This window comes from Catonella sp. (genome assembly GCF_052169795.1).
Classification (GTDB): Bacteria; Bacillota; Clostridia; order Lachnospirales; family Lachnospiraceae; genus Catonella.
Window position 1 is genome coordinate 1 of sequence record NZ_JBQNBU010000016.1, and the last position, 41,389, is coordinate 41,389.

The following is a 41,389-nucleotide window of genomic DNA, read 5'->3' on the forward strand; positions in this document are numbered from 1 at the left end:
AGAAGCTAAAAATATTAAAAGGAAGTTAGGTTCATAACCCTAACTTCCTTTTTTATCAGCCTTCTATTGCCTTCTTACCAATATCCGTCCTCATATATTTATTTTCAAATTCTACTAACTCTGTAGCCTTATATGCCCTATCCCTGGCTTCTTTTAAATCCTTGCCGGTAGCAGTTACACCAAATACTCTGCCGCCTGCAGTAACAATCTTTCCATCCACAAACTTTGTACCTGCGTGATAGAGGTAGAAGCCATCTTTGCCAAATCCCTCTTTAATAGTCACTTCTTTGCCCTTATCATAAACAAGCGGATAACCATCCGAAGCCAAAACCACACAAACTGCAGCATTATCTTCAAACTCCAGTTCCACCTCATCAAGTCTTCCGTCAACGCAGGCTTCCATTACTTCCAGTATATCGGACTTCATTCTCGGAAGCACTACCTGAGCCTCAGGATCTCCAAATCTTGCATTGTATTCAAGCACCTTCACCCCCTCAGGAGTTAGCATAAGTCCCACAAACAGCACTCCCTTAAAAGGTCTGCCCTCACCCTTCATAGCCTCCATTGTAGGCTTGTAAATATTTTCCATGCAAAATTCTTCTATCTCTTTTGTGTAGAACGGACTTGGAGAAATATTTCCCATTCCACCTGTATTTAATCCCTTATCTCCATCTTTAGCCCGCTTATGATCCATTGCAGATGTCATAGGCTTAATAGTATCACCATCACAGAAACAAAGTACAGATACTTCAGGACCTGTCATAAACTCTTCTATAACTATTGTATCTCCTGCATTTCCAAATTTTTTATCCTGCATTATAGTTCTGATACCTGCAAACGCCTCTCCCTCTGTATCACAGATAAGTACTCCCTTACCAAGAGCCAGTCCATCTGCCTTAAGCACTATAGGATATTTTACCTTTTTAAGATATTCCAAGGCTTTATCTGCCGAAGTGAATACTTCATAATCAGCAGTTGGAATATTATATTTTTTCATCAGATTTTTAGAAAATGCCTTAGAGCCTTCTATCATAGCTGCTTCAGCACGAGGTCCAAAAACTCTGAACCCTGCTTTTTCAAATTCATCCACTGCTCCTGCCACCAAAGGATCATCTGCACCGACTATTACAAAATCTACATCTTTTTCTTTTGCAAAATCTATCAGCCTTGGAAAATCCATAGCAGGAATATTGACACATTCTGCAACTTCTGCAATACCTGCATTTCCCGGAGCAGCATAAATTTTATCACTTTTCTTGCTCTCAGCCACCTTGCAGGCTATAGCATGCTCCCTTCCTCCACTTCCAACTATTAATACATTCATAAGAAGCCCTCCTAATCTAAATGCAGCATTTGTTAAAATTATCTGAATTATTGATATTGTTTAAATTACTTTAACTCTTCCATTCAAAATTTTGACTCTGTCACTTGCAATAAGTTCAATAGCTTCAGGTAATATCTTCCATTCAGCCTCTTCCATTACCCTAAGCTGTAGAGACTCAGCCGTATCATCATCCTTAACTGCGACTGTTTTCTGCAGGATAATAGGACCTGAATCTGTACCCTCATCTACAAAATGAACTGTTGCTCCGGTTACCTTAACCCCCCGTTCCAGTGCCTTCTCATGTACCCTAAGTCCATAGTAGCCTGTACCGCAAAAAGACGGGATAAGTGACGGATGGATATTTATTATTTTATTAGTATATTTTGCAACCATTTTCTCCGGAATTATCACAAGAAATCCTGCAAGTACTACCAAATCAATCCCTGTCTCGTCCAGTGTTCTTATAAGAGCCTCATTAAATTCTTCTCTTGTTTCAAACTCAGAGGGAGCTATGCACCTTGCTTCTATTCCTGCCTTCCTTGCCCTCTCAAGTGCAAATGCTGTCGGTTTATTGCTAATAACCAATGAAATTTCAGCATTGTTAATAATTCCCGCTGCCTTTGCATCTATAATTGCCTGGAGGTTTGTCCCTCCTCCTGATACCAAAACTGCAACTTTTATCATATTTATATAAGGGTTACTCCCTTTTCTCCCTCTTTAATCTCACCGATTACATAGGCTTTTTCACCGGCTCTTACTATAGCATCCATAACCTTATCTGTATCATCCTTGTCTACAGCTACCATCATACCTATGCCCATATTGAAAGTGTTATACATTACCTGTTCCGACACATTGCCCTCTTTAGCAATCATTTTAAATATTGCAGGAACTTCATAGGAATCCTTACGAATGACTGCATGAGTGCCTTCCTTAAGCATGCGAGGCACATTTTCATAAAATCCTCCACCGGTAATGTGGCTGCAAGCTTTAAGCCTTACACCTGCCTCTCTTATCTCCTTAAGGGTCTTAACATAGATTACAGTAGGCTCAAGCAAAGCCTCACCGAGGGTCTTACCAAGTTCATCATAGTAGCTGCAAAGAGCTTCTTTCTCCATCTTAAATACACTTCTTACAAGTGAGAAACCATTACTATGCACTCCTGAGGAGCCTATGCCTATAATTACATCTCCTGCCTTAAGAGTACTGCCATCTATAAGATCCTTCTTGTCACACACTCCCACTGCAAAACCTGCAAGGTCATACTCCTCCTCAGGCATCAGTCCCGGATGTTCAGCAGTCTCCCCGCCTACAAGAGCAGCTCCCGAGAGTTTACAGCCTTCTGCCACTCCCTTTACTATAGAAGCTATCTTCTCAGGTATATTCTTGCCACAAGCTATATAGTCGAGGAAGAATAACGGCTCTCCACCTGCACACACAACATCATTGACGCACATTGCAACACAGTCAATACCTATTGTATCATGTTTATCAAGTTCAAAAGCTATTTTAATTTTCGTGCCCACACCATCAGTACCTGAAAGCAGTACAGGCTCTTCCATATTTTTAATAGCTGCAAGTGAAAAAGCTCCTGAAAATCCACCAATGCCTCCGAGTACTTCGGCTCTCATTGTTTCAGACACATACTTTTTCATAAGTTCAACAGACTTATAACCGGCTTCTATATCAACACCTGAAGTTTTGTAATCCATGCTTCACTCTCTCTTTCTTAATTCATTTCCTCTAAATATTTTACATAACCTACTTCTTCTATTTTGGTTTTCTTTGCAAGCACTTCATCCTTAAGACCTTCAGCAAAATCTTTGATTTTCTGTCTTATTTCAGGCTCTCTCACTGAAATAATCTTAGCCGCAAGAATAGCTGCGTTTTTAGCACCATTTATCGCCACCGTTGCTACCGGTATACCCGCCGGCATCTGAACGATAGAATAAAGAGAATCTACTCCTCCAAGACTCTTTGTATGGATAGGCACTCCTATCACCGGAATTGGAGTTACTGCCGCCGCCATACCCGGAAGATGAGCTGCACCGCCTGCTCCTGCTATAAGTACATCATACTTATTCTCTGCCGTCTTTGCGTATTCAAAGAAAATATCAGGCATCCTATGTGCAGATATAACTGTTACATCATACTCAATGCCAAACTTATCTAAAGTTTCCATCGCCGCTTTCATTATAGAAAGATCACTATCACTTCCCATTACAATTCCTACTTTACTCATAATTCCTCCTTATATATGCACATTATTAAAACACACTGTTACTAGCTTTCCACAGCATTTTTGCCACTTCCGTCCTTTTTCAGCCTGAAAATTCCTATAATACAACTTATAATTGTAAGTATATCAAATACAAAACCTACATAGTTGGTTATTGAAAGATCATACACTCCCCAGCCACAGGTAGTTATGAAAATAAGCACTTTAATACCTATTGCACCACCCATACCGAGAAAATAAGTAAAAATAAACAAATTCACTGCAGGAAGCCATCCTGCAATTCCGCCGTTATTGAAAATAAGCGTCATCACTATGCCCAGCCCCACTACTGCCGCCTTAGTATACTTATTCAGTTTTCCCCTTAAATAAATCTCATTCTTAATAATCTGGATAGCATTTATTATAATTCCTGAAAATGCATTTAAAAGCACTCCCATCCCTATAATAAAAATAAGCTGAACATCCTGAGTCCTAAGCATCTTCTTTTCTTTTTTGATGTATCCTGTAACCACCATCAGTACATATCCTACAAGGCTTAGTATCTGAGCTATAAGCCACTTTGAACCGCCCATTGAAACTATCCATTCATTAATCTTTGTTAAATCCATTCTTTCCTCTCCATTTTTAAGTATATCTTATATATAAACCCATACCATTAAGTTTATAATATATCTTAATTATATCAATATCTATGCCGAAAAATCAACTAATTCCGGCAAGTTACTCATTGAAAAAAATACTTATTTGTATTATTATTACTAATCAAACAAGAAAATTTTTCATTTAATTATTGGGAGGATGTCAATGATTAAAGATCTTACAAAGGGAAGTCCTATTAAAGCAATTCTCAGCTTTGCAGTGCCTATGCTTTTTGGAAATCTTTTTCAACAAATGTACAACATGGCTGACTCTATTATTGTTGGTAAATATATAGGAGTACAGGCTCTTGCCGCTGTCGGAGGAACCGGTGCACTTAATTTCCTTGTCCTCGGTTTTATCATAGGTGTCAGTAGTGGTTTTATGATACCTGTTTCGCAAGCCTTTGGAGCAAAAGACTTTGATAAGCTGAGAAAATTTGTTACTAATGCTGCTTGGCTCTCACTCATAGTCGGACTCTTAATAACTGTAATTACAGTGTCTCTTACCGGCACTCTATTAAGAATAACCAATACTCCTGAGGATATTTTTCAGGGTTCTTACGAATACATAGCTACAATATTCGCAGGTATACTCGGAATTATGTTCTACAACCTTTTATCAGGAATTATGAGGGCTCTTGGAGATTCAAAAACTCCATTGTACTTTTTGGTTTTTTCTTCCTTTATAAATGTAGCACTTGACTTATTATTTGTAATCGTTTTTAATATGGGCGTATTGGGTGCTGCCCTTGCAACCGATATTTCTCAGCTCATCTCCTGCTTACTCTGTTACATATTTATAAAGAAAAAATATGCTATATTGAAGATGCAAAAAGGTGACTGGACACTAAATAAGACTTGTATCAATAAACTCCTCCTAATGGGTATACCTATGGGACTCCAATATTCTATAACTGCAATAGGCTCAACAGTTATGCAAGCAGCTGTAAATGGACTTGGCTCAGTTTATGTTGCTGCAATCACTGCCGGAAACAAGGTTTCCCTGCTCTTTACTCAAGCCTATGACACTCTTGGAACTGCTATGGCCACCTATTGTGGACAAAACCTTGGAGCTCGCAAAATAAACCGTATAAATAAAGGCATGAAACAAGGAATAACAGCAATGGGAATATACACAATAGCCGCCTTTTTAGGAATTGTTTTTGCCGGAAAATATGTTACCCTCCTATTTGTAAATGCAGATGAAACCATACTTTTGGGTTATGTAAGCAAATTCCTTTTTGCAAATGCACTATTTTATTTTCCACTAGGACTCCTCATCATTCTACGATACGGCATACAGGGACTTGGATATAGCGTATTTGCAATGATAGCCGGCATAATGGAAATGATAGCCAGATGTGCAGTAGCCTTCCTTGGACTTAGATGGTTCGGTGTAGATGCCATATACTACTCCAATGCTGCAGCTTGGATAGCCGCTAACATCTTCCTCGTTCCTGCCTTTATAATGGTCATAAATAAAATTAAAGTAAATTTAAATCAGAATGGTAGAAATTAATGAATAAAAAAATACAAAACTCTAACTCCATACTTACAGGCTCAATATATAAAACAATACTTATGTTCTTTTTTCCTATATTGTTAGGATCATTTTTGCAACAGCTATACAGTACTGCAGATGCCCTAATAGTTGGAAGATATGTAAATAAAGAAGCTCTTGCCGCCATAGGTGCTACAAGCTACATAATAAATATTCTTATCGGATTTTTTGTAGGACTTTCTGCCGGTGCCGCTGTCATCATCTCTCAATTTTATGGAGCTAATAAAGCTAAAAAGTTAAGTGATTCAGTACATACCTCAATAGCTCTGTCACTTATTAGCGGTATCATTATTATGATTTTGGGAGCATTCTTCTCTCCTATGATATTAGGACTTATGAATACTCCTTCCGACATAATGGAGCCTTCCGTAACATATCTCAGGGTATATTTCTTAGGTGCAGTACCCGTACTTATCTACAATATGGGGTCAAGCATACTTAGGGCTGTGGGGGATTCCAAAAGTCCTCTCTATGTACTTATCATCTGTACCATAGTAAATATTGTACTTGACTTACTGTTTGTTACAGTCTTTAACATGGGCATCTTTGGTGCTGCCCTTGCCACCCTCCTTGCACAGCTTGTAAGCGCCGTAGTGGTTATAATAATGCTTATGAGGGCGGAGCTCAGCTATAAACTGGACATCAAAAAAATCTGTTTCCATAAAAATGTCCTGATTGCAATGCTTAAATTAGGTCTGCCTACAGGATTTCAGGCTGTATTATATTATTTTTCAAACATGATAGTACAGTCTGCCGTCAATAGCTTCGGTACCGATACAGTGGCTGCATGGACAGCATTTACCAGAATTGATAACTTCTACTGGATGGTAATAGGAGCTTTTGGTGTGGCTGTTACCACCTTTGTAGGACAGAATTTTGGAGCAAGAAATTTTGAACGGATAAAAAAAAGCGTGAAGATTACCTATGCCTTCACCGCCATTTCATCCGTTCTCTTAAGTATTATATTTTATGTGTGGTGCGAACCTCTGCTCCTTCTCTTTACTAATGAAACAAATGTAGTAAATGAAGGGATTTATATGTTTAGACATTATTGCCAATACTATATTTTCTTTGTAGGAATTGAAGTATTTTCAGGTGCTATCAGGGCAACAGGCGATTCTTTCATTCCTACCATAATAACAGCACTTGGAATCTGCGGGCTTAGAATACTGTGGATATTTATAGCTGTACCTGCAAGTCCCCTGATAGTCACCATACTTTCTGTATATCCTCTGACTTGGTTCTTGACCTCATTTGTATTTACTATATACTACATGCGAGGCAGATGGCTTAGAAAAGGAACATGATAATTTTATAAAATTTTTAATTTATGGATTTTTTCTTTATTATCCCCTTTCCATCTGCCTTTTCAAGGTCTTCTTTTGTCAGATTTTCAACAGGCTTCACATTTGGATTTATGAGCAAAAGAATTTCCAGCATTTTCTTTTCCAAATTAGCCATATCTTCTTCACCAAGATTCAGGTACGGCAAATCCTGTGTCCTCTTATCGGTCTGCAAGAGTGCCGCTTCCTGAAGTGTTTCTACATAGTAAATACTGCCTGCTATCTTGTCTTTTGCTATATTTGTTTCTTCCTTGGACTTCTTCTTTAATGCAGACAGCCGTTCTTTTCTATGTCCGGTGAAGCTATTAATTACTTCATCTCTTAACATAAGCTCAACCAACAAGTCTTTTATTCCACCTAAGCTATTTACCTTATCAAGCCTGCCTCTAAAATTTCTAAAGTAACCTGATGCTAAACTCTTTTCCTCAGCGAGCTTGCGTCCGCTCTCCACCGTTGTTAAGGCAAAAAACTTCTTCATTCCTTCCAGCTTCTTCTTTTCCCTGTCCTTCATAGCTTTCAGCTTATCTTTGGCATAAACTACATCATTTTCATTTTGCCAAATCCCGATTCCTGCAAGCATATGGGCAAGTGCTTCCCACGAATCCTTTTGAATATCTGAAAAAAGCTTCTTTGCCAGCTCAAGCCTCTTTTTCTCATAAGGTAAAATCTCATCATCAACTACCGGATTATCTCCGTCTTTTTTTGTCTTGTAGCGATAATACAGCAATAAATCTCTCAGAGCAATAAGCTCTCCATCCACCAAATTTCTATTAAAACTCTCATCTGCTCCAAGTTCAAAAGCATAGTACCTTGAAAGCACAACATCCTTTTGGCGATAAGTAAATTTATCTGTTAAAAAACCTGCCACAATTACCTGATTTAAATTTTTAGGATTTACAAAACTTCTGTAAAAACTTCCCTTTGCTATACTATAATTTATTTCCTGTTCAAGATTATAAAGAGTTAGCCCATCTCTGCCACCTGAATAAATTATCTTATCAGGCGAAAATAAGGTCAATGTATCAGAAGATATGAGCTGCTTGTCATTATCCTGACTTCTTGCTAGAACGCTATAACCATCTCTTATCGGCAATTCCCTAAGGTCAATTACCTTATACCTCTTCCAGTCCTTATATATGTATAATTCCTCATCTGTTAGAAGATATGGGTAAGATGGAATTCCTTTTTTTACTAAAATTCCTGCATCTGCAACCCTTCCTTTTGCCTCTCTGTCTTCTAACACTTCATTCTGACCATACCTAAAATGGATAAATCCTTTATTGCCGGACTGTCCATAATACATTGCACCCAAGTCGCCTGCTGATGCTATAAAGTCTGTGGTAATTCTTGAAGAAATCCAGTAAAAATATGTATTTTTCGGCCAAACCAAGCGATAGGCTATTGGCAAAGTCGCCTTCTCTTCTATCGGGGTACTTTGGGTCTGTCCTTCTGTATCCAAAATATATGTATAAGTCCTTGATAATTCCTTCTTCTCTTCTATTACCATTTTTGGCTCAAAATTTTGATAAGAAGTAAACCCATTATCAAACACCCTGTCAATGTGAATTTCAGAATACTTACTCTGGCCTCCCTCTCCTTTTTGATAGCCAAAAAGAAGTGGAAGAGGATAGCCATACTTTTTATACCATTCCTCTGTTAATAATACTCCATTTTCATCCTTTGCTAATAAAGGATTTTCATTTATTTCATTTTCTTTATCCCATTCTCTCGGCTTAATATACGGGATATACAAAATTTTATTATTCCCCTTCTCCGGTGCATCCACTTTGCCGGATGTTGCAGCATTAATAATTGCACCGTCTCCTCTTCCCATGAGAGCAAGGGCTTTTTTAGCTGCAGCATAGGCGACCTTCCTATCCTCTCTATAAATTTTATAAATCAGTCCCTTTTCACTTCCAAAGTTATCTGCAAAAATTTTATAAAGGCGATAACTATCTCCCACATATCCTATTTTCTCATCTGTAATTTCCTTATCTTTTCCATCCTGTATAAAAGAGGTAAGGTCATTTCTGCCTTCAAAAATTTTTTTAGTATTCAAGACAAGATTAAGAATATTTATCTTATGATTTATTTCTTTTTTTTCTGTATCTATAAAGTTTAAATCAAGTTCACTGCCATCTGTATAACCTGTAAGCTCAACTTTCAAATCTTCATTATCTGTTTGAAACGGCTCAAATTCATCTTTGCTGCCTGCTGTTTTTTTAATTGTTCCCAAGCTAAATTTCTTTGCACTTAGTTCGGCTGTCTGCCTATCATTAAAAACATTACCATCTATTGAACGGTAAAGTTCCTCCTGTTTATCAGCATTTTTAAGCTTTGATATAAATTTAACAGATGGATTATCTCCTCCTATATCTATATTAAAAGCCGTAATTATAGCACTTATGCTCTTGGGAACATCCTCCCCACCCTCATTACCTGCATCGGTCAGGCTATCATAACGGTTAAACTCATTTTCATCTTTTTTTACATTTAAATCAATGGTTACATTGGCATAAAGATAGCCTGCACCATCCATGGTAACCTTTGTAACAGTAAAAGCATGGCTGTTTGACTTACCTGTCTTGGCAAGAGCTATGCGTCCTATTTCCTGTGATATTAAAGAACCGTAGTCATGGAAAAATATATTATCTCCCTTACTGTCATAGATATAGGCAGTCATCTTATGAAACATAAAATAAGTCTCTTTTCCTGCAATTTTAGACGCAATTAGAGGAACATTTTCATCCTTACTTTCTACAAGACTTCCAAAAACATGGTAATTCTTACTCTTAGGATTATAAGACATAAGTACCAAAATATGTTTTTCTACATTTTTATCATTTGTAACTACTTCCCTTAACTTTGCCACGCCCTTGATGTCTATTTCTTTGCCAAATGCACTCTCCCTTAAATTGGCTTTACCTCTATAGTTTTTTTTGTAAGCATAGATAAAATCTCCATCTTTTGTGTAGTCAAGCACTTTAAAATCTAAAATATCATCAGGGTCAATTCCCACCTCTCCTACAAAATCCTGTGGGATATAAAACGCTCTTGTACCTGCAAGCTTATATTTTTCACTATCTTTATAGGAAACACTCATATTTTCCAAAGAATCCGCCGAAAACTCCGGAATCTTAGGAATTGGCGGCGGATTAAAATTTTCTGTATGATAGTTTCCTGCTTCTATAACACTGCCACAACCCGTCAAAAATATAAAGGCTGCAAGCAGTAAACTAATCATTCTCTTTTTCATATTAGTCCTACTGAGTAATTGTTGTGGTTTTAGCATTGGTTTCCATCCATTTTGTAAGTGGTTCTACCATAACAGTCATAGCCACAATCAAAACAAATATTAAGATAAAACCAACTATAGCATTTTTAAGTGCCATTTTTGCCTTTTCTCTCTCCTGTGGCTCTTCAGCCTTTGCAAGCTTAGCACCAAGAAAAATACAATAGATAGCACCTACTGCTACTACAATGGCTATAAGAGGACCTCTAAGGTCTGCCATTAATTTTACAATAGGCTCAGCTACCTTAGCAAAAGTATTGCCTCCTCCTGCTGTCGTAAGAGCTGCTAAATTAAACATATCAATAATCTCCTTTTCTTTTATTTATATTTTAACGCACATTTGGTTTGCGCCTAAAATAAACTAACAATACTCCTGCGGCAAATATAATAATAAAAGCCGCACCTAAAAGAACAATCGGACGAATTTCAAGGTCTTTATGAATAGTAAAATTGTATATACTTTCATTTCCTGCTTCGTCACTTGCCACAAGAACATAGCTGCCATTTTGGCTAATCAGATTATTACTCGCATGGACAGTGTTAAAATTTTTATATAGCACTAGATTTATATCGGCTTCCAACACTGAATACTTAATAGGATGAGAAATAATTTTATTTTTAATTTCATCCGAAAAAACTACTCTGGGTGGTGTTGTATCTCTACAAAACTTACAGGTATAGATTATATCTGGCCGGTCTATCCCTCTAAATATAACCTCATAATACCCATCTCTTTTAAGCTGCATATATTTCTTATTGTCCGGCACTTCCACCGCTTTGTCGGCTATAATTTCATCTAAAACGAATCCCATAGGTGCTATCAGATAATTTTTAAAATACGGCTTATAATCTGATAAAATCTGAAAAGTCAGAATAATTTTATAACTCTCATTACCACCAAATCCCAGTTCATTGCTTCTTAAAATCAATTCATAAAAACCACTTTCATAAAAAGAGAGCGGTTCTTTTAACCGGATAAGCTTACCATCTTTTCTAATAGAATAAGCATTCACTCCCTCTCCCGTCTTTACAAGTACCCGGGTGTTTGAAATACCTCCTATGGGTACTGTGGTAAAGAATTTTTTGCCGTTTGGCAAAGTATAACAGTAACCGTCTTTCTCTGTATAGCTGACTTTCATCTTTGGGTTTTCAACGAGCTTAATATCTCTTTTTTCACCCTTTAAATCATAGTCATTTTCAACTTCAAATTTATAACTTCCATAGATTTTAGGTTCCTCTGTCTTAAATACCCTTAGCTCATACCGTCCCGGCTCTAAGATAGGGCTTCCCGACTGAAATTCTGTCTCTTTCTTTTCTAAATACAGCCTACCCTCAAGTCCTTTATCAAGTGTTATTACGGCTACAGATACCTTTTCATTTTCTTTTGTATTACTTGAAAATCCCCCTACTCCCGGAAACTCGTATCTATAGCCGTTTCCAACATCTTCTGAAATAAGCATCGGCAAAACTGCTGCTTTTATATGTACCGGAGACAGTATAAAACAAAGTAAAGCTACAAACAGCATATACCCTGCCTTTTTCATTACAAACTCCTTCCTATCTCCGGATTTTTAAGGCTTTTATCTTTCTCAGCAGCCCGTATATGCTGCCTGCTTTTTACTCCGGACTTCCTTGGCGGATTAACACTCGCTTCAAGTTCAAGGAAAGTAATCTTTTTTCTGAAAGGATTGTTAGTCTCAACCGTCTTAACTTCTCCTCTCTCAGGCTTATAGCCATTCTCTTCCCTTTTCTTTTTTTCCTTCCTTAATTCCCTAAGCTCTCTTTCCCATATTGCCTTATTTTTAGGACTGTCAAAATAGCTCATTGATTCTCCTTTTTTATTTCTGCCTGTTTGTCAAGATAGCCTTCTATTCTTTCATTTATCTTTTCTAACAGCTTTTCATAATCCTTATTCACAAGGCAGACATAGGCTTCTCTTGGAGACGAACTCATCTCCTGTGCCTGTATACCTTCTTCTGTCTTAAGCAATGAAATGGCTTCTCTTTCCGTCATTATGGCAGCTCTTATTCGCCCTTCCCTTATTTCTTCCGGTATCATCAGGATATTTTCAAAGCTTTTAAGAGTTACCTTTTCACTGTCTGCAATCTCTCCTGCCATTTTTATATTTTCTGTGATTGCAACATTCTCCCCCTCCATGCTTCCAAGATTGTCAAGGTATATTCCTTCCTTTGTCAGCAGAAAATATCCACCCTTGCCATAATTCCTTGAAGCCGCAAACTCTTTACCATATTCTGCATCCTGCACAAATCTGCCAACTGCAATATCAACCTTTTTACCTGCTAACATCTCAAGTAAATCTTTTTGTGATTTTGCCTCAATAAATTTCACATCACCGGCCACTTCTTTTACTATGTCTATCTCAATACCTGAATATCCGCCGTCAGACTTTGTTAAGAATCGATCTCCCCCATCGATTATTCCTACATTTATTTGCCCCTTTTCTATCGGGTCTTCTGTAACTTCTTTTTCTTCACTGAAAAATGAACAAGACGAGAGAAGTAACATAATCACAAGCAGTCCGCTAAATATTTTTATTTTCACCTTTGTCCTCCTACATATTAAACAGTTCTTCAACACCTTCTCCTGCTCTTACCTCTATATTAGTTCTCTCTGTCGGTGTTGTAATCACAAATGCCTTTCCTCTACCTGCATTTACTATATTTTCCTGCTCTGACTCATTTATGTTTCCTGCATTTTCATACAGTTTCACTAAATCTTGCATATCATTAGGTGCTAGAGCAAAAATAAAAGAATACTGCGAAGCATTGATTATGGCTGTTGATTTCCTTGATAATTCCTCTGTTCCCACAAAGTCCTTAATATTTTGCGTAATAACTACCTGCATTCCATTGTACTTTCTAATACGCTTTGCAAGCTGATACATAAAGTCAAGGGCAATCGGATATTTTTGATCAATAAAAACATGGGCTTCGTCTATTACTATAACTATTTTTCTCTCTGCCCTGTACTTTATATTGTAATCTCTGTTTTTTATAATCTCATTATCAAGCCACTTAAGTACCAAAAGCATTTGGGCATTGGCTGTTGTATGGTTTTTATTTGCAAGTAAGGACTGGAAATCAAAAACTATAAAGTTTTCTTTGGTAGAAAGACTGGTTTCTCCATTCCACAAAATACTGTCCCTGCCGCCTTTTGCAAATTTTGACACATAGTTTATAAGAATACGAAGATTGTTTTTACTGTATTCCCCTCTTGCCTCCTCATACTCTTTTTCAATCATAGCATAAAGGTCATCAAAGGTAGGATAATCTTTCGTGCCAAGTGGTGAAAGATCGGTGTCTACATCTATGCCCTTCGTCGCATACATACGCACTGTAATATTGTTTAAGTATTCAAGCGCATCTGAACTTATTCCTATCAGAATCTGACGGTAAAACTCTTCCAAAAACTGTAAGTGCGTAGTAAAACTGTTATCTTTAACTTCTGTGCCCTCTTCGTCATCTGAAAGTCCTGTGATGATGTGGAAGGGATTAAGCCTCCCCTGTGTAGCGGAACCTACATCTATTATCTTACCTGAAAGCCTTCTTGCAAGTTCGGTATACTCATTCTCCGGATCTAAAATAAATATTCTTGAGTTTTCTGCTGCCAGCTGAGTTAATATGCTTTTTGTGGCATATGACTTACCCGAGCCTGACTTTCCTATAATAACAGTGTTGCTGTTTACCCTTTCCTTATCTCTCTTAAAAAAGTTTATAAAGGTAGGAACACCTCCGCTTTCTCCAACATAAATACCTCTTGCATCACACAAGCTTTTATAAGCAAATGGAAAAACTGCCGCAATTGAGTTAGAATGTATGCCTCTTTGATAACTCTTAAAGGCATCAAACCCTGAAGGCTGAAGTGAGGTTATCCCTTCAAACTGCTGTAAGAAAAGATCCGTAACTCTTATTCCATCCTCTGAAAGCTCTCTTCTCACAGTCTTTTTCATAGCACTTCTTATTCCGGGCTTCTCTCCTCCCCTCTTTAACAGTGCAGAGTGATCATAATCATGTAGCTGAATGAAGGTATTCAAAGAAAAAAGCATTTCATTTTCACCCTGAAGGTATGACAGTACATCTGAAAGTGTATTAACATGTGTATCAAGTTCCATCATTCTGGAAGTCTTTCCTGTATTTGCCCTCTGTTCCCTAAGTTCATCTATCGACCTGTCAATCTGTCTTATGGCTTTATAACGGTCAACCGGTGTCATCTTTATGATAATCTTAGTTCCGACTTTATTCATAAAATTAGCTCCCCAGGCATTTCCCACCATTAAAGGATAATCCCTCACACGAAAATTATGTGTAATTAAGTCATCATATTTGACAGTCCTTTTTGAAATCTCAATTCTCTTTGGTAAAATCCAATCAAGATAATTCTCCGGTTCTAAATCATATGCCTCTCTTTCATCAAAATTATGGCCATAATTATATTTTAGGAATATAGCAAGTTCCGGTCCCTTTAACATCTTACATTCCATGCCATTAGAGGCAAAAATTTCCATAGCGGTCTTTACCTGCTCAACCATGGTTTTCCTGTCTTTATCAATAAACACAAGATAATGCATCGGTACTAATACCTTATCCTTAAAATTAAAGGTGCTGAGCTGACTGATACGGTCATTTACAATTCCAACCCTTATAGTAAGCTCTTCTTCTGAAATCATTCCATTTAGATAGGCTTCCTTTAAGTCTTCCATCTTCTTTTTTTCGCCTACTATAAAATCATCATAGATTACGGGTCTGTCAAGCTTTACAAGATTTATTACCTCTCCCATCGAAGCAGTCCTAAGTACGGTACCAAAACAGTAATCAATGAGACTGTTCTGAGCACTTTCACTATAAAACTTGAATTCTACAGACGGAATTTCTATTACCATACCTGCATACTTAGTACCATATTCAATAAATTCCTCATTAACACCTGTAAAAGAAGTTATATCTTCAATACTGAATCTTTTTTTAATATTACTGCTTTTTGAAAAAAATACACGTTGCCTGCTTAAATACCTTAAAATATAATAAAACATCAGGTAGCCCTTATCATCTTCTATCGGAATTATGAGCATAGTAGTTATTACTGCCACTATACTTGCACACCATCCTGCAAATGGAACATTTGAAACAAAGAGAGAAACAGTTAATGCAAGACCAACTGCACCGATAAGCACATCCGGAAGTTCAATTCCTCTAAAGAGTTCCATCCTTACTTTAGTTTTTTTGGGAATTACTCTCATAAATTAACTTCTGCCTCTCTTTCCATCAAATTTTTGACTCATTTCTTTTGTTTTATCACCATCCTTTTGTCCATTTTTTAAACTCGAAACATATCCAAAAGCTTGAGAACCTGCATTTTCCACCTTCCCCGTTAAGTAACTTCCTGCACTCATAGCAAGGCTATGCACCATAACACCTGTCTGTTCCTCTTTCATTCCTGCATTCTGCGATAAAAGAGCAGTAAGCGTCGAGCCTGCCTTAAGCAATCCAAATGCTCCGCCGGCAACAAAAATCAGTTTAATTATATAGTCTCCCTCTACTGTTGTTTTTCCAAAAATTATGTTTCCACTCATTACATAAGGACAGATTAAAAGGTATATCTGCATTGCAATAACTGTTCCATATCCCGAAAAAATCTTACCAACAAAAAGATCCTGCCAGCCTCTAAATTTCTCTCCATCATCTAAGGGCATCGTAGCCACAAAAAATGGCGAAATTATATAAAGCAGGACGACTTCAAATATACGTGTCATAAATTTACATAAAACAATAATCAAAATTACAACAAAGAAAATTCCCATACCATAACCGATAAAATAATCCATCTTACCTAACTTAAAATATTTTTCAACTACCGTTTTATCGGTAGGGTCTAATTTCCCAAAATAAAACTCGCCTCTTTTGCCTTTCAATATATCTAAATTTTCATTCTTCCCTCTTATATCTGAAAGGTTCTTATCCTCAGAGCCTGGTTTGGCAGCATCCAAGCTGCTTATAACAAATAGGATATTTGAAATACGCACCTCTCCCTGCATCTTTCCTGCATTCTCAGCGACAATTGAATATTCTGAGGCTGTTTTTACAGATTTTAATACTGCACCGCCAAGAGTCAATATTAACAAACAGCTGAACTGAACCAATAAAAACTGAAACATAGCCTTTGCTAAGGACTTCATAACACGAGAAACATTCCTGTGATTTTCTCCATCTATATCCATACTTGCCCTCGCAACTGCAATCACTGAAAGTAAGAGGCAGAGGAAGATGCTGAATGCCATTAATATCAAGAAAACTTTTTGTACTGCTGATTGTTCAAAAATCGCCATTAAAAGTGTTGTTTTATGACTATTCCCACCAACAACAGTAACTTCCTTAACTCCGCTAAAATAATCAAAAGCATTTTGAAGAGAATTTATAAGTGTCATCATATCTGCAAACACAGAATAAAATATTCCGCTTAATGCTTCAAATATTAAATCTATCGTTCCCTTTATAATAGGCCATAAAATAGTCTGTAAAAGCGGACCTAATACTTCATTAAAAATCCAACCTAGTACCGTCTCCAAAAGTCCTGATAAAAATTTTAATACCGGAGACAAAATTTTATCGAATATCCAGTTGAAAATTACTGAAAACAGCCCTAGATAAGCATATTCCATTACTTGCCTCCTATCTTTATCTTTTTAGTGTACTTAACTTCCACTTTGCCCTCATAAGTGTATTTCTTACCAAACTTCCACTTCCCTTAACAAGTCCATAAGTCTCCGGTGCAAAAAGCTGGAGCATTACTGATTTAGACCTATATACTGCAAGAGCTCCACCCAAAACAACAAACAACTTTATGCACACATCCATCATAGCATTTCCGGTATCAAACCTTATATACTTTCCTCCAATGATAAGCGGAGTAATCATAAGATACATTTTCATAACAATCATAGGGCCATATGCTGACAAAAACATTCCTACAAACATTTCCTTCCACTTATTAAACCTTCTTCCATCATCTATAGGAATATAGGCTGCCGCAAAAGGACTTATTATATACAAAAATATTATTATAAAAAGCCGCTTTATATACTGGAAAATACATAAAATGAGGATTAATCCCATTAGCAATGCGCTTACAACTGCAAAAACATAATCAATTTTACCGGTGTCAAAATTAGTTCTCACAAGCTCTATATCTTCATAGCGCTGTCCTGTTGAAAACATCTTAATATCAACTCCCGGATTTGCAGCAGGGTCTGCTACTGTCATAAAAAGAGTATCTGCTACTGTCTGACTCTGCTCCCTTCCAAAAGATAAGTCAATAACTGCCGGCACATACTTAACCACCTGCAGCATAAAAACCAGAGTCAATGGAATAATCATAAAAGTGAAACTTGCCTTTAAACTTCTTCTTATTACTGCACTTATCGGGTTTTTATTTTCAAGAATTCCATCCTGCATAGACCTTGCTGCCATGATAATCGTTGTCACAAAACTTATTACAACACTAATCATAGTCACAAGGAGAAAAAAACGCTGTATACTTCCAAGTTCTAAGAAAACCTCAAGCAGATTTTTTTCAACAGCTACATCGTTTATGCCCTTAACCCTCACACTTGAATAACCCGAAAAAATATCAAATATCTGCTGTAAAAAATGTACCAACTTTAATAGAATCACCCATCCTCTAAGCAAAAAGTTAGCAAAAGTGTCTTGGATGAGCTTACCAAGTGTCGATATTAAAATATGTGCTACATCTCTAATTACAGGAGCAAGTATCGTATTAAAAAGGCCTGAAAACATATCTTCCAGCAAGGATATAAATGATAAGCCTACATATTCCATACAAGCCTCCTATCTAACCTTTACCGTCTTATTCATTCTCTTAAAAAAGAATACTCCGGCAATAATAAGAATAATAACAATTACAATTGCAATAACTGCTGCCTGATTTATCTGATATTTTATACTAAAAGTTGCTTCACTTCTGTTCCCGGCCCTATCTGTCACAATAAGTCTATATGTGCCTGCTCCTTCTATAATATCAATACTTTCTCCTTCTGTTTCAAGCGTTTTATCCTTATACAGTTCAAAGTGTACTATATCATCACTTAAATACTTAACCTGTGCCTGATTTTCTAAAAGAGTTACTTGCAATTTTGGACTTACTCTGTCAAGAGTAACATCAAGTGTATGTTCTCCTCCCTTATCAGTAGTTGTGATTTTATAACTTCCGTCCTTCCATAACTTTAACATCTGTCCTGTTTTGCCAAATGCAGCATCTGTATAACTTTTACCATTTATCTGAATGTCTATAAGTTTGGTATCAGGTGACAAAGGAAGTATACCCAAATCTCTTACAGGAGAACTTCCTATTATCCTAAAAGTAAAAACAGGTTTTATCTCCTTGTAAGCAGCCTTAAAGGATAAAGCCTCACTATCCGGGTAGAGGGCATAGCTTCCTGCCTCTTCCAGATAACTTCCCGGATTAAAATCTTCAACTAATTTACCATCTTTAAAAAGCTTAAATGTAAGAGTGTCACTTTTTGCAATCATAACTGACTGATTAGTTATGCTGCCATTTGCAACATTTGTTAAAAATACATCACCGCTCTTAAGTGCATTCTTAAAAAATCCGCTGCCCGTATCAAAGGTAACTTCTTCTTTCTCTGCTGCATGTTTTTCTTTCTCATCAATCTTTCCTATTAACTTTTTAATCTCCTCCTCTTTAATCTCGCCTTTCTCATCCATTATCTTAGTATCGGATTCATTTTGTTCTATTTCTTCAAGTTCTCTTGTAATCTGATCATTATTTATATCTCCAATATCGGGCTCTTCTTTCTTTTCGGTTTCCAAATCACCTTTATCAGCCTCAGATTTCTCCGAACTGCTTTTCGCACCATTCTCCATGTTGTTTTCTGGATTATTCCCATTACTATCCAATAAGTCTCCCATATTGGGAATCATATTTTTCCCCATATCAGAACCTGATAAACCTCTTGTAAAATCCTCAAGCCTTTTTTCATATTCAGCTATTTTATCAAGTTCTGCCTTATTTTTTAATTCTTCTTCAGCTTTTAATTCTTCCGGTGTTTTTTTAGGTTTTGGCTGTATCCTAAAATGAAAATTTGCTGTAAGTACTTTGCCTTTATCATCCTTTACTTCAAGTGTAAAATAATATGTTCCTTTTTTTGTAAAATCTTTACCTTTGACATATTTATAAGCTGCTCCATCTTTTTTTACCTTAACTTTCATCTTAGCCGGAAATTCAATATGAACTTTCTTATCTGTCCAGCCCCCATTTCCTACACTTGAATAGAAAAAATGCTCATCCCCCATTATTTCCTCATAAGTCTTATATTCTTCTTTGTAGTTTTCTACTAAGCTAACCTTTTCTGTATTTTGCTCTTTGGATTCAGTTTCTTCATCATCCTCATCATCTATATTATCTTCAGACTCTTTTTCAATGATGTTTTTTTCTATATTCGACTCTGCTGCCTTTTCAATCGGACTTTTTTCTGTATTCTGCTCACTGTTTTTAACTGTATTATTATCTTGATTAGAATTCTGTTCAAAGATGTTTTTTATTCTATCCAGTTTGTCATCAGCACTTGCCGAAGTCATTCCAACCTGAAAGCTTGCTGCAACTACTGCCAAAATGAAAACTTTATATCTGAGCTTCCTCTTCATTCTCTTCTTCCATCTCCTTTCTTTCTAATACCAGATAATTTCTTTCTTCCAAATCATAATAAACCTGAGCAGCATAAAAATCATTTTCAGTAACTTCTTCCATATCCATCTGACCCATTTCAAAGAGAGGACATTTATAAGATGGTGTAAACATAGTTTTAAGTGGCGGATTACCGAAAGTTACTATAATGGCATTACCACTGTTTTTGGCATTGTTTAACTTCATAAGCTCGGAAGGATATATAAGCGGACGCTGCTGCAAAGAACTTGAAACTGTAAGTGCCCCTGTTTTATCAATAGTTGAAGATGATACATTTCTTGTCTCAACCGTCATATTTCCACAAAGTTTAGAGAACTCTTCACAGGTTGCAAGGTCATTTGAGCCGATAAACATTTTTAAGCCACAGTTACCTTTAATTATATTTGATACTGTCTGCCCATAAACATTATCAAGCTGTGCAAATGACTGCACCACCATCTGAAACCATATCTTCCTGCTTCTTCCTACTGTTATCATCTTGTCAAATTTTTCAATCTTAGGCATATTTCCAAACTCATCAAGTAAGAAATACACATTTCTTTCGAGTGATAAATCCTCATTTGCCGAAGCAACCTTTATAAGTGCCTTATATATAGAAAGAATAAATACTGCCGCAAGTACATGCCTTGTATCTTTTTCATCAGGAATTTTAAGAAACAGGGCAGTCTTTTCCTTTGCTATCATTTCAGGCTTAATATCCGTTCCTGCTGTCATTGCACAGATACCTTCATCGTGGAACATCGAGAGCTTATCAAATGCAATTGACATATAAGAAGACAAGGTCTGATCCGGTGCAGATAGTACCTGCCTTGAAAGCCCATAGGCCTTTGAAGTCTTATCTCTTCCCTGAAAATATTCTTTAAGGGCTATGAACTCTCCCTCTGAATTTCCTATTGCCTGATTTACATTATAAAAACAGAATTTTTCCTTAGTCATTTCCAGTTCATCAACTGCACTGTCTTCTAACATAGCCAAAATAACTGCCAATATAATAGACCTTGCTCCCTTTTCCCAAACCGGATCATTTTGTGATTCAATAGGACAAATTACACTTACTAAGTCATTTAAATCTTCATAAATAGAATCAAATATCTTTTGTCTTGCACTTCGTATTTCCTGTAAAAGCTTTTTACAGTCAGCATAAGCCCTTCCCTCATACTCATACCAGGTATCTCCATAATCATCCTCAGGATCAAGCAATTCTAAGCTGCCTGCATTGTCTATTGTATCCGTTCTCTCATAAATTTCATCACCGGTATGAAGATAAGTTTGGTATCTGTCATAAATCTCCTCAAGAGGATTCCAACGAAACGAGCTATAAGGATCTCTAAGGTCAAGAACCATACAGTTATATCCCTGTTCCTGCAGCATCTTTGAATGCATCATAAAAAGCTCACCCTTAGGGTCGGTACAAATCATTGATGAACCGGCTTCTTTAGCATGTCCTAAAATCTGAATCACAGGATTGATGAATGTTGTAGTCTTTCCTGAACCGGTAGCACCTATTATGATTCCATGAGCCGGCTTCATAATATTTAAGTCTAATTCTCTTCTTTTTGCAGAATACACTGCCTTTACGGGGATTCCATCTTCTTTTAACTTATGAAGGCTGCTATAGGTTGTTTCCGGAAAAAATTCCTTTTTTTCTTTTTCCGTCATAAATCTTGCATTTTCAAGACTTCCCTCTACCCGAGATGACTCCATACTTCTTTCAGAATCTTTTAACACATTTTTTGTTCTCTTCCCTACTCCGCCTGTATAAAAAACCTGATAAAGAACTATACTAAGAGTTGCTTCAATAGAACCATAAAGCAGAGAAAACGGAGTAAGCATTCTTGCTATTCCATCATTAGGCTTAAATTCTATCCCCTGTATAGCTCCTTCAAAAAAAGCAGTAATTCCACCAAATACTACACAAAGCAATATCCACAAAAGGATGTAATTAACAATTTTTTTACCAATACTTTTCATAAATATAATTTCTTCTTTCTAAGATAGATATATGCCAGCATAAAAGCTGCTATAATAGACAATAAAAATAAAGGAATCTGAAAAACAGCCCTTTTCAAAACTTCTTTAATCATCGGATTTTGTTGATATAAAAATGCCAAAACTACTGAAGGCAGATTAAAACCTATATGTACAAAGATTCCCTCTAAGATATTTTCCTCAATCATAGAAAGACATATCAACAGAAATCCCATCCCTCCTGCATATATCATCCATATAGGATGAATATGGCACAGCATGAAAGCAATGACGGTAATTGCTATTGCTGTCTTTTTCTTAAAATTCCTGAGCAAAGTATTTAACATATATCCCCTAAACACTATTTCTTCTAAAACCGGTGATAAAAATCCTACAGTAATTGCACAAAATAGAAAATCCGGTCCATCTAAAAGTTTTGATAAACTCTGTCTATAACCACTTTCTCCAAGCCCTAAAAGAGTAACCAAGCTAGATACTGCTATTGCTGAAAATATACCGAACGCAAAAAATCCTATCCCCTTTAATAAAATGTCTTTTCTTATATAAAGTGTAGCATCCTCACAAAAGCTCTCTCCTCGTTTTTTTGATCTTTTACGAAGAATAAAAACCGTTGCAATCATCCCTAAAGCCGTATAAAAATTGCCTCCATATGTAAAAAATTCGCCGCCTTCCATATTACTATGAAATAACATATATCCTATTGATGCAAATAATGCAGGCATAACAACATAAAGGATAAGTGGCCAAAATGCTCTCAAAATAATACTGCAATTTATCCAAATCTTCTGTTGAACGGTAAGAAGGGAAGTGTCTGTTTTCTTATTTTTATTCATATTATGCTCCTACCCTCCCTATATATTTTATAATATTAATACTAAGTTATCAAACGCATTTGCCACCACTGATACGGAACTAATAAGGCTTCACTTCTCACAATCCTTACAGGATATTCTATATATTTCATAGACACAAAAGGGACACAGGGACTTAACTGTGGACACGGGGAATAAAAATCCTGGCCGTAGTTCCCTTTCCTTTTTCACTCTCAATTTCAAGAGTTCCACCTACCATAAGAGCCAATCTTTCTCGTACATTCTCAATACCTACATGACTTCTTCCATCTTCTTTTTTGTTGTTGGGATCATACCCACCAACACCGTCATCTATAACAAAAACCTCATACCCTTCATCACGCTCAACCGTTTTAATAGTAAGCTTTCCACCATCCATCGCCTGCCCTATTCCATACCTCACTGCATTTTCCACCAAAGGCTGTACTGTAAGCGGTGGTAAAAAGAAAGCGATAGTGCCAAGCTCATAAGCAATTTCAAGTTCATCCTCATAACGAAGCTTTTCCAAAAAAAGATAGTTCTTTATATGTTCAAGCTCTTTAGAAAATAAAACAGTTCTATCCACACTTACAGAATCAAGATTTCCTCTCAAATAATCCGAAAACTCTGCAATAGCTTTTTGGGCAAGCTTAGGGTCTTTTTCGCAGAGATAGTGAATAGCGTTTAGAGCATTATAGAGGAAATGCGGTCTAATCTGACTAAGCATTATAGATATTCTGCTTTGAACAAGTTTTTCATCTTTTATGCGGAGAAGAACATTTTGTTCAATATGAAGTACAATATAAAGACCTATAACTAATAAGGTTACAAGCAGGTAAACTATAGGTATCCCTACATCAGGGATAACCTCTCTTAAGCCTATCGAGAGCAAAATTCCTAAAACACAGCTTATAAATATAATACCGTCCCTTCTCTTTAATTTATTAAAAAAAAGAATAGTTATTATAAGAATATATGCTATCATACCGATAACTATGAACTGTGATAACCAAAATAACTCCCTTCTTTTATAAAAACCGGCTGTTACACTATATACTGTACCTAATTTATAAGAAGTTATCCAAAACAAACTCTCAATTACCGCAAATATTAAGCCTATGTGACCAAACCACATCGAAATCTTTGCTTTTTCCCTAATATGAATTATAACATAATAATTAAATATTGCCAACATAACATAGGCAAGTGATGTCGATATAAGGAAAAATATCTCTGCAGAATGAGACATATACCCTGATTTAGAAAGCATATATGAGGCTCCGTCTGATGCTAGAAGTAAAAACAAGGTTCGCAAAAGTATATTTAACATGCGTCCTCTATTGCTTGGCTTTGATATAAAATGGCTTTCTATTAAAAGCACAAGTATTATTAGTGCTGCAAAAAACTCAACCATAGCATAAGTATAATTATGATTTTCCATTATATGTCTCCAATATCTTAACTAGCCTTTCAAAAGAAATTCTCTTTCTATTTACCGGTTTTTCTTTTTCACTTACAAAAGTCCAAATTTCTTGCTTTCTTTTATGTACAAATCTAACCTTTGACAATTCTTTTGAAAGTTCTCCTTCTGTCAAATTTTCAATAATATGACATATTACTTCTAATAAATTGCCGTTTGTTACCTTTGGCATTTTATATTTTTCTTTATAAGAAAGTTCATCTATTTCTAAATTTTCTAATACTTCCTCCACCATCATAGGAATATTAACCTCTTGCCCATCAAAAAACAGGTCTGAAAAAGTCCTCTCATATACCATCTTCATAGTAATTTTTTCGTCTTTAGGCTTTTCATTTCTCCAAAAATTTTCATTTACTCTGCCACATTCCTTCATTTGCCAGAGGAACTGTTTCTTTTCAAGAGGACTGATTTTCCCCCAAAGTGCATTATTAAGATATATGTCAATATCATAATCTTCGCCACGAAAACATTTTTTAAGTTTTTTTATTTTAACAGTTTTTGTTGCAATCATTGAAACCTCTTCTGATAATCATCCATTAGTATTGCATTAGTGTATTCAGCCCAGCTGTACTGACTCATATATTCCCCTCGGTATGCCTCTTTATCTCCCTCTAACCACCTGTAATAATCACAGGATACTCTTTCTTTTTGTATGCCAAGTTTCCCCCATTCTCTTATAAGAATATCCGAAAAGCCAAAATTTTCTAAAGTTCCCGCCAAATCCGACCTTAAATTTTTAAGATATGAAATATGTCTTTTGGAGTCAAGGTCATTTTCCCACAAAACAGAAATAAGTTCACCATTACTGCATAATGCACCATTTCTATCAATGAGATAGGCAAGAAGTTCTTTGCTTTTATTATACTTTAACGGAATCGGTGCATTTTCTACAAAAATTTCAAAATTTCCAAATGTTTGGATTTCCAGTACTTTATCCTTTTCAACTACAGGAAACCTCAGATTGCTAATCTCATTTTTAATCTTTTCTGCAGTAATCGGCTTCATAACATAACCGCTTGCATGTACTGTAAAGGCATCTTTTGTATATTCACTAAATCCACTTGCAAAAATAAGATTTATTTCTGATACTCTCTTTTTTATTTCCTCTGCCAGTTCAATTCCGTTCATCTTTTTCATCTCTACATCCAAAAATACAATATCCGGCACTATTTCTTCAAGCTTTTCTAACAGGTCGGACGGATTACGAAAACCATAGACCTCAGACATCGGCACAGCCTTATGAATAGCACTGATGAGAGCTTCAAGAGCCAGTTTTTCATCATCTATCGCAAATATTCGCATCATATCACTCCTTAGATATTATCTATACTAAAACTATAGTATAACATGATAAAAGACACAAAATAAGCACAAATTTTTATTTTCTACCCTGTGTCTTTTATGTGTCTTTTAATGTGATAAGGTGTCATCATAAAGTCCGACAAATTAAAAAGCAAATTGAAGGGAGCTTTAAATATGTATAAAGTTACAGGTAATAACATTGAAGAGGGCGTTTACTCAGAAGGGCTTATTTTAGACAGTTCTCTAAAAGATGCAATAGAAACTGCAGGTGGTGGGGAGTTTTTCCTCTTTGAAGGGACTGCCGATAACGGATTTACCATGAAACCAAAGATGCCTGAATACGGCAGTGCTTCAATAGGAAGTCCCGTATTTAAGATGAGAATTAACAACAACCGTCTTGTAAAGGGCATTGCAAATCATTTCTTCACAAATGGAGAAATTGATTTTAAAAAGGGATATGATTTTATTACAGAAATCGATGCCAGACTTGGTTTATCTGAACTTCCTATTAATGTTGATATGTTCCGTCAGGGAACTAACGCAAGAGAAGAAGGACTTGACTGGCTTGCAACTGAGCTTGGTATACCTGCTAATGAGCGTGGGGATTTTAAAAATTTTGCAGATGCTATGTTTTACAACCAAGAAGTTGGAAAAATCGCTCCATACATGAGCCAGAACTTCTCTCTGCTTTGGGGAGAATTTGCAGCGGCAGGACTTGCTCTTGAACCCGATAATTTTAAAGATATGCCTAATCAAAGTACAAGACTTAATGAAAATTTTGCTAAAAAGGAAGAAGCCATCAACGAACTTCTTTCTTTCACACAGATTAATCCTGAAACAGAAATGCGTCTTTTTGTACCTACAGAGTGTAGTGGAAGTCTGCACAGCAACAGACAGATTTGTGACTATTCATCTTATGCTGCCGTAAACTTAGGAAAACCAACACCTTCCTTTTCTATATCTGATTATTCTGTAGATTTGGCTATGAAAGATTCTTTAGACGGAGTAACTAAGGGAGAGCGTAAATGGGATCAGCATGTAGCTGCACATATTGGAAATATAACTCTTAAAGATGGCAGCACCTATCAGCTTACCTTAGAGGCTTTTGCCCCACAGGCAGACCGTTTTATGGATCATCCTGCTATGACAAGTGCTGTTTCAATCGGTCTTTTTAAGGATGAAGAAGCTTTTAAAAACCACTATTATAAGAATGCCCATATTGAAGATGCTAATACTACAGAGTTTTGCGAAAGAAAGCAGGAGCTTAAAAGTAATAAATTTACAGCCCTCGAAAAAGATGGTGTATTTGCAAGAGTAGAAGATACTATGAAAATGTTTTCTCCTTATGCTGAGGAAGCATATCAGAGCCTTTATTCTGAATTTCTTAAATACTCAATAGGAAGTGAGTGGGAAAACTCAAGAAATGACAGACATTACAAACCTATCATGGGATTTTCAGGACTTACCACCAACGAGCTTGACCACGAATTTAAGAGTGATCTCCGTATGGCAAAGACCTCTATAAACCGTATTCCTGAGGAGTATAGAGAAGAGTACAAAAATCTCCTAAATACCCTTGATCAGGTTATGGAAAGAAGTGGAGCTATAGGCCATGCTAAACTTCACTTTAACGCCCTTTCTTCTATAATAGAAACAAATGGTGGTTCAAATGATCTTCTCAACACTTCTTATGAAATAACTGCCGAACTTGAAGAAAAGGATATGGAGATGAGACTTGCAAGAACTGCTACTAGAAGTATTCTTGCTACCGTTCTTACCGGCAGTATGCAGGTTGATAAGATGGATAGGGAAGAAAAAGCATCTCTTGAAGCTTTTCTTGGTGGTGACAGCGAAAAACTCTCTCGTATGATTGATATGTCAAAGGCTGTTGCCGGAAACCTCCTTGAGCCAAGCGAAATTAATATGGACATTCAGGTACCTGATAATGAAATTGCAAACGATTTTGTAAGAGCAACAAGACTGGCAAATATTTCAGAAAGAGCTAAAGAATTTGCAAGTCACAATTTTGACCTTGCATTTTCACAGGTTGTCGCTAAGAAAATATTTAAAAACGATGATCACAGACTCTTTGATGACATTTATATAGACGGAGTATCTGCTACTGATGTGTTCAAGGAAAAACACATACACTACGCATCTAGCGAAGATAAGAAAGCTGATATAATGAAGTCACTTTTTGCCGGCAGTCAGATAGATTTTGCATATAAGAATCAAAATGGTGATATAGATATGCTTCCTATCCATGCTTCATCTGACATTCCTGTTATTTCAAACCGTCTTAGAAAAGCAAACGAAAAAGAGCATATTAATGTAACACCTAAAAAAGACTTAATCAGTGGCGGTATCAGCTATACAATGCCTGAAAGCTTTGTTGCGGCTAACGGAGATGCGGTGTCACTTCGTGAAAATTATAACTATCTTATTAAGGGAGTCAGCAATCTTTTCCTTGATGGCACAGGTGAAATTAACGAAAACAGTGTTGGCAGGGTAAATGATTTTACAAGTCGTTTATATCATATGTATGCTAATGATGAAGATATACTTAATCCTGCTGCCTCTAAGGAAGATGTGACAGGGTATAGAGATAAGTGGCTTTGCGGTCAGCTTGGAATACCAAATGAAAAACAGGCGAATTTTACCCGTTTTTGGAACGAAAACTTCTCATTAACAGATGATAACAAGCTGATAACAGGCAGAGATTTGTCAGGCTGGTCAGAGTTTGCAAATAAAATACAGAGTTTTAGCGAACTTGAAAAGGAAATCGGTTCATCTGCAATGAATGCAGTCCGTATGGATTTTGAAAAAACATTTGATACCATAAAAAATATTGCCTCTATCAACCCTGCAACAAGCAAAGAAGCTTTTATTCCTGTTAACAGAAGTGCAGGATTCTTGAATACACTGAATCAAACTGCTCCTATGATTGATGAAAATGGTAATGACCTTGCATTTTCTATCTCTCAGATTACAGGTGGTATCCTCTCATCAGATCTTTTAAGTGAAGAAAATAAAGAGTCTATGCGACACCTTAACATCGCCGGACATTTTTGTAGCGGTCTTTTCCAATCAGTAAAAGAGTATGGTGAAAATCTTGTAGGCGAAGAAGATACTTTTACACCAAGAACTTCTGTTGAAAATGAAATGTTTAGAATTGGTTATTCCGCAAGAGAAAAAGCAGATGAATGCTTTAGAGAAAGAGCAACTGAAACCTTTAAGCAAAAATCAAACCTTAGTGACGGACTTGTAGAAACTCTTGCACAAAACATTATGGAAACTAAAAAAGAAAAAGCAAATACAGCTATGTGGGCTTTAGAGGAATTAACCGGTGCCAAACTTCTTGGAAGTGACCACCTAACTACTGATATTACTCTTATTGAGTCTGCTTTATCTAAGGTTTATATAAACGGAAAACCATACACCGAAGGATTAAATCTTGATCAAAACAATGTAGAGTCTACTCTTGCTGATTTTACAGACAAGCTTCAAAGCTATATGGATCTTTCTAATAAATCAGAGCATAACTTGAGTATGGCAACCGAAAACGGCTTTACACCGATTACATACAACCCTAGAACACCTGTAGAGCCAAAGACCTCGATAAATATTTTCTCAGGGAAGGACAAACGCACCAGACACCGTCTTGAAACAGAGCGTTTTAATGAGGAAACAGAAATCAAACAAAAATGGGATGAGCGTAATGCTGAACGCAAAAAAGAGTCTGATTCTTATTATGTAGACAAAGAAAATAAGAGACACGGAGTTTCTTTTGAAGAACTTCATAATAAGTTTAACCCATTTAAGGACAGAAAAACTTCAGAACATACCCGCACCCGTACGCATACTCCTGCTAAGGAAAAAGAATGGGAAGTTACAAGATTATAATTCCAAATTATTCACTAATATTGTTTAGCTTTAATGTGACAGTACCTACTTTTTTCCACATAAAAACAGCAGTCGGTTTCCTATGATTTATATTTACCATAGAATATCGACTGCTTAATAACTATTTACATAAACAAGATAGCATCTCTACTATATACTAACTTCCTTGTTCTTGCTGAACTTTGAAAATATCACAAGGGAAAGTACGGTAAGCAGTGTCAGTATAGTGGAAAGCGCCGCTGCAACACCATAATTTCCTCTTACAACCTCAGTATATACCGCTACTGTCAAAGTTTTTGTCTTACCTGTGTAAAGAATTATGGCTGTGGAAAGTTCACTAATCATTGTTACCCAACTAAGTATTGCACCGGAAAGGATACCACCTGCCATCATAGGTGCCGTAACCCTGAAAAATGCCTTCATTTTGGTTGCCCCCAGCGAAATGGCGGCTTCCTCGATACTCATAGGTATCTGTGCAAGTACTGCAACTGATGACCTTATGGTATATGGCAACCTTCTTATAACCAATGCTGCCACCATAATAAACATAGTTCCACTGATAAGAAGCGGCTTTTTATTAAAACTTATCAAAAGTGCTATACCAAGTACCGTACCCGGTACTATAAACGGAATCATTGAAATTATATCAACTAAATTGGTTATATTATTCTTTCTTCTAACTACAAGATAAGCTATAAGAACCGCTAAAAGAACTATTACTGCAAGAGCTGTGGCAGGCATTATTATAGTATTTTGTATACTTGTGCCAAGCTTTGAAAATGCCTCTTTATAACTGTCCAAACTATGACCTGCGGTAAATATCTTACCTTCTGTTTTCTTAAAAGAAGTGTAGATTACATAACACTGTGGCATAACTGCAATTCCTACTATAAGATAAGAAAAGAAATGTACAAGTGCATTTATCCCGCTTTTTGCTTTTTTCTCTTCTATAGGGTGAAGTGCATTTAATGAAAATGACTTTTTGTTTGCAATATACTTCTGTATTAAAAATACAAGTGTTGTAATAAGAATGGCTATTACCGCTATGGCTGAAGCAAAACTGTCATCACCGCCTACTTCACTTATAAACTCATTATAAAGCACCACAGGAAATGTCCTATAACCTTCTCCTATAAGCATCGGTGTTCCAAAATCCGCAAACGCTCTCATAAATACTAAAAGTGAAGCTGCAAGTATAGTCGGTATGATGAGCGGTACAACTACCTTAAAAAAGCTTTTTATTCCTGCACAGCCAAGATTTTTACTGGCTTCAAGAAGTGAATTATCTACATTTTTAAGTGCTCCTCTTACATAAAGGAATACCAGTGGAAAAAGCTGCATAGTCATTACAAGTACGATACCGCTAAAACCGTAAATGTCAGGAGTATGTATACCTAAATTTCCTAAAAATGAAGTAATTACTCCGTTTCTTCCAAGCAGAAGTATCCAAGAATATGCACCTATAAAAGGCGCAGACATAGATGCTATAATTATAAGCATGCTTAAAAATCTCTTACCTTTTATTTTATATATTGAAAATATATAAGCAAGTGGAGTTCCTATTGCTACAGCAAGTAAAGTTGCTGTTATTGATAGTTTAAAACTATTAAATAATGTAGCAAAATAATAGCTTTTAGAGAAAAATTTTTCAAATTCTTCAAGAGTGAACTTTCCTGTTTCCGCATTAAATAATGCCTGTTTCACCAAAAATGCCATAGGGTATATAAGAAATAAGGCATACAATACTATAGTAAATAAAGTTATAAATCCCCAGACATCAAGACGAAATTTATTATTATCTTTCATTTATCTCGCCCCCTAACTCATCAAAAGATTTTTGCTGCCATCCGCTTCAAATATATTTACTTTATTCTCTTTTATTCTTAGGGAAACTTCTTTACCAGGCTCCATTATATCATCTACAGATGACTCTTCGATTATTTCAACAGTTTCTCCCCAATTAAGTTCTACAAAATAATGAGTGTTAAGTCCCAAGTACATACTTTCTTTTACTATTCCTTTTATACCTTCTTGAGAATTATCACAAATTACAAATTCTTCCGGTCTTATTGAGCAGATTACAGGTTTCTTACCCTCTTTTCTAAGAGGCTCAAATCCGGTCTTATATCCACTCTTAAATATAAGAGTTCCATTATCAAGTTCCGCCTCTACCATATTTGAACGACCTATAAAATTTGCTACAAAAGTATTTGACGGCCGTTGATATACAAACTTTGAAGTACCGATCTGTTGGATTACTCCTTCTTTCATAATTGCTATCTTATCACTTATAGCCATTGCTTCTTCTTGATCATGGGTTACATAAACAGTTGTTATACCTACATTTTTCTGAGTATTTCTGATTACTCTCCTCATTTCAAGTCTAAGCTTTGCATCCAAGTTTGAAAGCGGTTCATCCATAAGAAGTACATCCGGTTTTATGACTAAGGCTCTTGCAAGTGCAACTCTCTGCTGCTGCCCTCCTGAAAGTCTCTCAGGCATTCTGTCCGCATACTGTTTAATCTGCATCAGCTCTAAAAATTCTTCTGTCCTCTTAGTCACCTCCGCTTTATCAAGTTTCCTGTTTTTTAAACCAAATGCTACATTTGCCCTTACTGTCATATTTGGAAAAATTGCATAATTCTGAAATACCATTCCAATATTTCTTTTGCTCGGATCTACATCATTTATTCTTTTATCATCGAAAAATATATCTCCGCCTTCTATAGAATTAAAACCTGCTATCATTCTAAGCAAGGTAGTCTTGCCGCAACCGGAAGGTCCAAGCAAAGTAAAAAGCTCACCTTTTCCTATCTCCACACTAAGTTTCGGAATTACAGTATTTTCACCATATTTCTTAATAACATTTTTAACCGATATTTTTGCCATAACTATCCCCTTTACCTAACATTTTCTTAAAAGATAAACCACAATACCCGAACTAAGAGGAACTGTGGTTTATCAATTTTTTCAGATTATTTAGACTGTAATGTAGTAAATATATCTGTATACTTTGCAATAATATCCTTCTTATGTGTACTTACATAGCCCATATCTTCTTCAATTACCTTGATTTCAGAAAATGGCTTCATTGTTTCAGAAGTCTTTGCATCTTTTCTTACAGGTCTGTTTGTAAGTGTAGTTCCATAAATATTCTGCATTTCTTCACTTATTACAAAATCTACAAAAAGTTTTGCATTTTCAAGATTCTTACAATCTTTTATAATAGTTGTTCCTGCAGGAAGGTAAACACTTCCTTCTGAAGGATAAACCACTTCCACATTAGCACCGTCTTTTACAAGTTGTGCACAAGGATCTTCATAAGAAAGACCTACAGCCATTTCACCGTCTGCAACACTCTTATATACCGCACTTGAGCCTGACTGGATTTTGCCGTCTATATTAGTGAAAAGATCCTTAACATAATTCCAAGCCTTCTCGTCCTCATATCCACCCTTTGCAAGAAGAATATTAGTAAGCTGTGCAAAAGCTGAAGATGAATTTGCAGGATCGGCAGTAGCAATCTTACCCTTAAATTCAGGCTTTAATAAATCTTCATAGGATGTTATTTTATTCTCGCCTACAAGCTCCTTATTTACTATAAGACAACTTCCATCAAGTACATAAGGTGTAATCAAACCTGTAGTATTTTTATATGTATCTATTACCGCCTCATTATTCGGTGATACATATTCCTGCCATAAATCTTTGTTATCAAAGTCAAGCGACCACGAACCTCCAAACATAACATCTCCATAAGGATCATTTTTTTCAGATTGGATTCTCTTAATAAGTTCTCCTGTACCTGCCTGAATAACTTCTACATCTATACCATATTTTTCTTCAAAAAGAGGTATGGTAGCATTTACAAGACCCTCGCTATTCATTGTGTAAACTACAAGCTTACCACCCTTTTTTTCACCTGATGTAGATGCTTCGCTTTTATTGCCGCTTTTTGTGCTTGCCATAGAAGCAGACTTTCTACTGTCCTTTTTGCCTGAATCGGCAGTTCCACCACCACAGGCAGTAAGAGTAAGTGATGCTAAAAGCATAGTAATAAGTAATCCTTTTTTCATTTTTTCTTCCTCCCTAATTGTTATTTATTTAATACCTTATATTGTTATTCTATTATAATTTTGCTGTGTTTTATACCTTAAAAACAGAAATATAAGTGCAAAATACCGAAATGTTTATTTTGCACTTATATTCTATTGGCAAATATATATGATATTTTCATTTATATCCACATTATAATCATCAATGTATGAGATAAGTTAAGAATTCTTTTGGCGATACTCCTATATATTTCTTAAAAACTACTCTAAAATACTTATAATCTCCAAAGCCGCATTTAACTGCAATTTCATTTATATTATTTTTATTTTTAGCCAACATATTTATTGCCTGCTGTATTCTATATCTATTTAAATAATCTATTACTGTGGTTCCCATTTCTTCTTTGAACTTTATATTTATCATACGCTCGCTATAGCTTACAAGTTCTTCCAAATTATGAATTGTAGTTTTTTCACTGTAATTTTGATGGATATAGGTTACAATCTGTTCTACAACCGGATCCGTTATTTTCTTATTCAAAGTTCCTAAAAGCTCCGGTAGCTGTATATTATCCGTATTTTCATAATATTTCAGTCTTTTTCTGTCATCACATTGTTTAAGTGCCATTTTTATGGTTTCTTCCAGTTCTTCTTCTGAATAAGGTTTTAGAAGATATCCTGAAACTCCGTAATTTATAGCTTCTTTGGCATATTCAAAATCAGAATATCCGCTTATTATAATTGCTGAATATGGTTCAAGATTTTTTGTTCGTTTTATCATTTCAAGACCGTCTGTAATAGGCATATTTATATCTGTAATTACAATATCCGGTTTCAATTCCTCTATGAGTTTTATGCCGTCCTCACCATTATCAGCCTCACCTATCAGTTTTATTCCGAGTTTTTCCCAATTTATAGAAAAAATTATCCCCTTCCTTATTATAACCTCATCTTCTGCCACCAATACACTATACATTTTCTTCCTCCTGCTTTATGTATAAGGTAACCTTAAAGCCTTTTTCTGTATTTTCTATGCTAAGTCCGCTCTTTCCCTTATATTTTAATTCCAGTCTTCTTGCGATATTATGTATCCCGTTGTGAGTTCCTTTTACTTCACTTTCTTTAATTTCTTCTCTAAGTTTTTCAAGTGCCTCCTCTTCCATACCTCCTCCGTCATCAGTAACCGTAAGCACAAGATAATTTTCTTTTTTCTCTCCTACAACCTCTACATCTAAGTACATACTCTTCTTAAATCCATATTTTATACTGTTTTCTATAATAGGCTGTAATGCAAGTTTCATAACTTTAAGTTCTTTTGCCTCATCACTTATTTTAAAATTACACTTAAACCTGTCCTTAAATCTTTCCTCTTGAATAGCAATATAATCTTTTATGTAATGCAAATCTTCCTCTAATGATATTTCTCTTTCAGTACTGCTTATGCTGTATCTAAGTATTTTTGTAAATTTTTCAAGTATTATTCTTGCAGTTTTACCATCCTGAACTATCATATATTTTATCATTTCCAGAGTATTATACATAAAATGAGGATTAATACGGGCTGTAAGCTCTCTTATTTCCGCTATATAATTCCTATGAATCAGCTCTTCCCTCACCCTTGCACTCTCTTTTGCCGTATTCATTGATATTTTTATAACAATAACTGACCATAAACTCCCAAATACTATCACTATTAAAATCCCTACCAGTAAAATTACCTCATTTTTAGGTGCATATATCATAGAATATATCTTTGTTTTTCCATCTGCCAGTACCTTGCTGTTTACAACATAATCCTTTAATTTTTCCTTGTTTTTACCAATTTCAAACTTATTTAATTTATTATCTGCTACAAATCCTTCTCTGCTGGTCATTATTGCATTTTGGTTTCTACCGGTTATTACCCCGTCAAATCTGTATTTTGGAAATACTCTCTCCCAAATAGGGCGTTCTACAAAAAGATTAATAACCATATCATCTCTGCCAATGTATGTATATACTAAATCGGCTGCATAAGTTCTTAATTTATAGATACTGTGATACGGAGTTTCACCTTCTTTAGCATTGGCAACTATTATTTTTAGAAAACTGCATATATGTAAATCACTTTTTTCATCATTCTCAGCAAATCTAATACCACCTTTTCTATCTGTAAGAATAACTTTCATTTCGCTGCCATATATTCCTATGTCTTTTAATTTATATTTTATTTCTGATATATATCTTTTATCGGAGATACATTTTTCACAATTTTCTACAAATTCTTTCTCCATAATCAGATTTTCGCATTGTCTGTTAAATTTATCATATTCTTCAGTTATATAATCTAAGTACATAAGTGACCTTGTTTGGTTAAATATGTATGTACTTATAAATACAACAGCTAAAAGCATAATACAGCCCGTAAAAACTGCAATAAATACGATTTTATAAATGCCATTTATCGTTTTTCTGTTACTTATCATGTTTTTGTTCGGCATAACAATTTCTCCACTTGAAAAGTTATTGTATATTAATTAAGCCACTTACATCTTAAATAATGTAAATGGCTTAATTATTCCTATCTATATACCAAATCTTTTACATCTACCCCCTATATCCATCCGGATTTGCAGACTGCCATCTCCAGCTATCTGCACACATTCTCTCTATTCCATACTCCGCCTTAAAACCAAGCTCCTTCTCCGCCTTAGAGCTGTCTGCATAGCAGGCAGGAACATCACCATCTCTTCTTGGCTTCATCTCATAAGCAAGCTCTTTTCCACAAGCTTTTTCAAAAGCATGGAAAACTTCAAGTACGGAAATACCGTTTCCTGTACCAAGATTATATATCCTTACAGCAGGCTCTTCCTCAAACTTTTTAAGAGCAAGCACATGACCTCTTGCAAGATCTACTACATGGATATAATCTCTTAGGCAGGTTCCATCAGGAGTAGGATAATCATCTCCAAAAATACCCAATTTTTCAAGTTTGCCTACTGCCACCTGAGCAATATAAGGCACAAGGTTATTAGGAATTCCTTTTGGATCTTCTCCTATCATTCCACTTTCATGTGCACCTATCGGATTGAAATATCTTAAAAGGATTACACTGAAATCCTTGTCTGCAACATGAAAATCATTAAACATATCTTCCTGCATCATCTTTGTAGCACCATAAGGTGATGATGCCTTTCCATGAGGCATATCCTCTGTAAGAGGCAGCTTATCAGGCTCTCCATATACAGTGGCAGAGGATGAAAAGATTATATTTTTTACTCCTGCCTTCTTCATGGCCTCTACAAGGATTAATGTACCTGTAATATTGTTATGATAATATTCAAGCGGCTTATGCACAGACTCCCCTACTGCTTTGTAACCTGCAAAATGGATAACTGCATCTATTTTATTTTCTGCAAATATCTTATCCATTGCTGCCTTATCAAGCATATCCGCCTCATAAAACTTAATACTTTTCCCGGTAATCTTTTCTACTCTTTTTATAGACTCCATATTTGAGTTATAGAAATTATCAAAAACAACCACCTCATGTCCTGCTTCTAAAAGTTCTACGCAGGTATGGCTTCCGATATAACCTGCACCGCCTGTAACTAATACTCTCATATTTCCCTCCTGTAGTAAACTTACAGCCTTTCTGCTGCAATCTGATGATGTTTAAGAAATTTGAGTAAATATTCATCCCACAAATTTCCAATTTCCTTAGCCAAGAGAAAATCTGCAACAGATACTCCGGTAATTATGCTAAGTTCTCCTTTTTCAAACTTCAGATTAAAATACATTCCATAATCTTTTTCTGCGGCATCTTGTACTCCAAGTTCTCCTGCAATCTTCTCCGTACCTGACTTAGATAGCCTGAAAACAGCCTTTATAGCAATTGGAATTTTTTTGCCTTTTATCAATAATGCTGCTGCATTCCTTACTTCTTTCCAGCTCACATATTTGGAATCCGTATCTTCCATTTCATCATACCATTCTTTATTTCTTACACCATCTATAGTAAATTTAGCATAATTAACTATTTCAAATGATACCAAAAGAAAACTGTCAAATACCTCTTCCATAAGGAGTTTATACATAAAATCCTTAACTCCTATAATTTTAAATGCTACCATTTACAACCCTGAGCTAAATATAGCCCTTTCCTAAAATTAATATTCATAACACAGCTTAAATATAACTAAAATCTTACAAAAATATATTTTATCACTACAATAACTTTATGTAAAGATAAAAGAGGTAAAATTAGGTAAATTCTACCTGCACAAAGTGGTATTATATTTCGATACTCAAAAACATAACTGAAAAAATTGGTAGAAAGGAAGCCATACGGTACTCCTTAAAAATCCCTGTATGACTTCCCATAAATCTAAATTTCTCAATCAGGACTGTAGCTTATTTCTCAAAAAAATTCCTTGCACTTTTTAAAGAGCTTATTACAAGCTTTATATTATGCATTTCTTTCTGTAACTTTTTAATTTTAGCTTCATTTTTAGTATTCTTCTTTGAAGCCTGTAATTTCTTAAGCTGTTTATTAAGCTTTGCAAGCTTTTTAAGCAGACTGTCGGCAGTAGTTACCTTGCCCTTCTCTATATAAGAGATTGCTCGATTAACATTTTTCTTTATAGACAGGAAAGTCTTATCATTCTTTGCAGCCTTTCTATATCTCTTTAACTCCTTTGCAATATCAAGTTTCTTGGAAGTTGCTTTCTGCAATGTCTTCAGTGCCTTAGTCTCTGTCTTTACTTCCTTTAGTACTCTTAAGATACGTTTGTCCTTTTTAAGAGTCTTTGCAGGCTTATCTACATCTACTGTTCCCTCTATGGTTTTATTCTCAGGTACGTTTACGTTCTCAGAAGGTTTTTTTATTTCTGCTTCTGTTGTTTCACTATTTTCTTTTGAAGGTGCATAAGGAACTACAGGTGCCACACCTGTATTTTCTTTTGAAGGTGCATAAGGAACTACAGGTGCCACACCTGCATTTTTCTTATACTTTCCTTTTTCTAAGTCTTTAAGTACCTTCTTAAGATTTGCCTCTGCAAGTAATATATCAACGTAGCTTGCATCTTCTTTGGCTAAAACAGCCTTAGCCTCTTTAATTTTTTCTTCAAGAACAGTCAAATTATTAGCAGCAATCTTTTCCTTCTTGATATCTTCCGCCTTTGTTACCAGTTCTTCAAGTACCGTTTTATCAGGCTTACTATCTTCTACTTTAGTTTTCTTTAATATCCTAATTTCAGCAAGAGAAGCATATTTATTAGCGTCACTAGGCTTATCTCCGACAGTCTTCAATGCTTTAAATCTTACATTCGTCACATTTTCTTGAGGGTTAAAAGTAACTATATTCCAACCGGATGTATTAAATTTAGAGGTTTTTATATTCCTATAATCCATTTCACCTTTCTTCTTTACCTCTATTCTAGCTATTTCTATTCTTCCATTCTGATTGCCACTTCTCTGCAAGAATCTAACTCCGGTTACAGTATCAGCTTCCTTAAGCGCTATATCAATCCACATATCAACTCGAGCTACTCCTGCCCAGCTTGTATGCCATATTGTACTTTCATTATTATCTATAGCGTACTTTGCCAAGCCTTCACTTTGATATCCCGGCTGCTCACTTCCGGCAGTTGCTATCATTCCATCCAATGAAATGTCATTTGAGTCATCTTCCGGATTGACATCTCTGGTTAATTCCTTTAATAGCATATTCAGATTGTTATAAGCTGCATTTATAGCCTTTTGATTCTTACCATCTTCCTTTAAAGCAACTTCTGCCTTAGCTATTGCAATCTGTGCCTTTTTATAATTTGCACTTGAAAGCTTATCTTTTGTAAGTTCCTTTTTAGCCCTTTCTATAAGAGCAATTAGTTCACTTTCCTGTATAACATCATCTACTCTTGTTATAACAAGATCATCAAGTACAAAATCCTTATAGCCTCCGAAGTTGGCTGCTGCTTTAGATGTTCCCTGTAAATCCGCAGCCTTACCGGTCGAATATATACCAAACCAAGTCTGTCCGGACTCATCTCCTACTATATAGGTCTCATAAGTGCCGTCTGCATCCTTGCCCATAGCCCTAGCCAAAGGTTCAATCTCAGAATCTCTATTTTCTCCTATTCCTTTTACTACAGCGTAAGTACCTTCAGTCCCTGACTGATACTTAAAGCTTATATGATATCTCACACCCGGTTCAAATCTAAAGTTCTGAGGTATGGTCTGAAAAGCTATTGCATTTCTTCCAGTCAAACCATTTATCTTTACTGACCAGTTTCCCTCCAACACATCATCCATCTTCTTCACATCCCAACCTGCCTGTGTATAAGGAGCATGAAGCTCTGAAAGATGAATTCTGTTATCTTCTACATTTTCTATGCCACCAACAACAAATGGATATAAGCCTTGAACACTATGTTCAAAATCCTGTGTAAATTTAACAACCTCTCCATCCTCATCAAAAGTTATGTTATTGGCATCACTTTCTACAACTCTTACATCGTCAAAGTAAGCCTCTCCTTCTCCTGCAAGCTTTGATAAGGTGAGTGTAGCCTCTCCTGAACTTGGAGCCTTAAAGAATACATACATATGCTGGAAATAACTGCTTCCGTTAACCGTAGCACTCTTAGTATTATGTGTATATGCCTTTACATAATTCTTTGCAATTGAACGTATTGTATAATTCTCTGCCAGCTTCCTGCCGCCTTCAGTTATGCTCATTATTGCCTTAGAGTCACTTCTATTATCCACTCCCACAAGCACTGCATATTGTTTACCCGGTGTAAGGTCTGTAAGCTTCTGGCTCATAGAAACTTCACCTTTAAGCTTCATCATAGGGTTGCTGAACTGACTCTTAGCTATTTCTGCTGTTCCTGTGCCTGCTTTTATCCAACTCTCAAGACTACCGCTGTTAAATCCGGCATCTATAAGGTGCATACCCTCACTCCATTTAACAGTCAAGTTTTCTTTACTACCCTTGTAGACTACATAAGGCTGTTTTGCTTCAGCACTTATAGTTATATTGCCATTTACTACAGGTATAGTCTGTTCTTCTTTCTTGCCAAGGTCTGTAAGCTTGTAAATCTTTACATCAGCAAGATTTTTCCAAGAAGCAGGAAGTTCCCAAGTTGTATCTCCTGCCTGATTGTTAAAGTGATACAGTTTCTCATCATCCTCAGGAACTCTCTCTCCTGTTGCTGCCTCCCATACCCAAGGAAGCAAATAGCTCTCAGTTCCCTCGCCTGTATTTATTTCAGGTTCTGCCCCTTTTGCAATTACCTTGCCATTTAATTTAATAGTTCTATTATAAAATTCAGGACTGCCAAATGTATCAGAATCCCTTTCAAGCACCAAAACGTCATCTTTATCATTTTTTAATGTGATTTTCTTGTCAGGTTTATATGTGTAAGGTACTGAATCATACTTATTTTTATAATAATTCCATACACTAATAGATGAATTATATGGTGTACCATCTTCCCATTTTACTATCTTAAAATGCTGTATGAACTTGGTGATAAGGTTATGCTCATAAAGATTCTGTATATAAGCATCATAATCATTTCTTCCCTGCCAGCCTTCAAAGTCCTTCATATTGTAACCGCCAAGCAGAGGGGCAATTGCTGCACCACCACATTTATGATAATTTGCTACCCATGAATCTTTCTGATGGTTACGAAGGAATCTCATAACTACTGAATT

30 protein-coding genes are annotated in these 41,389 nt (G+C 35.9%); 3 read left to right on the top strand and 27 right to left on the bottom strand.

What is annotated here, in order from left to right:
- Positions 1-55: 55 nt before the first annotated feature.
- From purD to ACTTKP_RS03985, 5 genes are read right to left on the bottom strand one after another with little or no spacing between them, the layout of a single operon-like run.
- Complete coding sequence (gene purD, locus ACTTKP_RS03965) at positions 56-1,324, bottom strand: phosphoribosylamine--glycine ligase (protein ID WP_442552604.1); 1,269 nt, start codon at positions 1,322-1,324, stop codon at positions 56-58.
- A 60-nt stretch (positions 1,325-1,384) separates the two neighbouring features.
- Positions 1,385-2,008 carry a phosphoribosylglycinamide formyltransferase gene (gene purN, locus ACTTKP_RS03970; protein WP_442552605.1) on the bottom strand — a complete coding sequence of 208 codons (624 nt, stop codon included), beginning with the start codon at positions 2,006-2,008 and terminating at the stop codon, positions 1,385-1,387.
- A 2-nt stretch (positions 2,009-2,010) separates the two neighbouring features.
- Complete coding sequence (gene purM / locus ACTTKP_RS03975; RefSeq protein ID WP_442552606.1) at positions 2,011-3,036, bottom strand: phosphoribosylformylglycinamidine cyclo-ligase; 1,026 nt, start codon at positions 3,034-3,036, stop codon at positions 2,011-2,013.
- 17 nt (positions 3,037-3,053) lie between these two features.
- A complete protein-coding gene (gene purE, locus ACTTKP_RS03980; protein WP_442552607.1) occupies positions 3,054-3,566 on the bottom strand; it encodes a 5-(carboxyamino)imidazole ribonucleotide mutase in 513 nt (170 codons plus the stop codon).
- A 41-nt stretch (positions 3,567-3,607) separates the two neighbouring features.
- Complete coding sequence (locus ACTTKP_RS03985) at positions 3,608-4,171, bottom strand: YgjV family protein (protein ID WP_442552608.1); 564 nt, start codon at positions 4,169-4,171, stop codon at positions 3,608-3,610.
- Between the two features lie 196 nt (positions 4,172-4,367).
- Between ACTTKP_RS03985 and ACTTKP_RS03990 the strand changes: the two genes are divergently transcribed.
- Both ACTTKP_RS03990 and ACTTKP_RS03995 read left to right on the top strand, forming a co-directional pair.
- Positions 4,368-5,720 carry an MATE family efflux transporter gene (locus ACTTKP_RS03990; RefSeq protein WP_442552609.1) on the top strand — a complete coding sequence of 451 codons (1,353 nt, stop codon included), beginning with the start codon at positions 4,368-4,370 and terminating at the stop codon, positions 5,718-5,720.
- Positions 5,720-7,069 carry an MATE family efflux transporter gene (locus ACTTKP_RS03995; RefSeq protein WP_442552610.1) on the top strand — a complete coding sequence of 450 codons (1,350 nt, stop codon included), beginning with the start codon at positions 5,720-5,722 and terminating at the stop codon, positions 7,067-7,069. Before ACTTKP_RS03990 ends, ACTTKP_RS03995 begins: the two co-directional genes overlap by 1 nt.
- A 16-nt stretch (positions 7,070-7,085) precedes the next feature.
- Here the strand turns inward: ACTTKP_RS03995 and ACTTKP_RS04000 are convergent, their stop codons facing one another.
- The 14 genes from ACTTKP_RS04000 to ACTTKP_RS04065 form a co-directional block, all read right to left on the bottom strand.
- Positions 7,086-10,361 (bottom strand): hypothetical protein, encoded by a 3,276-nt coding sequence (locus ACTTKP_RS04000; protein ID WP_442552611.1) that lies wholly within the window; start codon positions 10,359-10,361, stop codon positions 7,086-7,088.
- 7 nt (positions 10,362-10,368) lie between these two features.
- Positions 10,369-10,695 carry an Mbov_0395 family pilin-like conjugal transfer protein gene (locus ACTTKP_RS04005; protein WP_442552612.1) on the bottom strand — a complete coding sequence of 109 codons (327 nt, stop codon included), beginning with the start codon at positions 10,693-10,695 and terminating at the stop codon, positions 10,369-10,371.
- Positions 10,696-10,726: 31 nt separating this feature from the next.
- Positions 10,727-11,941 carry a hypothetical protein gene (locus tag ACTTKP_RS04010; protein ID WP_442552613.1) on the bottom strand — a complete coding sequence of 405 codons (1,215 nt, stop codon included), beginning with the start codon at positions 11,939-11,941 and terminating at the stop codon, positions 10,727-10,729.
- On the bottom strand, positions 11,941-12,222 hold the full coding sequence (locus ACTTKP_RS04015) for a hypothetical protein (RefSeq protein ID WP_442552614.1): 282 nt from the start codon (positions 12,220-12,222) through the stop codon (positions 11,941-11,943). Before ACTTKP_RS04015 ends, ACTTKP_RS04010 begins: the two co-directional genes overlap by 1 nt.
- Positions 12,219-12,959 carry a transporter substrate-binding domain-containing protein gene (locus tag ACTTKP_RS04020; RefSeq protein WP_442552615.1) on the bottom strand — a complete coding sequence of 247 codons (741 nt, stop codon included), beginning with the start codon at positions 12,957-12,959 and terminating at the stop codon, positions 12,219-12,221. Before ACTTKP_RS04020 ends, ACTTKP_RS04015 begins: the two co-directional genes overlap by 4 nt.
- Before the next feature lie 10 nt (positions 12,960-12,969).
- Positions 12,970-15,654 (bottom strand): VirB4 family type IV secretion system protein, encoded by a 2,685-nt coding sequence (locus ACTTKP_RS04025; protein ID WP_442552616.1) that lies wholly within the window; start codon positions 15,652-15,654, stop codon positions 12,970-12,972.
- A gap of 3 nt (positions 15,655-15,657) precedes the next feature.
- A complete protein-coding gene (locus tag ACTTKP_RS04030) occupies positions 15,658-17,073 on the bottom strand; it encodes an Mbov_0396 family ICE element transmembrane protein (RefSeq protein ID WP_442552617.1) in 1,416 nt (471 codons plus the stop codon).
- 16 nt (positions 17,074-17,089) lie between these two features.
- Complete coding sequence (locus ACTTKP_RS04035; RefSeq protein ID WP_442552618.1) at positions 17,090-18,250, bottom strand: Mbov_0396 family ICE element transmembrane protein; 1,161 nt, start codon at positions 18,248-18,250, stop codon at positions 17,090-17,092.
- A 9-nt stretch (positions 18,251-18,259) separates the two neighbouring features.
- Positions 18,260-20,095: a hypothetical protein gene (locus ACTTKP_RS04040; protein ID WP_442552619.1), complete on the bottom strand. Its 1,836-nt coding sequence runs from the start codon at positions 20,093-20,095 to the stop codon at positions 18,260-18,262.
- Positions 20,073-22,106, bottom strand: coding sequence for a type IV secretory system conjugative DNA transfer family protein (locus ACTTKP_RS04045; protein WP_442552620.1), 2,034 nt, complete (start codon positions 22,104-22,106; stop codon positions 20,073-20,075). Before ACTTKP_RS04045 ends, ACTTKP_RS04040 begins: the two co-directional genes overlap by 23 nt.
- On the bottom strand, positions 22,103-22,957 hold the full coding sequence (locus ACTTKP_RS04050; RefSeq protein ID WP_442552621.1) for a CPBP family intramembrane glutamic endopeptidase: 855 nt from the start codon (positions 22,955-22,957) through the stop codon (positions 22,103-22,105). The genes ACTTKP_RS04045 and ACTTKP_RS04050 overlap by 4 nt, the downstream gene beginning before the upstream one ends.
- Before the next feature lie 154 nt (positions 22,958-23,111).
- Positions 23,112-24,395: a sensor histidine kinase gene (locus tag ACTTKP_RS04055; protein ID WP_442552622.1), complete on the bottom strand. Its 1,284-nt coding sequence runs from the start codon at positions 24,393-24,395 to the stop codon at positions 23,112-23,114.
- Complete coding sequence (locus ACTTKP_RS04060) at positions 24,382-24,945, bottom strand: hypothetical protein (protein ID WP_442552623.1); 564 nt, start codon at positions 24,943-24,945, stop codon at positions 24,382-24,384. Before ACTTKP_RS04060 ends, ACTTKP_RS04055 begins: the two co-directional genes overlap by 14 nt.
- Positions 24,942-25,739: a response regulator transcription factor gene (locus tag ACTTKP_RS04065; protein ID WP_442552624.1), complete on the bottom strand. Its 798-nt coding sequence runs from the start codon at positions 25,737-25,739 to the stop codon at positions 24,942-24,944. The genes ACTTKP_RS04060 and ACTTKP_RS04065 overlap by 4 nt, the downstream gene beginning before the upstream one ends.
- A gap of 171 nt (positions 25,740-25,910) precedes the next feature.
- On the opposite strand from ACTTKP_RS04065, the gene ACTTKP_RS04070 reads away from it, so the two are divergent.
- Positions 25,911-29,639, top strand: coding sequence for a hypothetical protein (locus ACTTKP_RS04070; RefSeq protein ID WP_442552625.1), 3,729 nt, complete (start codon positions 25,911-25,913; stop codon positions 29,637-29,639).
- A 150-nt stretch (positions 29,640-29,789) separates the two neighbouring features.
- Here ACTTKP_RS04070 and ACTTKP_RS04075 read toward each other — a convergent pair whose 3' ends face one another.
- The 8 genes from ACTTKP_RS04075 to ACTTKP_RS04110 form a co-directional block, all read right to left on the bottom strand.
- Entirely contained in the window at positions 29,790-31,445 is a 1,656-nt protein-coding gene (locus tag ACTTKP_RS04075; RefSeq protein WP_442552626.1) for an ABC transporter permease, read from the bottom strand.
- 12 nt (positions 31,446-31,457) lie between these two features.
- Positions 31,458-32,528 carry an ABC transporter ATP-binding protein gene (locus ACTTKP_RS04080; protein ID WP_442552627.1) on the bottom strand — a complete coding sequence of 357 codons (1,071 nt, stop codon included), beginning with the start codon at positions 32,526-32,528 and terminating at the stop codon, positions 31,458-31,460.
- Positions 32,529-32,614: 86 nt separating this feature from the next.
- Positions 32,615-33,715: an extracellular solute-binding protein gene (locus ACTTKP_RS04085; RefSeq protein ID WP_442552628.1), complete on the bottom strand. Its 1,101-nt coding sequence runs from the start codon at positions 33,713-33,715 to the stop codon at positions 32,615-32,617.
- Positions 33,716-33,896: 181 nt separating this feature from the next.
- Positions 33,897-34,670, bottom strand: coding sequence for a response regulator transcription factor (locus ACTTKP_RS04090; protein ID WP_442552629.1), 774 nt, complete (start codon positions 34,668-34,670; stop codon positions 33,897-33,899).
- Positions 34,663-36,174 (bottom strand): sensor histidine kinase, encoded by a 1,512-nt coding sequence (locus ACTTKP_RS04095; protein ID WP_442552630.1) that lies wholly within the window; start codon positions 36,172-36,174, stop codon positions 34,663-34,665. Before ACTTKP_RS04095 ends, ACTTKP_RS04090 begins: the two co-directional genes overlap by 8 nt.
- A gap of 106 nt (positions 36,175-36,280) precedes the next feature.
- Positions 36,281-37,297, bottom strand: a complete 1,017-nt coding sequence (gene galE, locus ACTTKP_RS04100) for a UDP-glucose 4-epimerase GalE (protein WP_442552631.1) — start codon at positions 37,295-37,297, stop codon at positions 36,281-36,283.
- 20 nt (positions 37,298-37,317) lie between these two features.
- Positions 37,318-37,806, bottom strand: coding sequence for a DUF5721 family protein (locus ACTTKP_RS04105; RefSeq protein WP_442552632.1), 489 nt, complete (start codon positions 37,804-37,806; stop codon positions 37,318-37,320).
- A 280-nt stretch (positions 37,807-38,086) separates the two neighbouring features.
- Positions 38,087-41,389: glycoside hydrolase family 101 beta sandwich domain-containing protein (locus ACTTKP_RS04110; RefSeq protein ID WP_442552633.1), on the bottom strand; the 3,303-nt coding region annotated here is incomplete at its 5' end.

Excerpts from the sequence above, each read along its gene's own strand:
- purD (WP_442552604.1), bottom strand. The coding sequence starts at position 1,324 with ATGAATGTATTAATAGTTGGAAGTGGAGGAAGGGAGCATGCTATAGCC.
- purN (WP_442552605.1), bottom strand. The coding sequence starts at position 2,008 with ATGATAAAAGTTGCAGTTTTGGTATCAGGAGGAGGGACAAACCTCCAG.
- purM (WP_442552606.1), bottom strand. The coding sequence starts at position 3,036 with ATGGATTACAAAACTTCAGGTGTTGATATAGAAGCCGGTTATAAGTCT.
- purE (WP_442552607.1), bottom strand. The coding sequence starts at position 3,566 with ATGAGTAAAGTAGGAATTGTAATGGGAAGTGATAGTGATCTTTCTATA.
- ACTTKP_RS03985 (WP_442552608.1), bottom strand. The coding sequence starts at position 4,171 with ATGGATTTAACAAAGATTAATGAATGGATAGTTTCAATGGGCGGTTCA.
- ACTTKP_RS03990 (WP_442552609.1), top strand. The coding sequence starts at position 4,368 with ATGATTAAAGATCTTACAAAGGGAAGTCCTATTAAAGCAATTCTCAGC.
- ACTTKP_RS03995 (WP_442552610.1), top strand. The coding sequence starts at position 5,720 with ATGAATAAAAAAATACAAAACTCTAACTCCATACTTACAGGCTCAATA.
- ACTTKP_RS04000 (WP_442552611.1), bottom strand. The coding sequence starts at position 10,361 with ATGAAAAAGAGAATGATTAGTTTACTGCTTGCAGCCTTTATATTTTTG.
- ACTTKP_RS04005 (WP_442552612.1), bottom strand. The coding sequence starts at position 10,695 with ATGTTTAATTTAGCAGCTCTTACGACAGCAGGAGGAGGCAATACTTTT.
- ACTTKP_RS04010 (WP_442552613.1), bottom strand. The coding sequence starts at position 11,941 with ATGAAAAAGGCAGGGTATATGCTGTTTGTAGCTTTACTTTGTTTTATA.
- ACTTKP_RS04015 (WP_442552614.1), bottom strand. The coding sequence starts at position 12,222 with ATGAGCTATTTTGACAGTCCTAAAAATAAGGCAATATGGGAAAGAGAG.
- ACTTKP_RS04025 (WP_442552616.1), bottom strand. The coding sequence starts at position 15,654 with ATGAGAGTAATTCCCAAAAAAACTAAAGTAAGGATGGAACTCTTTAGA.
- ACTTKP_RS04030 (WP_442552617.1), bottom strand. The coding sequence starts at position 17,073 with ATGGAATATGCTTATCTAGGGCTGTTTTCAGTAATTTTCAACTGGATA.
- ACTTKP_RS04035 (WP_442552618.1), bottom strand. The coding sequence starts at position 18,250 with ATGGAATATGTAGGCTTATCATTTATATCCTTGCTGGAAGATATGTTT.
- ACTTKP_RS04040 (WP_442552619.1), bottom strand. The coding sequence starts at position 20,095 with ATGAAGAGGAAGCTCAGATATAAAGTTTTCATTTTGGCAGTAGTTGCA.
- ACTTKP_RS04045 (WP_442552620.1), bottom strand. The coding sequence starts at position 22,106 with ATGAAAAGTATTGGTAAAAAAATTGTTAATTACATCCTTTTGTGGATA.
- ACTTKP_RS04050 (WP_442552621.1), bottom strand. The coding sequence starts at position 22,957 with ATGAATAAAAATAAGAAAACAGACACTTCCCTTCTTACCGTTCAACAG.
- ACTTKP_RS04055 (WP_442552622.1), bottom strand. The coding sequence starts at position 24,395 with ATGGAAAATCATAATTATACTTATGCTATGGTTGAGTTTTTTGCAGCA.
- ACTTKP_RS04060 (WP_442552623.1), bottom strand. The coding sequence starts at position 24,945 with ATGATTGCAACAAAAACTGTTAAAATAAAAAAACTTAAAAAATGTTTT.
- ACTTKP_RS04065 (WP_442552624.1), bottom strand. The coding sequence starts at position 25,739 with ATGATGCGAATATTTGCGATAGATGATGAAAAACTGGCTCTTGAAGCT.
- ACTTKP_RS04070 (WP_442552625.1), top strand. The coding sequence starts at position 25,911 with ATGTATAAAGTTACAGGTAATAACATTGAAGAGGGCGTTTACTCAGAA.
- ACTTKP_RS04075 (WP_442552626.1), bottom strand. The coding sequence starts at position 31,445 with ATGAAAGATAATAATAAATTTCGTCTTGATGTCTGGGGATTTATAACT.
- ACTTKP_RS04080 (WP_442552627.1), bottom strand. The coding sequence starts at position 32,528 with ATGGCAAAAATATCGGTTAAAAATGTTATTAAGAAATATGGTGAAAAT.
- ACTTKP_RS04085 (WP_442552628.1), bottom strand. The coding sequence starts at position 33,715 with ATGAAAAAAGGATTACTTATTACTATGCTTTTAGCATCACTTACTCTT.
- ACTTKP_RS04090 (WP_442552629.1), bottom strand. The coding sequence starts at position 34,670 with ATGTATAGTGTATTGGTGGCAGAAGATGAGGTTATAATAAGGAAGGGG.
- ACTTKP_RS04095 (WP_442552630.1), bottom strand. The coding sequence starts at position 36,174 with ATGCCGAACAAAAACATGATAAGTAACAGAAAAACGATAAATGGCATT.
- galE (WP_442552631.1), bottom strand. The coding sequence starts at position 37,297 with ATGAGAGTATTAGTTACAGGCGGTGCAGGTTATATCGGAAGCCATACC.
- ACTTKP_RS04105 (WP_442552632.1), bottom strand. The coding sequence starts at position 37,806 with ATGGTAGCATTTAAAATTATAGGAGTTAAGGATTTTATGTATAAACTC.